Raw genomic sequence first — 57671 nt, forward strand, 5'->3', positions numbered from 1 at the left:
CGGCAACGGGTCCGAGGACGTGACCAGTTCCCGCAGCGGATGGGCGGCCAGGACGGCGTCCACCTCCGGGGTCAGCGCCGCGGCGAGACGCGCCGACGGCGGGCGTGACTCGTCGCGCAGGGCGGCGGCCGCGGCGCGCAGGACGGCGCGTTTCGGCTTCGCGCCCCCCTTCGGGACGGCGGCCGCGGCGCGTTCGTACAGCCGCGCGCCCTCCTCGAGGACCAGTTCGGTGTCCATTCCCGCCGGAATCTTGATCTGCGCGTGGTGGCGCCAGGTGGTGACCGGATCACTCCACGCCTGGACGGAGTAGGTCCACAGACCGGGGGCGCCCGGGGTGACGTCCGCGCCCCAGCGGTCGGTGCCGGGGGCGAGTTCGCGCATCGGGGTCCAGGGACCGGGACGGCCGTCGGGGTCCTCGAGCACGACATTGGCGGCCACGGCGTCGTGGCCCTCGCGGAACACGGTCGCCGAGACCTCGAAGGTCTCACCGGTGACCGCTTTGGCGGGCCTGCGCCCTTGCCGGACGAACGGGCGGACGTCGAGGACGGGAATGCGTCCCACGACGGTTTCTCCGCCGGTTTCGGACGGATCGGAGGCCTTGTCGGCCTTGGTACGGGGTGTCGGGGGTGCTGACGAGTGGTGCGTGGCGGGCATGACCGCTCCTGTCCGCATCAACGAGGGTGGGCGGATGGATGTGGGGTCGAGTACCGAGGGAGCCTTCCCACCCTAATCGAGTGAGCATTCCGGCACTTTGTTAACTACTCACGCGTATGTCTACGCACAAGACCGGCCCCGTTCCGCGGGAACGGAGCCGGTCTCGGAAGTCCGTCACCTGTACGGCGGCACCTGCAGAAGTTTGTCCGGCGAACCGGCTCCGCGACCGGAAACCTTCCCGCACGAGGCGCCCGCGACCAGTGCCCTTGCGACCTGGGCCGGTGTGGCTGTCGGGTGATCGGCGAGGTGGAGCGCGGCCGCTCCCGCGACGTGCGGCGCCGCGATCGACGTACCGGAGGAGGTGGCGCGGGCGGAGTCGCTCGCGTTCGAGGCGGAGGAGACCGACACACCCGGTGCGAACAGGTCCAGTGCGGAACCGTAGTTGGAGAAGGCGGCCCGGGCGTCCCGGCGGTCGGTGGCGCCGACGGTGATGGCCTCCCGGACGTCGGCGGGGGAGTCGAGCGCGGCGGCGCGGCCCGCGTTGCCCGCGGCGACGACGTAGGTCACGCCCGAATCGATGGAGGCGCGGACGGCGGCGTCGAGCTGCGCGTTGTAGGAGCCGCCGAGGCTGAGGTTGGCCACGGCGGGTTTGCGGGCGTGCCGGGTGACCCAGTCGATACCGGCGATGGCCTGCGCGGTCGTGCCGGCGCCCCGGTCGTCCAGGACGCGCACGGAGACCACCTTCGCCTTCTTCGCGACGCCGAAGGCGGCGCCCGCGACGGTGGCGGCGACCGCGGTGCCGTGGCCGTTCCCGTCGGAGGCGGTGCGGTCGCCGCCGACGAAGTCCCAGCCGTAGCCGGCGCGGCCGCCGAAGTCGTGGTGGGTGACGCGGACCCCGGTGTCGATGACGTACACCGTCACCCCGGCGCCCGCGGACTTCGGCGCGCGGTAGCGGTGGTCCAGCGGCAGGCCCGGCTGGTCGACGCGGTCCAGCCCCCAGGAGGGCGGATTCCTCGCGACGGCGTCCAGTGTCACCCGGGTGTCCTGTGCGACCGAGGCGACGCGTGGGTCGGCCGCCAGCAGCCGGGCCTGTCGCTCGCTCGCGCGGACGGCGAAGCCGTCCAGGACGGTGCCGTAGGTCTGGCTGATTCTCGCTCCGTACGAGCCCACGAGACGCCGTCCGGCGGCGGACGACGCCCGTGTGGCCCCCTTCAGCGTCACGAGGTAGCTTCCGTCGACGGCGCCGGGCAGTCCCGTGCCGAGCACCGTCCCCTCCACCGCGGCGGGCGTCTTCCCCTCCTGTGCGGCGTGCGCGGGCAGGGTGGCGGCCGACAGCGCCACGGTCGTGACGACCGCGATCAGGCCCCCTGCCCGGCGCAGACGCCGGGTGCGCGTCCGTGCCATGGTCCGAGTTCCCCTCCTCGACTCGAGGGGCAGCCTCTCGTGCGGGGCGATGTGCCACAAGGTGGCCTGAGTGGCCGAAATCAGCCATAATTGCTGGATTGTGCGTTTCGGGCTGTTCGGGCTGTTCGGGCAAAGCCTCCACCAGCTGCCGGGGCAACACCGGTACGGTTCTGAGTCACCGGGCGTACAGAGCCGTATGCCCATCCAGCGAACGCGCCCCGCCGAGGTGGAATGTGAAGGCGATCCGTCGATTCACCGTCCGACCCCTTCTCCCCGAACCCCTCCGGCCGCTCAGTGACCTGGCCCGCAATCTGCGCTGGTCATGGCACGCGGACACCCGAGAACTCTTCCAGTCCGTCGATCCCGAGCGCTGGGCCGCCTCGGACGGCGACCCGGTACGACTGCTCGGCGGTCTGCGGCCGGCCCGCCTCGCCGAGCTGGCCGAGGACCGCCGCTTCCTGCGCCGGCTGACCGCCGCCGTGGACGACCTGCACGACTATGTGACCGGCGACCGCTGGTACCAGACCCGGGCCGCGGCGGCCGAACTGCCCGCCGCCGTCGCCTACTTCTCACCCGAGTTCGGCATCACCGCCGCGCTCCCGCAGTACTCCGGCGGCCTCGGCATCCTCGCCGGCGACCATCTCAAGGCCGCCAGCGACCTTGGCGTGCCCCTGATCGGGGTAGGGCTCCTCTACCGGCACGGCTACTTCCGGCAGTCCCTCTCCCGCGACGGCTGGCAGCAGGAGCACTACCCCGTCCTCGACCCCAACGAGCTGCCGGTGACCCTGCTGAGGGAGGACGACGGCACCCCCGCCCAGGTGTCCCTGGCCCTGCCCGGCGGGAAGTCGCTGCACGCCCGCGTCTGGCTCGCCCAGGTCGGCCGCGTCCCGCTGCTCATGCTGGACTCGGACGTCGAGGAGAACGACCTCGGCGAACGCGAGGTGACCGACCGGCTCTACGGAGGCGGCAGCGAGCACCGGCTGCTCCAGGAGATGCTGCTCGGCATAGGAGGTGTCCGGGCGGTACGCACGTACTGCCGGCTCACCGGCCACGCCCCGCCGGAGGTGTTCCACACCAACGAGGGCCACGCGGGCTTCCTCGGCCTGGAGCGGATCGCCGAGCTCTGCGACGACGGCCTGGACTTCGACGCGGCGCTGGAGGCGGTCCGCGCGGGCACCGTGTTCACCACCCACACGCCCGTCCCGGCCGGCATCGACCGCTTCGACCGCGAGCTGGTCGCCCGCCACTTCGGCGCCGACGCCGAACTCCCGCGCATGGACGTGGACCGCGTCCTGCGCCTCGGCATGGAGACCTATCCGGGCGGCGAGCCGAACCTCTTCAACATGGCGGTGATGGGGCTGCGGCTGGCCCAGCGCGCCAACGGGGTGTCCTTGCTGCACGGGCACGTCAGCCGGGAGATGTTCTCCGGGCTGTGGCCCGGCTTCGACCCCGAGGAGGTGCCGATCACCTCGGTCACCAACGGGGTGCACGCGCCGACCTGGGTGGCCCCCGAGGTGCTGCGGCTCGGCGCCCGCCAGGTGGGCGCCGAGCGGGCCGAGGACGCGCTGACCGTGGGCGACGCCGAGCGCTGGGACGTGGTCGCCGGCATCCCCGACCAGGACATCTGGGAGCTGCGGCGGTCCTTGCGCGAGCAGCTGGTGGTGGAGGTGCGGGAGCGGCTGCGGGCCTCGTGGCGGCAGCGCGGCGCGGGGACGGCCGAGCTGGGCTGGATCGACTCGGTCCTGGACCCCGACGTCCTCACGATCGGCTTCGCGCGGCGCGTCCCCTCGTACAAGCGGCTCACGCTGATGCTGCGCGACCGCGACCGGCTGATGGAACTGCTGCTGCACCCGGAGCACCCGATCCAGATCGTGGTGGCGGGCAAGGCGCACCCGGCGGACGACGGCGGGAAGCGGCTGGTGCAGGAGCTGGTGCGGTTCGCCGACGACCCGCGGGTGCGCCACCGCATCGTCTTCCTGCCCGACTACGGCATGGCGATGGCGCAGAAGCTGTACCCGGGCTGCGACATCTGGCTGAACAACCCGCTCCGCCCGCTGGAGGCCTGCGGCACGTCCGGAATGAAGGCGGCCCTCAACGGGTGCCTCAACCTGTCCGTCCTGGACGGCTGGTGGGACGAGTGGTTCCAGCCCGACTTCGGCTGGGCGATCCCCACCGCGGACGGCGCCGGCACGGACCCCGACCACCGCGACGACGTCGAGGCGGCGGCCCTCTACGACCTGCTGGAGCAGCGCATCACGCCCCGCTTCTACGAGCGGGGGCGGGCCGGGCTGCCCGACCGCTGGATCGAGATGGTCCGCCAGACCCTCACCCTGCTCGGCCCGAAGGTCCTGGCGGGCCGGATGGTCGGCGAGTACGTCGAGCGTCTCTACACCCCCGCGGCCCAGGCGCATCGCGCGATGACGGCGGACACCGCCAGCGAGCTGTCGGCCTGGAAGGGGAAGGTGCGGGCCGCCTGGCACGGGGTGAGCATCGACCACGTGGAGAACTCGGTCGCCACGACCACGGCGGAACTGGGCACGACCCTCTCCCTCCGGGTCCGGGTGGGTCTCGGCGGCCTCGGGCCCGAGGACGTCGAGGTCCAGGCGGTCTCGGGCCGGGTCGACGAGGAGGACCGCATCACGGACGCGGCCGCCGTCCCCCTGAAGGCGGCCTCCGGCCCCGACCTCGACGGGCGCTGGGTCTACGAGGGCCCCCTGTCCCTGGACCGCACGGGCCCCTTCGGCTACACGGTCCGCATCCTTCCGGAGCATCGGCTGCTGGCGTCGGGCGCCGAGTTGGGACTGGTGGCGGTCCCCGCCGAGGACCGGGTGGAGGGGGCCGGGGTGCTGATGCGGTGACCGGACGCCGCCTGGGTCACGCCGACGCGGTGCGGCCCAGGCGGCGCAGCCGTTCGAAGTAGCGGATTCCCTCGGCGTCGGTGAGCAGGGGCAGCACCCGCTCCAGGTCCGCGAGACACCTGTGCAGGATCCGCTGCCGCTCGGCGTCGAGAGTGCCGCCGTTGTTCTGCCACACGGACACACACCCGGCGATGTGCGCGTCCAGCAGCACCAGATCGACCCCGGCCGCCTCCGTGCCCCGCAGCGCGGACGGGAAGAGCGCGCTCAGATGTTCCTGGAAGAGCACGTCCGCGCTCATGTCCCCGCTTCGTCCCTCATAAGAGTTCTCCACATGTCCGCAACCTAGGCGGGCCGGGCGGTCCGCCGTCCGGCCGATCCGACGGGGTTCACTCCTTCGGGGGAGGGAAATCGTCGGCTCAGAGGGGTTTGTCGGAGGCCGTGGTCAGCTGCCGCAGTACTGCTCCGCACTTGCGGGCGTAGGCCTGTTGCAGGCCCCGGGTCACCGCCCCGCCCGCCTTCGCGTACCACTTCGCCGCGCGGCTGAACGCCGACACCGTGAGCCAGACCGTCCCGTCGCCCGTGCGGTCGACCACGAAGGACTCCTCGCCGCACTCGGGGTGGCCGGCGAGGGTGCCGTAGGCCCAGCCGGCGCGGCGGTGTTCGTCCAGGGTCCATATCACCCGGCACGGCGCCTTGATCAGGCCGGCCAGGGTGACGGTGACGTCGACGTCGGGGGCCGCGCGGTCCGCCGTGGCGTCGACGCCGACGCCCAGGGCGCGGTGCATCTCCCAGGTCATCACCGCGTCCGCGGCCCGCCGGAACAGTTCGTGGCCCTCGCCGACCCGGGTGCGGACGTGCAGGGGGCGGAAGCCCTGCGGGCAGAAGCCGGGGCGGTCGAGGGTCGCGCCGACGTCGTCGTACGTGAAGTCCTGGGGAGACATGGGAGGCATGGGAGACAAGGGTAGGGCGGTACCCGGGACGCGTTCGTCCCGGGTACCGCCCCGTTTCTCACCCGGTCCGCTGTCAGGTGACGTTCACGGCCGTCCAGGCCGCCGCGACGGTGGAGTACTCGGTGCTGGTGGAGCCGTACAGGGCGGACGCCGCGCTCAGGGTCGCGGTGCGGGCGGCCTTGTAGTTCGTCGTCGACGTCATGTACGTCGTCAGCGCCTTGTACCAGATCTGCAGCGCCTTGGCGCGGCCGATGCCGGTGATCGTGGAGCTGTTGTACGTCGGCGAGTTGTAGGTCACGCCGTTGATCGTCTTCGAACCGCTGCCCTCCGAGAGGAGGTAGAAGAAGTGGTTCGCGACACCGGACGAGTAGTGCACGTCGAGGTTGCCGACCGACGAGGACCAGTAGTTGGCGGAGCCGCCGTCCTTGCTGGGCTGGTCCATGTAGCGCAGCGGGGTGCCGTCCCCGTTGATGTCGATCTCCTCGCCGATGAGGTAGTCACCGGGGTCGTTGGAGTTGGCCGCGTAGAACTCCACACCCGTGCCGAAGATGTCCGAGGTCGCCTCGTTGAGGCCGCCGGACTCGCCCGAGTAGTTCAGGCCCGCGGTGTTGGCGGTGACGCCGTGGCTCATCTCGTGGCCGGCCACGTCCAGCGAGGTCAGCGGGTTGACGTTGCCCTCGCCGTCGCCGTACGTCATGCAGAAGCAGTCGTCGTCCCAGAACGCGTTGACGTACTGGTTGCCGAAGTGGACGCGGGAGTACGCGGCCACGCCGTTGTTCTTGATGCCGCTGCGGCTGAAGGTGTTCTTGTAGAAGTCCCAGGTGACCTGCGCGCCGTACGCGGCGTCGACGGCGGCCGTCTGGTCCGTGGTGGAGCTGGAGGCCGCGCCGGTGCCCCACGTGTCGTCGGCGTCGGTGAACAGCGTGCCCGTCCCGGAGAGGGCCGAGCTGTGGGCCTTGTTGTACGTCTTGTGGCCGCCACGGGTGCCGTCGGTCAGCTGGTACGTCGAGCCCGACAGGGTCGTGTTCAGCGTGACGGTGCCCGAGTAGAGGCTCTTGCCGGTGCCGGTCTCGATGCCCTGGTACTCGTAGAGCTTCTTGCCGGTGGCCGCGTCGGTGATGACGTGCAGCTCGTTCGGGGTGCCGTCGTCCTGGAGGCCGCCGACGACCGTCTCGTAGGCGAGGACCGGCTTGCTGCCGTTGCCCGCCCAGATCACCTTGCGGGGCGCCTTGGTGGCCGAGGTCTGCGCCGAACCGGCGGCCTTCGCCAGCGTCACGGCCTGCTTCTCGGCCTTGGCCGTGGTCACGGCCGGGGTGAGCGAGGCGACCTTGATGGTGGTGTTCGTCGCCTTGGTGACGCCCTTGGTGGCGCCCGCGGCCGACTCGTGGACCACGAGGTCGCCGCCGAGCACCGGCAGACCGGCGTAGGTCCGCTCGTAGCGCGTGTGGACCGTGCCGTCCGCGTCCTTGACGACGTCGCGGACGACCAGCTTCTCCTTGGTGCCGAGGCCTATCTTCTGCGCGGTCGTGCTCGCCTCGGCCTGCTTGTCCTGGATCAGGGCGGTGCGGGCGGTCGCCGACAGCACGGTCGGGGCGGCCAGCGGCTTCGCGGCGGCGTCCGCGCCGGTCGGCGCGGCGACGGCACCGGAAGTCAGACCGGTGGTGACCAGGGCTCCGGCGGCGACCGCGGTGGCGATGGCCAGAGTGGTGCGCTTGTGACGCGCGTAGAGGGAGGTCACACAAGCTCCTTGGGTGTGGGGGTGCCCGGTCGGCGTGGGGATGCCGACCGGAGCTGTGGTGAAGTTGTGCGGCGGTTGGCAGGATGCTTGCATCAAGGTCGCGTACATGTCATGACCCCGATGTGATGTTGGCTCAAAAATGACGTCCGGATGAACATTGCCGGAATGTAAACGGGGCTGACCTCGGTAAAGCGCCAACAGGAGACGGGTAAGAGGCCGGCAAAGAACGGTGCCGCCCCGGAGGCTTCTGGGCCTCCGGGGCGGTGATTTCGGTGCGGTTCTCCCGGTTTACGGGAACGTCACCTTCCAGCTGTTGATGTAGCCGGTGTCCTGGGCCGCGTTGTCCTGGACCCGCAGTTGCCAGACGCCGTTGGCCACCTCGGAGGAGGCGTTCACCGTGTACGTGGTGCTGAGGTTGTCCGTGCTCCCGCCGGTGCCGTACGCCTTCAGCGTGTACGCCGTTCCGTCGGGGGCGACCAACTGGACCTGGAGGTCGCCGATGTAGGTGTGCACGATGTCCACGCCCACCTGGAGGTTGGACGGCGCGTTGCCGGTCCGGCCGGAGACGGTGACCGAGGAGGTGACCGCCGCGCCGTTGTCCGGAATCGACACGTCGGCGGTGTTCTCGAAGGAGGTCCCGCCGCCGCCCCCGCCGCCGTCCGAGCGTGAGCCGACCGCGACGCCCGCCCACGCGTCCTGCACCGCCTTGTACTCGGCGGACGTGGTGCCGTACAGCTCACCGGCCGCCGCCAGCGTGCCGGTGCGGGCCGCCGCGTAGTTGGTGGTCGAGGTGAACTTCGTGGTCAGCGCGCGGAACCAGATCTTCTCCGCCTTGTCCCGGCCGATGCCGGTGACCGGAAGGCCGTCCGCGGTGGGCGAGTTGTAGGTGACACCGTTGATCGTCTTGGTGCCGCTGCCCTCGCTCAGCAGGTAGAAGAAGTGGTTCGCCGGGCCCGACGAGTAGTGCACGTCGATCGAGCCGATGCCCGAGTACCAGCTGTCCTTCGACGCGCCGTCCTTGCTCGGCTTGTCCATGTACCGCAGCGGCGAGCCGTCGCCGTTGATGTCGATCTCCTCGCCGATGAGGTAGTCACCGACGTCCGAGGAGTTCTGTGCGTAGAACTCGACGGAGGTACCGAAGATGTCCGAGGTCGCCTCGTTGAGGCCGCCGGACTCGCCCGAGTAGTTCAGCCCGGCCGTGTTCGCGGTGACGCCGTGGCTCATCTCGTGGCCGGCCACGTCGATCGCGGTGAGCGGGTGGGTGTTGCCCGAGCCGTCGCCGTACGTCATGCAGAAGCAGCTGTCCTGCCAGAACGCGTTGACGTAGCTGCTGCCGTAGTGGACCCGGGAGTAGGCGCCCACGCCGTCGCCGCGGATACCGCTGCGGCCGTGCACGTTCTTGTAGTAGTCCCAGGTCAGGGCCGCGCCGTAGTGGGCGTCGGCGGCCGCGGTCTCCGTGTTGGACGCGGCGCCGTTGCCCCACACGTCGTCGGAGCCGGAGAAGAGCGTGCCGGTGCCCGAGGTGCCCCGGTTGAGGTTGTACGTCTTGTGGCCGCCGCGCGCCCCGTCGGTCAGGTTGTACGTCGACCCGGACTGCGTGGTGCCCAGCGTCACCGTGCCGCTGTACATGGTGTTGCCGGTGCCGGTCTCGACGCCCTGGTACTCGTAGAGCTTCGCACCCGTGGTCGCGTCCGTGACGACGTGCAGCTCGTTCGGCGTGCCGTCCTTCTGGAGGCCGCCGACGACCGTCTCGTACGCCAGCACCGGGGTGCCGCCGGCCGCCCAGACCACCTTGCGCGGCGCGCGGTCCGTGTCCGCCTTCTCCGCGCCGTCGGCCTTCGCCAGGGTCAGCGCCTGCTTCTCGGCCTTCGCCGCGGTGACGGCGGGCGTCAGCGAGGCGACCTCGACGGCGGACCGGGTGGCCTTGGTGACGCCCTCGGTGGCGCCCGACTTCGCGGTCTCGACGACCAGGTCGCCGCCGAGTACGGGCAGGCCCGCGTAGGTGCGCTCGTAGCGCGTGTGGACCGTGCCGTCGGTGTCCTTGACGACGTCCCGGACGACGAGCGCCTCCCGTGCGCCCAGACCGAGTTCCCTGGCGGTGGCCGCCTTGCCGGCGTCGGCCTCGCGGATCAGCGCGGCGCGCTGGGCGGGGGTGAGCTTGACGGACTCCGCGCCCGGACGGGCCTGGGACGGGGCCGCGGGGGCGGCGGCCGCGGCGCCGGACTGCACGGCGGCGGCGATGAGCGCGCTGACGCCGACGAGGGCGACGGCGGTGGTCCTGCGGTACGGGGTGTGGGGGGTGCGTCTGCGAGAGGAACTGCTTCTCACCACTGACTCCTTCTGCTGGACACGACAAAGGCGGTGCGCAGAACGGTGTTTCTGTGGGGTTGCTGTGAAGTGGCTGTGGGAAGAGTGGCACTGGATTGCGCTCTCTGTCAGGAGCGCGTCAGGAAGTTGGCCGGAAACGGTTCGCTGTCCGGGAATTCATGTTCGATATGCGGACCAATGGGGATGTGCCGGGCGAGCGGCATGACTGCCTCGCCCTAGGACAGGACCCTGCCGCCCCCGGTCGGATCCCCGTGCCATGTCCGCCACAGCGCCGCGTACGCCCCGTCCGCCGCCACCAGCTCGTCGTGCGTGCCGAGTTCGGTGAGCCGGCCGCCCTCCATCACGGCCACCCGGTCCGCGTCGTGCGCGGTGTGCAGCCGGTGCGCGATCGCGATGACCGTACGGCCCCGCAGTACGGCGGCCAGGGCCCGCTCCGTGTGCCGGGCCGTCGTCGGGTCGAGGAGCGCCGTCGCCTCGTCCAGGATCAGCGTGTGCGGGTCGGCCAGCACCACCCGGGCCAGCGCGAGTTGCTGCGCCTGCGAGCCGTCCGTACGGCAACCTCCCGTGCCCAGGAGGGAGTCGAGACCGCCGGGCAGTTCCCGCACCCAGCCGTCGGCGCCGACCGCGGCCAGTGCCGCCCACAACTCCTCGTCGGACGCGGCCGGTTCGGCGATGAGGAGGTTGTCGCGGACCGAGCCCAGGAAGACATGGTGCTCCTGGGTGACCAGGACGACCTGACGGCGCAGCGTCTCGGGCGCCAGGTCCGCGACCGGCACTCCGCCCACCGTCACCCTGCCCGCGGTCGGCGCGTCCACGCCCGCGAGCAGTCTGCTCAGCGTGGTCTTGCCCGCGCCCGACGGGCCGACGATCGCGAGCCGCTCCCCGGGCCGTACCGTCAGATCGACGTCGCGCAGCACCTCGCCCCCGCGCTCGTACGCGTACCGGACCCCGGTGACGTCGATCCGGTCGTCCGCCGGAACCGCCTCCCCGCCCTCCGGTACCGGCCGGGGTGCCTGGGCCAGCCCCTCCACCCGGGCGAACGAGGCGCCACTGGACTGCAGTTGCTCCACCCGCACCAGGATCTGGTCCAGCGGCTCGGTGAACTGCCGCAGGTACAGCGCGGCCGCCACCACCGCGCCCAGGCTCACCGCCCCCCGCCCGTGCAGCACCCCGCCGAGGATCAGGACCCCGGCCACGGGCAGCACGTAGGACACCTCGACGACCGGGAAGAACACGGACCGCAGGTACAGCGTGTGGAAGCGGGCGCGGCGGGCGGCCGCCAGCGCGTTCCGGCTCGCGGTGATGCGCCGCTCCTGGAGCCGGAACGCCTCGATGGTCCGGGCCCCGCCGGCCGTCGAGGCGACGATCTCGGCGACGTCGGAGTCCGAGGCGCCCTGGGCGAGATAGCCGGAACGGGCCTGCCGCAGATACCAGCGCAGCGCCCACCAGATCGGGGTCAGCCCGAGCACGCCGACCGCGCCGAGCAGCGGGTCGATCACGAACACGGCGGTGAGCGTGAACAGCGCCTGCACGGTGCACACCAGCAGCTCGGGACCGGCGTCCCGCAGGGTGGTGCCGACGGCCGCCACATCGGCCGTACCGCGCGTGGTCAGATCGCCGGTGCCGGCCCGCTCCACCACCGACGCGGGCAGCGCCAGCGTCCGGTCGACGAACTCCTCCCGCACCCGGGCCAGGGTCCGCTCCCCGAAGCGGTGCCCCGCGTACCGCGCCCAGCGGGCCAGCAGCAACTCCGCCAGCGCGCACACCAGGAGCACCAGCGCCAGCCGATCCACCGCGCCGACCCCGCGCCCGGCCCGCACCTCGTCGATGATCCGCCCGAGCAGCCAGGGCCCGGCGAGACCCGCCCCGGCGGCGAGCACATTGAGCGCGAGGACCCGGCGGAAGGCCCGCCCGTCGGCCCGCACCAGCCGGCCGACGGCCCGTCGCACCTCTGCGGGCCCGGCGACGGGCAGCCGCCCCCCGTCGGATGTCATGACATGGCCTCCTCGGCGTCCCGGGCCACCAACTCCCGGTAGCCCGGCTCCCGTTCCAGCAGCTCACGGTGGCCGCCGGTGGCGGCGGTCTTGCCGTCGGTCAGATAGATCACCGTGTCCGCGTGGTCGAGGACCAGCGGGGAGGTGGTGGTCACGACCGTCGTCCGGCCGCTGCGGGCCGACCGCAGGCGCTCCGCGACCGCCGCTTCCGTGTGCGCGTCGAGCGCCGAGGTCGGCTCCAGGGCGAGCAGCACCTCGGGTTCGGCGAGCAGCGCCCTCACCAGCCGCACCCGCTGCCGCTGGCCGCCGGAGAGGCTGCGGCCCTGGGCGGTCACCGGCGCGTCGAGGCCCTCCGCCAGCCCCTGCACGATGTCCTCGGCGGCGGCCGCCCGCACCGCCCGCTCCACCTCCGCCGGGGCCGGGTCCCGCCGGCCGCCGGTCACCTCGCGCAGGGTGCCGGCGAACAGGTCCGCCTCGTTGTCGGCGACCAGGATCCTGGCCCTGACCTGGGCGAGCGGGATCGCGTCGAGCCGGACCCCGCCCCAGGTGACCTCGGTCGGGCCGAACCGCCCGAGGCGGTCGACGATCGCGGTCAGCTCCGCGGGGCGCGCCCCGACCAGAGCGGTCAGCCGCCCCGGGGCCACCCGCACGCCCGACACGGGGTCGTGCAGCACCGCGGGCTCGGCGGGCGCCTCGGCCGTCCCGGTGTCCGGGTCGGGCTCGAGCCGCAGCAGCCGTGCGACCCGGTCGGCGGCGACGACACCCCGGCTGAGCTGGTAGCAAAGGTCGACGAGGAACGACACCGGGCCGATCAGCACCGCGACATAGCCGTACACCGACACCAGCTCGCCCACCGTCAGCTCCCCCTGCGCGGCGAGCCGGGCCGAGAGCCAGGTCACCACCGCGAGGAACACCGTCGGCAGGCCCATGCCGAGCGCCTGCATCCAGCTGGTGACCGCGCCCACCCGGTAGCCCTGCTCGCGCAGCCGCTGCGAGTCCCGCCGGAACCCGTCCGCGAAAAGGCCCTTCCCGCCGAGCCCGTTGAGCACCCGCAGCCCGCCCGACAGATCGCCGATCCGCGAGGTCAGCACACCCTGCCGCTCCCGGTACTCGCCCTCCGCGCCCTGCAGCCGGGTCATCAGCGGCCCGACGAGCACGGCGATCACCGGCATTCCCAGCAGCACCACCGCCGCCAGCAGCGGCGAGACGGACAGCAGCAGCCCGGCCACGAACACGTACACCACGATCGAGCCGACGCCAGGACCGATCACCGACAGCGAGTTCGCGATGGTGTGGACGTCGCCCACGCCGATCGTGACGACCTCCCCGGTGCCCACCCGGCGCGGCAGGGCGTCCCCGAGCCGCACCGCGTGCCCCACCACGACCTTGATCGTGCGGAAGTAGGCGTCCATCCGCACGCGGGTCATCGTGCGGTGCCGCATGATGCTCATCCACGCGTTCGCCGCCCCCACCACCGTCAGGGCCGCCGTCCAGCCGACGAGCGCGGCCGTGTCCCCCGGCTCGAGACCTTCGTCCACCGCCTTCGACAGCAGATACGGCGCCACCGCCAGCAGCACCATCCAGCTGCTGGCCAGCACCGCCCCGGCCATCCCCCGCCACGGCTGGCACCGCACCAGCCAGGCCAGGTACCGCCAGCCGTCCCGGGAGTCGGGGGTGCCGGGTTCCCCGTGGGCGTCGACCGCCGCGTCCCCCCGCCTCACGCGAGACTGTCCCGCCACGCCTGGTGCAGATCGGCGAACCGGCCCGTTCCCGCGATGAGTTCGGCCGGGGCGCCGTCCTCGACGATCCGTCCGTGCTCCATCACCAGCACCCGGTCGGCGATCTCCACGGTGGACAGCCGGTGCGCGATCACCACCGCCGTACGGCCCTCCAGGACCGTCGACATGGCGCGCTGCACGGCCCGCTCGCCCGGGATGTCCAGCGAGCTGGTGGCCTCGTCGAGGATCAGCACCGCCGGATCCGCCAGCAGCGCCCGTGCGAACGCCACGAGTTGACGCTGGCCGGCGGAGATCCGGCCGCCGCGCTTGCGGACGTCCGTGTCGTAGCCGTCGGGCAGGGAGCTGATGAACTCGTGCGCGCCGATCGCCTTCGCCGCCCGCTCGATCTCCTCCCGGGTGGCGTCCGGCCGGCCGATGGCGATGTTCTCGGCGACCGTGCCGGAGAACAGGAACGCCTCCTGCGTCACCATGACCACCCCGCGCCGCAGCTCGGGCACGGGCAGGTCGCGCAGGTCCACGCCGTCGAGCAGTACCCGCCCGTGCGAGGGGTCGTAGAAGCGGGCGAGCAGCTTGGCCAGGGTCGACTTGCCCGCGCCGGTCGAGCCGACCACGGCCACCGTCTGCCCCGCCGGGAGGGTGAGGTCGAAGCGGGGGAGGACCTCGCCGCCGGTGCGGTAGCCGAAGGAGACGTCGTCGAACACGACCTCGCGGCCCGGGAGTTCGCCCCGGAGCGCGGGGAGTTCCTTCGGCACGGACGGTTCCGGCACGGACGGGGCCTGCGCCAGCAGCCCCGCGATCTTCTCCAGGGAGGCCGCCGCCGAGTGGTAGGAGTTGAGGAACATGCCGAGCCGGTCGATCGGGTCGTACAGCCGCCGCAGGTACAGCACCGCCGCCGCCAGCACCCCCAGCTCCAGCGAACCGCCCGCCACCCGGTAGGCACCCCACAGCACCATCAGCGCGACGGCCGTGTTGGCGACCAGCCGCGAGCCGACGACATAGCGGGCCATCTCCAGCAGCGCGTCGCCGTTCGTCCGCTCGTGCCGCCGGTTGAGGACCCGGAACTCGGCGTCGTTGACCGACTCGCGGCGGAAGGCGCGCACCGGCCGGATGCCGTTCATCGTCTCCACGAACTTCACGATCACGGCCGCGATCGCGGTGGACCGCAAGGTGTACACCCGCGCGGCACGGCGCCGGTAGACCCGGACCAGCGCGTACAGCGGCACGAAGGACGCCACCGCGACGGCGCCGAGGCCCGGGTCCAGCCAGAGCAGCATGGCCGAGATGTAGACGAAGGAGAGGATGACGGTCACCAGCTCCTGCAGGCCCTCGTTGAGCAGCTCGCGCAGGGACTCCACGTCGGTGGTGGACCGGGAGATGAGCCGGCCCGAGGTGTAGCGCTCGTGGAAGTCGACGCTGAGGGCCTGCGCGTGCCGGAAGATCCGGCCGCGCAGATCGAGCAGCACGTCCTGACTGACCCGGGCGGCGGCGATCAGGAACGCGTACTGCAGGGCGCCGGAGGCGAGCGCGCACAGCAGATAGCCCGCGGCCACCAGGGTGAGCGGCCCGTTGTCGTCGGCCCGGAACGCCGGTACGGCCCGGTCGATGGCGTACGCCACCAGCAGCGGGCCCGCCTGCACGGCCGCCTGCTGGAGCAGCAGCAGGAGCGTGGTCAGGGCGACCCGTGACCGCATGGGGGCGAGCAGGGAGCGCAGCAGGGTGCCCGTGGCGCCGGGCGGGGTGGGCAGGACATCCTTGTCGAAGGGGTCCTCGGCGGCCGGCGGACGCGGGTCCTCGGGCCGGTCGTCGGTGGCGGGGGAGGAGGCGGTGGGGGAGGAGGTGCTGGGGGCGGTCATCGGTCGTCCTCCTGACGGCCGGTTCCTGACATGAGGTGGGCGTACTCGGTGTTGCTGCGCAGCAGTTCCTGGTGGGTGCCCACGGCGGTGACCCGGCCGCCGGAGAGCAGGGCGACCCGGTCGGCGAGGAGCACGGTGGAGGGGCGGTGGGCCACGATCAGCGCGGTGGTGTCGGAGAGGACCTGGCGCAGCGCGGCCTCCACGGCGGCCTCGGTGTGCACGTCCAGCGCGGACAGCGGGTCGTCGAGCACCAGGAACCGGGGCCGGCCGACCACGGCTCTGGCCAGCGCGAGCCGCTGCCGCTGCCCGCCGGAGAGACTGAGCCCCTGCTCGCCGACCTGGGTCCCGGTGCCCTGCGGCAGCGCGTGCACGAAGCCGGCCTGTGCGACCTCCAGGGCCCGTTCCAGCTCGGCGGCCCCGGCGCTGTCGTCCGCCCCCATCAGCACGTTCTCCCCGACGCTCGCCGAGAAGAGGGTGGGTTCCTCGAAGGCCACGGCGACCTTCGCGCGCAGCTCCTCGCGCGACATCGCGGTGACGTCCTCGCCGTCGAGCGTGATCCGTCCGGAGGTCACCTCGTGCAGCCGGGGGACGAGCGCGGTGAGGGTGGTCTTGCCGCTGCCGGTGGCCCCGACCAGGGCCAGGGACTCGCCGGGCCGCACGTGCAGGTCGACGTGGTCGAGGGTGGGCGGGGAGGCCGGATCGGCGTCGGGGTAGCGGAACACGACGTCTTCGAAGCGGAGGCCCTCGCCCTTCGGGACGCCGGCACGGGTACGGGCGGTCTCCTGCTCCGGCCGTTCGTCCATCACCTCGAAGTACCGCTCGGTGGCGGTGGCGGCCTCCTGGCTCATCGCCAGCAGGAACCCGATGGAGTCCACCGGCCAGCGCAGCGCGAGGGCCGTCGACAGGAAGGCGACCAGCGTGCCCGCGGACAGCTCGCCGTCCGCGACCTGTACGGTGCCCAGCACCAGCGCGGCCCCGATCGCCACCTCGGGCAGCGTCACGATGACGGCCCAGATCGTCGCCAGCAGCCGGGCCTTGCGCAGCTCCGTGCCGCGCAGCGTCGAGGACAGCTCACGGAAGGCGCGCGCCTGGCTGCGGTGCCGGCCGAAGCCCTTGATGATCCGGATCCCGAGCACGCTCTCCTCGACGACCGTCGTCAGATCGCCGACCTGGTCCTGCGCGCGCCGCGCCACCACCGCGTACCGGTGCTCGAAGATCACGCACATCACCATGACCGGCAGCGCGGGACCGAGGATCACCAGCCCCAGCGACCAGTCCTGAAGCAGCATGATGATCACGCCGACGAGGATGGTCACGGCATTGACCAGCAGGAACGTCAGAGGGAAGGCGAGGAACATGCGCAGCAGCATCAGGTCGGTGGTCCCGCGGGACAGCAACTGTCCCGAGGCCCACCGGTCGTGGAAGGACACCGGCAGCCGCTGCAGATGCCGGTACAGATCCGCCCGCATCTCCGCCTCCACGTGCGACAGCGGACGCGCCACCAGCCAGCGCCGCATGCCGAACAGCCCGGCCTCGGCCAGCCCGAGCAGCAGCAGGTACAGCGCACCCAGCCACACCCCGGCCGGGTCCCGGTCGGCGACCGGCCCGTCGACCATCCACTTCAGGACGAGCGGGATCACCAGCCCCACGAGGGAGGCGGTGACCGCGACGAACGCGGCACTGAACAGCCGCGTCCGCACCGGCCGCACATAGGGCCACAGCCGCAGCAACGTCCGCACCGCGGACCGGTCCTTGGTGGTTGCACGTGTCGTCGACATCACCGGCGAGCCTACGGATCGGCACTGACAACGCCCACCGAGTTTTGGCCGGACCGCGCTCCTTCCCTGGTCCTACGACCTGCGTGTTCGAGGAGCCGGACAGGTCTGCGCGCCGCGCCGCCCAGTAGCCCCAAGGGGTCGTAGCCGGGCATCATCCGATCGGCTGATGTCTGTTCGAGCGCGACGGCCGATGCGGCGGACCGGGCCCCACCAGGACCCTCGGAGCATGTCAGCCACACCCGTCATCGAAGTCGGCGCACTGCGCAAGTCCTACGGCGGCCGAACCGTCGTCGACGGCGTGTCCTTCGCCGTCGAGGAGGGCGAGATCTTCGGGATCCTCGGCCGAACGGCGCCGGCATCGTCGATTTCGCGGCCCGCCATGCCCGGGCCGGCCGGGTGGGCGTCACCCTCTCCTTCCTGGGCGACGAGGTCATCCTCGACATCCGCGACGACGGCACCGACCCCGTCGCCGTCCCCACCCGCTCCCGCTCGGGAGAACTCGACCCGGACGTGATCCTGCTGGACCTGAGGATGCCAGGCGGCGGGGGAGTGGACGCCATCCGCGAACTCTCCCGCCGCGGCGCCCGCGCCAAGGTCCTCGTGCTGACGACGTACGACACCGACTCGGACAGCCTGCCCGCGATCGAGGCCGGCGCGACGGGCTATCTGCTGAAGGACGCCCCGCGCGACGAACTGTTCACCGCCGTCCGCGCCGCCGCCGAGGGCCGCACCGTCCTGTCCCCGGCGGTCGCCTCCCGCCTGGTCTCCGCGGTCCGTGCCCCCAGGTCCCCCGGCAACGAGCCGCTCTCGGCCCGCGAACGCGAGGTGCTGGTGCTGGTCGCCAGGGGCACGTCCAACCGCGAGATCGCCCGGGAACTGTTCATCAGCGAGGCGACCGTGAAGACCCATCTCACCCACCTGTACGCCAAGCTGTTGCCGCGGCACCAGGGCCCTTCTGATGGAGCTCCGCGGCGTCGCGACGCCCGGCACGCCGAGAGCACGCACCGAACGCCGCTCCTTCTCCCACGGAGATCCATCAGAAGGGCCCTAGTCCGGGTACGGAAGCAGGCCGGAGGCGGTCGTTTCCCAGGCGGCCTTCAGCTCGGCGAGCAACTCGGGCCTGTCCTCGGAGAGATCGGCCTGCTCGCGCAGGTCGGCGCCGAGGTCGTAGAGGTGGTCGTCGCCGTCGGAGTCCTGGTAGTACTTCCAGTCGCCGCGCCTGAGCGCCCGGTTGTCCCGCACCCGCCAGAACAGGTCGCGCTCGGGCAGCGTCTCTCCCCTCAGCAGGTAGCCCGCGAGACTCGTGCCGTCCAGCGGATACGCCGGGTCGGGCCGGGCACCGGCCAGCTCCAGGAAGGTCGCGGTCCAGTCGGGGGAGAAGTTCGGTTCGTGGCTGACCTGGTTGCCGTCGATGCGGCGCGGCCAGTGGAGGATGGTCGGCACCCGGATGCCGCCCTCCTGGAGCACGGACTTCTCGCCGCTCAGCGGCCAGAGGTACGACCAGCGCTCGCCGCCGTTGTCGCTGGCGAAGTACACCACCGTGTTCTCCTCCTGCCCGGACCGGCGCAGCGCGGCGAGCACCTCACCGACGGCGGCGTCGAGGCTCTGCACCATCTCGGTGTACTTGGCGACCGAGCCGCCGTCGAAGTGGTTCAGCGCGGCCGAGATCTCCGCCTGGGACCCGGCGGCCCGGATCTTGGCCGCGATCTCCGCACCGGTCTCCTCGTCGCCCTCCGCCAGCCACGGCCAGTGCGGGGTGGTGAAGTTGAGGTTGAGCAGCCAGGGGGTGGAGCCGTGGTCGCGGCTCACGTACTCGACGGCCCGCTCGGTCAGGACCTCGGTGTAGTAGCGGAGGTCCTTGTACTCGGCGTCGCCCTCGTACAGGTCGTGGTCGCCGAGCTGCCCGAGTTTGGAGAAGTACTCCAGTACGCCGCCGTGGTTGCCGAAGAACTCGTCCCAGCCGGACTTGGTGGGGCTGTAGTCGGGCAGCCAGCCGCAGTGCCACTTGCCGATGAGGGCGGTGGCGTACCCGGTCTTCCTGAGGAGCGAGGCGAGGGTGGGGTGGTTCGGGTCGAGGCCCTGGGTCCGGCTCGCGATCGGTTCGGCGAGCCCGCCTGGCGTACGGCCCGGATAGCGCCCGGTGTACAGGCTGAACCGGGTCGGTGAGCAGGTCGCCGACCCCGAGTACGCGTCGGTGAACCGCACCCCCTGCCGGGCCAGCCGGTCCAGGTTCGGCGTCCTGATGTGCGGGGCGCCGTAGGAGGAGAGGTCGGCCCAGCCGAGGTCGTCGCCGAGGATGACGAGGAAGTTGGGGCGACGGGAGCCGGAGACGGCGGTGCGCGCTGTGAACGGCCGCTCGGCGGGGGCGGCGGCCTCGGCGGAACCAGTGGTGCCGCCGACGGCGGTCACGGCACCGCCACCGACGAGACCACCGAAGGCACGGCGGGATAATTCGGGCATAAGGTTTCCTCGGGACGGGCGTGCCGCGGCACGCGGGCGCGCCGAAATGGGGGAGGGGAGGGCTACGGCTCAGTGACAGATGGCGCTGGACTGCCGGCACAGATCGACATGGCGCCGCTCCACCAGCGCGACATGTGCGCGGCGGTGGTCGGCGGACGGCCTCATGGCCATGGACGGTGCCAGTGGGCAGCCCGTGACGTCAAGGCGGCAGGACGGGCCCAAGGCGTGTTTCGCTCTAGCGGTCCGCCACCCTCATTTCGAACCAGGTCGTCTTGCCCCGTGGCAGCAGGTCGACGCCCCAGCGGTCGGAGAGTTTGTCGACGAGGAAGAGGCCGCGGCCGCTGACGTCGAGTTCCTGGACGGGCATCAGGCACGGCAGTCCGCGGGAGGGGTCGCGGACCTCGACGCGGATCCAGCCGCGGCGGCGGCGCAGGCGCAGACCGAAGACGCGGGCCCCGGTGTGCCGTACGGCGTTGCCGACGAGTTCGGAGACGAGGAGGACCGCGTCCTCCGTCATCTTGGGGCTCAGCCCCCACTGGCGCAGGACCACGACCTGGGTGAGGCGGCGGGCGGTGGCGGCCGACTCGGGACGGGAAGGTAGCGGAACCTCACCCTCCGTCGGGTTGCCGAACAACTCCAGCGCCTTGAGCGCCCGTTCGTCCTCGACCGTCGGCGACCAGCGTGCCGCGGCCACACGCCCGTGCCCCCGCGGCTGTTCGACACCCTCCAGCCCCGCCATGCCCCCATCATGGCCGTCCGGAGCATCCTCCGGGGCCGTTCCGCCGGAATACGCCCCCCGCGCGACCCTGTCCACCGGAATGCTTTCGGCATATGCCGGGGGCAGGTGGTGACTCGATAAACCTCGGCTGACCTGCGATGCGGGCTCGCCCGGAAGTGATCGCCGGACTCCTCGACAAGGTGGCCTTAAGGTTGACTTAAGGCTTCCATAAACCGCCCCATCGAGGGATCCGGGTGAGACGCCCCGTCAATTGCAAGTGAATCCGGAGATGTTCAAAGAGACGTCCGTCACAGGAACTTGGCCTTGCCCGGCCCGTCCTCCACGAAGCTCCGCATGCCGATCTCCCGGTCGGCCGTCGCGAACAGCCCGGCGAACCAGTTGCGTTCGACCGCGAGGCCCGTGTCGATGTCCGTCTCCAGACCGGTGTCGATCGACTCCTTCGCCGCCCGCAGCGCGATCGCCGGCCCCTGCGCCAGCTTCGCGGCCCACGCGAGTGCCTCCGTGTACACCTCGGCGGCCGGGACCACCCGGTCCACCAGGCCCAGGGTCAGCGCCTCGTCCGCCTTCACCATCCGGCCGGTGAAGATGAGGTCCTTCGCCTTGGAGGGGCCGATCAGCCGGGCGAGGCGCTGGGTGCCGCCCGCGCCCGGGATCACGCCGAGCAGGATCTCCGGCTGGCCGAGCTTGGCGTTCTCGGCCGCGATCCGGAAGTCCGCGCACAGCGCGAGCTCGCAGCCGCCGCCCAGCGCGTACCCCGTGACGGCCGCGACGACCGGCTTGGGGATACGGGCCACCGCGGTGAAGGAGTCCTGGAGGGCGCGGGCGCGCAGGACCATCGCCGTGTGGTCCATGTCCTGCATCTCCTTGATGTCCGCGCCCGCCGCGAACACCTTCTCCCCGCCGTACACGACGACGGCCCGCACGTCCTCGCGCCGGGTCGCCTCCTCGGCGAGTTCCTTGAGCCGGTCCTGTGTGGCGACGTCCAGGGCGTTCATGGGCGGGCGGTCGAGCCGGATCGTGCCGACGCCTTCGGCGACTTCCAGATGTACGGTCATGGCAGCAGGTTAACGGGGACTAACGGCACGGGCCCGGTGCCGTAGGTCACAGCACCGGGCCCGCTCGCACGACCGCCGAACGTGAAGATCAGCTAGTTCTTCCAGTCCGCCCACGAGACGTTCCAGCCGTTGAGGCCGTTCGCCGGGTCGACCGTCGGGTCGGTGGAGTTCTTCACGGTCACGACGTCACCGATCATCGAGTGGTTGAAGAACCACGCCGCCGGTGCCCCGCTGTCGTAGCCGCCGCGCACATCGCTCAGACCGATGCAGCCGTGGCTGGCGTTGTAGTTGCCGAAGGCGTCGCCGCCCCAGTAGTTGCCGTGCACGAACGTGCCGGAGTTGGTCAGCCGCATGGCGTGCGGGACGTCCTTGATGTCGTACTCGCCGTCGTAGCCGACCGTGTCGCCGTTCATGCGGGTCACCGTGAACTTCTCACTGATGACCATCTGGCCGTTCCAGGTGGCGTAGCCGGGCTTGCCGGTGGTCACCGGGATGGTCTTGACGACCTTGCCCTCCTGCATGACCTTCATCGTGTGCTTCGCGGCGTCCACGATCGACACCTGGTTGCGGCCGATGGTGAAGGACACCGTCTTGGACTGCTTGCCGTAGACGCCCTTGCGGCCCTCGACGCCGTCCAGGTTCAGCTTGACGGTGACCTTGGTGCCGGCCTTCCAGTACTTCTCGGGCCGGAAGTCCAGCCGGTCGTTGCCGAACCAGTGGCCCTCGACGTCCACGGCCGGCTCGGTCTTGATCTCGATGGCCTTCTCCACGTCGGCCGGCTTGGTGATGCCCCGGGTGAAGCGGACCGAGAACGGCATGCCGACGCCGACGGTGGAACCGTCCTCGGGCGTGAAGTTGCCGATGAAGGTGTTCTGCGGGCTGAGCGTGGTGAAGGAGGAGTCCTCGGCGGCCGTACGGCCGGCGGAGTCCTTCGCGACCGCGTGCACCTCGTACTTGGTCGCGGCCGCCAGGTGCGTGGCGGGCGTCCAGCCGGAGCCGTCGGCCGAGAGCGCCCCGTCGACCTTCGTGCCCTTGGCGTCCTTGACGGTGACCTCGGTCAGCTTGCCCTTGCTCGCGGTGACCTTCAGGGTGCCGCTCGTGTCGACGTTCGTGGCCCCGGCCTTCGGGGCGATGGTGACGACCGCCTCCGACTGCTTGCTCTCCGCGGCCGAAGTGCTGCCCTTGTCCCCCTTGCCCTTCGCGTCGGACCCCGCGTCCGAGCCGCCGCCCCCGCCGCACGCCGTGAGAGCGAGCAGCAGCCCCCCGACGATCGCAGCCGATATCGGTCGCACGTTCAAGTCTTTCTCCCCTCGCAGGGCCTGGTCAGGCCCCCCACCCCCGCGCCACCAGCGCGATCACTGGCGCATATTAACCGCACACTTTTGAGCTTCGTGTCAGGTCAATGTCACCATTCCGTCGCAACTGGGACCGCGGGACGGAGTGGATGGTTGCACCGGGGGGAGAAGTCAGCCGATCGCGCTCCCGCTCGTCCACTCCTCCCAGTCCATGTTCCAGCCGCTGAGCCCGTTGTCCGGCGCGACCTGCTTGTCCTCGCTGTTGACGACCTCGACGACGTCCCCGATGAGCGACCGGTCGAAGAACCACCCCGCGGGAGTGTCCGAGGCGCCGCCCTTGACGTCCCTGAGCCCCACGCAGCCGTGACTGAGGTTGACCTTCCCGAAGGCCTCCGCCTCCGCCCAGTAGTTGCCGTGCAGGAAGGTGCCGGAGTCGGTCAGCCGCATGGCGTGCGGCACGTCCGGGATGTCGTACTCGCCCTTGCCGTCCTTCTTCCTGAAGCCGACGGTCGCGCCGTTCATCCGGGTCAGCTCGAGCATCTCGGAGACGACCATCTTCCCGTTGTACGTCGTCGTCGTCGGCGCCCCGGCCGTGATGGGCACGGTGGCGATCAGCTCGCCCTCGCGCCGCACCTTCATGGTGTGGCTCGCCGCGTCGACCAGGGAGACCTGACTGCGGCCCACGGTGAAGGAGAACGTCTTGTACTGCAGCCCGTAGACGCCCGGCGCCCCCTCCACGTCCCGCAGCCGCAGCGCGACCGTCACCTTGGTGCCCGGCTTCCAGTACTCCTCGGGACGGAAGTCGAGGCGGGCGTCGCCGAACCAGTGCGGGCGGATCTCCACGGCCGGCTCGGCGGTCACCCGCACGGCGCGCTCGACGGCTGCCCGGTTCACGACCGCCCGGTTGAAGCCCAGCGAGACGATCATCCCGGTGCCGACGGTGGAGCGGTTCTCGGGCGTGACGTATCCGATGAAGCGCTCCTCGGGGACGTAGGTGGTGAAGGTGGTGTGGCGTGCCGAGCGGTTGCCGTCGCCGTCCACGGCCACCACGTCGACCGCGTAACGGGCGGCGAGCGCCAGCCGTCCGCCGTCCGGCCGCCAGCTCAGCCCGTCGGCGGAGATCCGTCCGGGCACCGCCGACTCCTGCGCGTCCTGGGACCTCACCACCTTCACCGACTCCAGCCGCCCGTCCGGCACCCGGACCCGCAGCTCCTCCTCCGGGCGCACCCCCCTCGTGCCGTCCTGCGGCGTCACCCGGATGGCGTCCTCGGGCGCCGCGGGTTTGCCGAGCATCCGGTCGAGCCCGGTCCTGCCGTCGTTCGTGCAGCCGGCCGCCCCGGCCAGCAGTCCCGCCCATGTCACCACGGCGGCCACTGCGACGCTCGCGCGCCGTGCGCGCCCTTGTACGTGCCTCACGGTCTGCCCAACGATCGGGTGCGCTCCGGGGAAACGTGAGTGCGAGGCGCGCTCTGGGCAGAACAGGGGGAGGACGACAGCGCGGGGCGGCGGCGGCCGGGACGCCGTGGCCCGTCCCGAACGTCGTACCCACGAGCCGCAGGAGGCTGAACGGTGTCCAGCGCAGCCGAGCAGGAGACGGTGGCGCAGCAGCGCGCCACGCCGGACACCCGCCTGAACGGGGTGTCCCAGAAGGTGCCCGGGGTGCCCGTGCGGCCGGGTGCGCCCACGCCGCTCGGCGCCCGCTTCCGCACCGGCCCGGACGGGGTCGCGGGCACCAACTTCGCGCTGTGGGCGGGCGGCGCGGAGAAGGTCGAGCTGTGCCTGTTCGACGAGGCGGGCCGGGAGACACGGGCCACGCTGACCGAACTGACGCACGAGATCTGGCACGGCTTCGTACCGGGTGTGATGCCGGGCCAGCGCTACGGCTTCCGGGTGCACGGCCGCTGGGATCCGTGGACCGGGGGCCGCTGGAACCCGGCGAAGCTGCTCCTGGATCCCTACGCCCGCGCGGTCGACGGCGAGTTCACGCTGCCGCCCGAGGTGTACGGGCACGTCCGGGACTGGCCCCAGCAGCAGGTCGCGGACACCGTGCGCGACGAACGGGACTCGGCGCCGCACGTCCCGAAGGGCGTCGTCGTCCACGATGACGCGCCCGACGACGAATGGGCGTACGACCGCCGCCCCAAGACCCCGTGGGCGGACTCGGTCATCTACGAACTGCACGTCAGAGGCTTCACCCAACGGCATCCGGGCATCCCCGAGGACCTGCGCGGCACCTACGCCGGTCTCGCCCACCCGGCGGCGGTCGAACACCTGGTGAAGCTGGGCGTGACGGCGGTGGAGCTGCTCCCGGTCCACCAGTTCGCCCACGAGGACCATCTGCTCCGCCGCGGCCTGCGCAACTACTGGGGCTACAACTCCATCGGCTACTTCGCCCCGCACGCCGGCTACGCCTCCTCCGGAACGACCGGACAGCAGGTCGGCGAGTTCAAGCGGATGGTGCGGGCCCTGCACGCGGCCGGCATCGAGGTCATCCTCGACGTCGTCTACAACCACACGGCCGAGGCGGGCGAACTGGGCCCGACCCTCTCCCTGAAGGGCATCGACAACCGCGGCTACTACAGGCTGCAGTCGGACGCCCGCCGCTACGCCGACTACACGGGCTGCGGCAACACCCTGCACGTGGTGCAGCCGCACGTCCTGCGGCTGATCACGGACTCCCTGCGCTACTGGGTGACGGAGATGGGCGTCGACGGCTTCCGCTTCGACCTGGCCGCCGCCCTGGCCCGCTCCATGCACGACGTCGACATGCTGTCCCCGTTCCTCGCGGTCATCGCCCAGGACCCGGTGCTGCGGCGGGTGAAGCTGATCGCGGAGCCCTGGGACGTGGGCTCGGGCGGCTACCAGGTGGGCGCCTTCCCGCCGCTGTGGACGGAGTGGAACGACCGCTACCGCAACGCCGTCCGCGACTTCTGGCGGCACGCGCTGCCGGACGTGCGGGAGATGGGCTACCGCCTGTCGGGCTCCAGCGACCTGTACGCCTGGGGCGGCCGGCGCCCCTACGCCTCCGTCAACTTCGTCACCGCGCACGACGGCTTCACCCTGCGCGACCTGGTGTCCTACGAGCGCAAGCACAACGAGGCCAACGGCGAGGGCAACCGGGACGGCACGGACGACAACCGCGCCTGGAACTGCGGGACGGAAGGGGAGACGGACGACGAGCGGGTGCGGGCGCTGCGGCGCAGGCAGCTGCGCAACCTCCTGACCACGCTCCTGCTGTCGACGGGCGTGCCGATGCTGGTCGCGGGCGACGAACTGGGCCGCACGCAGGGCGGCAACAACAACGCCTACTGCCAGGACAACGAGATCAGCTGGGTGGACTGGAGCCTGTTGGAGGAGCCGGGCTGGAAGGCCCTGTTCGACCTGACCTCCCGGCTGATCGCCCTGCGCCACCGCCACCCCGTCCTGCGCCGCCGCGCCTTCTTCTCCGGCCGGGCGCACTCGGCGGACGGGCTGCGGGACCTGGCCTGGTTCACGCCCCTGGGCGCGGAGATGACGGAGGGCGACTGGTACGCCCCGGCCGCGACCCTCGGCATGTACCTCTCCGGCCGGGACATCCCCGGCCGGGACGAGCGGGGCGCCCCGATCACCGATGACAGCTTCCTCGCGATCCTGCACGCCGGCGACCGCCCCGTCGGTTTCGTCGTGCCGGGGCCGCCGTGGGCGGAGCGGTACGAGGTGGTCGTCGACACGTCGAGCGAGCAGCAGGCGGAGGCGCCCGGGGTGATCCACCGGGCGGGGGAGACGGTGACGGTACCGGCCCGGGCGGTGGTGCTGTTGCGGGTGGTGGCGTGACGGGCGGCCGCCAGGGCCCACATGTGGGTGAATGAACCGCTTTTATGACGTTTCCTATTTCAATGGCGGGGTGACTTCGACCGACCGTCGTGCCGCGCTGCGGGTGGGTGCCGGGCTGGTCGCCGGGGGAGCGTTCACGGCGGCGTGTTCCCGCTCCGGGGCCGCCGCTCCGCCCGCGCCCGCCGTCGCCCCCCGTGCCGCCGCCTCCGCGAGCCCCCTCGCCGCCCCGGCCCCGCGTGCCTTCCCGGGGCAGCCCCCGCAGATCACCCACGGCCCGCGCGACCGGCCCCGGGTCGCCCTCACCTTCCACGGCCAGGGCGAGCCGTCCCTCGCCCATGCCCTCCTCGGCGAGGCGGAGCGCGGGGGAGCACACGTCACCGTGCTGGCCGTGGGGACCTGGCTCGACGAACACCCCGCGCTCGCCCGCCGGATCCTCGACGGCGGCCACGACCTCGGCAACCACACCCACCGCCACCTCGACATCGACGCCATGTCCGAGGCGGAGGCGAGAGACGAGATCGCCGAGTGCGCCGCACGGCTGAGACGGCTCACCGGATCGGTCGGGACCTGGTTCCGGCCCTCCCGAACGGCCCGCGCCTCCCCGCTCGTGGAGCGGCTGGCCCGCGAGGCCGGTTACCCGCACGTCCTCTCCTACGACGTCGACTCCCTTGACTTCACCGCACCCGGCGCCCCCGCCGTCACGGCCAACGTGCTCGGCGGGATCCGGGGCGGATCCGTCGTGAGCCTGCACTTCGGGTACGCGGACACGATCGCCGCGCTCCCCGCCGTACTGGACGAACTCGACCGCCGCGGACTGCGCGCGGTCACCACCACGGAGCTGCTCAGCTGATGCGTCCCACACCCGCCGTTCGCGCCCTCGTCACCGGAAGCGTCCTCGCCGTCCTCGCCGCCTGCGGCGGACCGCCCCAGGGCGGCGACGTCCGCCGGGCCACCAAGGCCGCCGTCCCCGCCCCCGTGAAGAAGCCGGCCGCCCAGGGGCTGCCCGGCATGCCGCCCCTCCTCGACCCCAAGGACGTCTACGCCGCCGACCGCCCGAACCGGCTCTCCCCGGTGGTCAAGGACTTCCCGTCCCGCGTGTACGTGCCCAACACCGAGTCCGACACCGTCACCGTCATCGACCCGAAGACGTACAAGGTGACCGGGACGATCCGCGTCGGCCGCCAGCCGCAGCACGTCGTGCCCTCCTGGGACCTGAAGACGCTGTGGGTCAACAACGACAAGGGCAACACCCTCACCCCCATCGACCCCAGGACCGGCAAGGCCGGCGACACGGTCGACGTGCACGACCCGTACAACCTGTACTTCACCCCGAACGGCAGGTACGCCGTCGTGATGGCCTCCCTCGACCGTGAACTCGTCTTCCGCGACGCGCACACCATGAAGCGGAGGAAGACCGTCCCGGTCAGCTGCTACGGCGTCAACCACGCGGACTTCTCGCCCGACGGGCGCTACTTCATCGTCTCCTGCGAGTTCAGCGGCGAACTGCTGAAGGTCGACACCGAGAAGATGAAGGTCGTGGGGCAGGAGAAGCTGCCCCTGGCCGGCGCGATGCCGCAGGACGTCAAGATCTCGCCCGACGGGAAGAAGTACTACATCGCCGACATGAAGGCCGACGGCATGTGGATCCTCGACGGCGACAGGTTCACCGAGCCGTCCTTCCTGCCGACCGGCAAGGGCTGCCACGGCCTGTACATCAGCCGCGACTCGCGCGAGATGTACATCTCCAACCGCGGCGAGGGCACGATCTCCGTCTTCGACTTCACGAAGAACGAGCTGACCAAGAAATGGCGGCTGCCGGCCGGCGGCAGCCCCGACATGGGCGGGGTCTCGTCGGACGGCAAGGTCCTGTGGCTGTCCGGGCGCTACGACGCGGAGGTGTACGCCATCGACACCCGCACCGGCGAGCAGCTCGCCCGCATCCCCGTCGGCAGCGGCCCGCACGGTCTCGCCGTCTATCCGCAGCCGGGCCGCTACTCCCTCGGCCACACCGGAATCTTCCGCTGATCCACGGCTTGTTCGGGACACGCCGCCGATCGGGTGACGGTCCGCGGCGCGGTGCCGTCCGGCCGACATCGTGCTGCGCATGATCACCACTCGCGTCCGGCGGCGCGTCGCCGCCGCCGTCCTGTCCCTGGGTGCCGTCCTCGCGACCACGGCCGCCGTCCCCGCCGCGGCCCCCGGGAAGCCGGTGGCCAAGGCCGCGGCCGCCCCCGCCTGCCCCCTGTTCGACGACCCGGTCAAGGCCGCCGCCGACCGGCAGGTCGACCTCGCCCGCGTCACGCCGAAACCCGTGTGGCGCAAGGCCTGCGGCACGCTGTGGCGCAGCGACAACCGCGCCCCCGACGTCATCTTCGACCAGGGCTTCCACCCGAAGGACGTGACGGGCGGCCAGTACGACCTCGAGAAGTACGTCCTGAACAACCAGCCCTCCCCGTACGTCTCCACGACGTACGACCACGACCTCTACAAGCGCTGGAAGTCCGACTTCAACTACTACATCGACGCCCCGGGCGGCATCGACGTCAACCGGACCATCGGCGACACCCACAAGTACGCCGACCAGGTCGAGGTGGCCTTCCCCGGCGGCGTCGCCCGCCAGTACATCGTCGGCGCCTGCCCCGTCGACAAGGCCACCAGGACCGAGGTCCTCAGCGGCTGCGTCAGCAACCTGTACTACCAGCCCTGGCACTGAGCAGCATCTCGCCGCCCACCGGCACATAGCCCGCCGCCTGGAACGCCCGCATGCTGCGGGCGTTCCCCGGGGCCACCTGGGCCCACACCGGCTCCTCGGCGAGATGCCGGGCGGCGGTCACCAGCCGCCGCCCGAGCCCCGCCTGCCGCCGGCCCTCGTCCACCTCGACCGAGACCTCCAGCCGGCCGGCGATCCCGCGCCCCGTCACCAGCATCCCGCCGTCCGCCGCCCACACCCGCACCTCGTCGCGCCGGCGCCGGGCGTAGGCGACGCGGGGATGGTCCTCGTCCGCGATCTCGCGCAGTGGGAGCGGAGGGCCGCCCGGCAGCGGGGAGCCCACCAGCATCGCGTCGATCGTCTCGGCCGCCCGCCCGGTCCGCGCCATGAACGCCGCCAGGAAGACCGGGTTCATCGTCGCGCACAGCGCGTCGCAGTCGACGCCCCGCAGCGCCTCCCGCACCCACTCCGGATCCTCGTCGGTGAACACGACGGAGTGCGCGGTGAAGGAGAGGACACCGGCGTCGCGCGGGGAGGCCTGCGGCACGACGGTGGTACGGCCGTCGGGAGGAGGGAAGACACCCCGCGCGGCCGCGTCCAGAATGTCGCGCAACGTCTCCACCCCGTACTCCTCCTCGCTCCTTGAGTCTCCACCCACTGGAAGGCCCAGACTCACACACATGATCGATGACGGCACCGGACTCTTCACCATCGGTGAGCTGGCCCGCGCCACCGGACTGACCGTGCGCACCATCCGCTACTGGTCCGACGAGGGCGTCCTGACCCCCGTGACCCGTTCCACCGGCGGCTACCGGCTCTACGACGCCCGGTCCGCCGCCCGCCTGGAACTGATCCGCACCCTGCGCGAGCTGGGCCTCGGCCTGGCCGATGTGCGCCGGGTGCTGGCGGGCGAGCGGACCGTCGCCGAGGTGGCCGCGGCGCACGTGTCGGCGCTGGACGCGCAGATCCGCTCGCTGAAGGTGACCCGTGCGGTGCTGTCGTCCGTGGCGCGACGAAATTCGAGTGCGGAGGAGATGACCCTGATGAACAAGCTGGCGCGGCTGTCGGCGGCCGAGCGGAGGCGGATCCTGGAGGAGTTCGTGGAGGAACTGTTCCACGGGCTGGACGGGGTGGATCCGGCGATCCGGGACCGGATGCACTCCATCGCGGTGGACCTGCCGGACGACCCGACCCCCGAGCAGGTGGACGCCTGGGTGGAACTGGCGGAAATGATCCAGGACCCGGAGTTCCGGGCGCACATGCGGCAGATGGTCGAGTTCAACTCGGAGGGCCAGGGCCTGAGTGTCCCTCCCGGGCACTCCACGTGGCTTCCCATGCGTCTGGTGCAGCTGGGCGGGGAGGCCCGCGCGCGGGGAATCGCCCCCGAGGCGCCGGAGGCGGAGGAGATCGTGCGGGAGGTTCTGGGAGACGGCGACCTCACCGCCGTGCTCGAAGGGATGGAGTCGGCGTCCAACGACCGGCTCGCCCGGTACCGGGAGTTGCTGTCCACGGTGAAGGGCGGGGGGCCCGCCGCCGCCCACCGTGAGGAGTTCGCCTGGGTGGTCGCCGCACTGCGCGCTCGGGTCGCCCGTTAATCTGGCCTCCGTCAACCAGCAGTAATGCGTTACGAAGGGGCGGATCCGGTGGCGGACATCGAGGAAGCGCGCAAGGATTTCCAGCGGATCGACACGGACGGGGACGGCTTCATCACCGCCGCCGAGTTCAAGGCCGCCCTGGCCCAGGGGGGCGACTGGAACGTCACCGAGTCGGTCGCCGAGGCCATCATCAAGACCCGCGACCTGAACGGGGACAAGGTCCTGTCGTTCGACGAGTTCTGGGCCTACCTGAGCAAGTGAGCACATGAGCAGGTGAGCAGGGGGCGTCCGGCGAGGCGCCCCCTCGGCATGTGCGGAGCGGCCCCTGTCCGCCTCAGACGATCTCCAGTGGCCGGTGCGGTCCCTCCGGGAGTTCGACCGTGACGGAGTCCCCGGGCCGCACCACGCCCCCGCTCACCACGACGCTCATGATCCCCGCCTTGAACACCGGCCGGCCGTCCGCGCCCCGCCCGACGACCTGCTTCAGCAGCCCCTTTTGGAAGCCGTCGATCTGCTTGCAGGGATTGCGCAGCCCGGTCACCTCGACCACGGCCTGCGCCCCGAGCCGCAGCCGCGTCCCGACCGGCAGGCCCAGCAGATCGAGCCCCCGGGTGGTCACGTTCTCCCCGAGCTCCCCGGCGGCCACCTCGAACCCGGCCTCCCGCACCTCCGCGAACAGCTCCTCATGGATGAGATGCACCTGCCGCAGATTGGGCTGCGCCGGATCCCTCGCCACCCGGCTCCGGTGCTTCACCGTCTCCCCGGCATGCACATCCCCCTCCACCCCGAGCCCCGCGAGCAGTGTGATGCCCTCGCGGTTGGGTTTGGTGAAGGAGTACACGTCATTGCTGCTGACCGCGCTGACCGCCCCGCTCATCACCGGCAAGCTCCCCTCTGCCCGCGATTCCCGCTGAACCGCAGGCCAAAGCCTAAGGGCTCCCGGAGGCGCGCCGCGGCCGGAGGGAGGGCGGCTGCGGCGCGCGCCGAGGGGCCGGTCAGTGAAGGATCGGCCGCATGTCCGTCCAGTGGGTGTCCACGTAGGCGACGCAGGCTTCCTCGGTGCCCTCGAAGCCGGCTGTGCGCCAGCCGCCGGGGACCGGCTTGTCCGCGGGGAAGAGACCGTACTGACCCGCGGAGCTGATCAGCACGGCCCAGCGTGCCCGGTCGGTGTTGTCCATGGCTTGTCTCCTCGAAGGTGCTGTGGGGTGCGGGGCGTTCACCGCGCCACGAGTTCCTCTGCGCGGCGGTCGGCCAGCGCGGCCGCGAAGGCGTCGAAGGTGCGGTGCCGGAAGAGCAGGCTGGTCGGCACCTTGATGCCGAGCCGGGTCCGCAGCCGGGTCGCCACCTGCATGGCGCTGAGCGAGTGGCCGCCGAGGTCGAAGAAGTCGTCGGACTCGGCGATCGACGTGACACCCAGGACCTCCGACCAGACGGCGTTGACCGTCTCCGGCAGGCTGACCCCGGAGGCGTCGGCCGGGGCCTCCGGCTCCGGCGACGGGGACGGCTGCGCACGGGAGGTCGAGCCGGCCAGCCGCGTCAGCGCGACCCGGTCCACCTTCCCGCCGACCGTGACCGGCAGCTTCTCCAGGGCGGAGTACCCCGCCGGGCACATCCACAGCGGCAGCAGCCGCTCGGCGTGCGCCTGTACCGAGGCCAGGTCCGTGCCCGCGACGAGCTCGACCAACGCCTCCAGACGCGGGGCGCCGTCGTCACCGGTGTGGCACACCACGCAGGCCCGCCGCACACCGGGATGGTCGTGCAGCACCGCCTCGATCCCGCCCAGCTCCACCCGGTGCCCGCGGATCTTCACCTGGCTGTCGGTGCGGCCGAGGTAGATGACCGTGCCGTCCTCGGCGCGGCTCACCCGGTCCCCGGTGCGGTACATGCGCGAGCCGTCGGGACCGTACGGGTCGGGAACGAAGCTCGACGCGGTGAGCCCCGGCCGGCCGGCGTAGCCGCGGGCCAGACCCGGACCCGCCAGGCAGAGTTCGCCCGGGGTGCCGTCGGGCACGAGGTCCAGCCGGGCGTCCACGATCCGGATGTCCACGTTCTTCAGCGGTGCGCCGATGTGCGGTGTGCGGCCCCGCACGATCGGCGTGCCGAGCGCGTTGACCGTGGCCTCGGTGGGCCCGTACAGGTTCGCCGCCTCGAGGACGCCCTCCGAGACCAGGGCGCCCAGCGCGTCCCACAGCGCGGGCGGTACGGCCTCGCCGGCGATGAGGAGCTTGAGCCCGGGGCGCTCGCCCCGTGCCACCGGCTCCAGCTCCTCCAGCAGGACCTGCGCGTGCGAGGGCGTCATGTCGACGACGTCCAGCTCGTGGTCCGCCACGAACCGGGCGAAGGCCTCCGCGTCACGCCGGGTGTCGTCGTCGAGGATCGCCACGGTGTCGCCGCGGAACACCCGCACCCACTCCTGCACCGAGGCGTCGAAGGCGACCGAGGCGTTCCAGCCGACGCGCTCGCCGGGCGCCCGGAAGAACCCTCCGGCCTCCATGCCCTCCAGGAAGCTCGCGAGGGCGCGCAGGCTGACCTGGACACCCTTGGGGCGGCCGGTCGAGCCGGAGGTGAAGACGATGTAGGCGAGGTTGTCGGGGTGGGTGGCGAGCGGCTGGGCCGGCGGCAGGTCGTCCCAGTCCAGGCGGTCCAGGACGATGGCCTTGTCGCGTATGCCCTGCGGCACCTTTCCGACGAGGTCCGCGTGGGTGATCGTGGTCACGACCCCCGCGTCCTCGGCTATGTGGGCGAGGCGCTCGGCCGGCTGCTCGGGGTCGAAGGGCACGTACACCGCCCCCGCCTTGAGCACGGCCAGGATGGCCACCACCAGGTCGGCCGAGCGGGGCAGGAACACCCCGACCGAGCGCTCCGGGCCGGCGCCGTAGCGGGCCAGCAGCCCGGCCAGCCGGTCGGTGCGCTCGTCCAGCTCGGCGAAGGTCAGCCGGACGTCGGGGCCGATCACGGCGTCCCGTTCCGGCGTGGCGCGGGCGGCCTCGAGGAACCTGGCCACCACTGAACTTGTTCGTGTCAACGGACTTTCCTGTTCCATCAGTGTCGATTCCTTGAGGCTCGTCGCTGTGGCGGTGATGAGGGAGGGCGGGCCGGCGAGGGGAAGGGAGGCCGAGGAGGGACGCGGCGGTCAGGAGGCGTCGGGGGTGCGGCCCTCGAACTGGTGGAGCAGCTCGGTCTTCGTCTCGAGCGGTCCGGCCTCGGTCTGCAGCGCGATCTTCCAGTCACCGTGGTCGCGCACCCAGACCATGACGTGGACGAACGTGATGTGGCCGAGGGCGGGGGAGTCGAACCGGACGCGCTCGATGACCTGGCCCGTGCGGCAGCTCTGGACGGCCACCTTCACCGGCGCGATCGTCATCCGCCAGGTGGGGTCCTGGAAGTAGTCGGTCAGGATCTTGCCCCAGGCGTCCTTGTTCATCCCGATCGTGCCGTCGGCGCCCAGACCGGTGATGTTGTCGTCGACGAAGAAGGAGAACCAGCGGTCGAAATCCCGCTCCGAAAAGGCCTTGTCGAACTCGGCGGCGGCGGCTGTCAATTCGTCGACACAACGCGTGCAGGCGGGAAGTGCCTCACCCTTGGTATAGGCCTCCTTCGGCTGACCGTCATCGACCAGCAGCGCCGATCCCTCGTCGACATCCAGTTTTTCCCGCATGGCATTCCTTTCTGGCAGGGGGTTGTACGCACCCGGTGCCGGCGGCGCGCACTCGGCGTTGTGGGGTACGAAGCCGATGCCGAAAGCTAAGCCGGGGACGCTACAGGCGGACTAGAGCGCGAGGGGCGATGCAGGGCGAGTGTGTCTCTAGCGGACCGGCCGAGTCTGACGGCGTGTATCGAATCCGAGAAACAGAAGGAATCGGCAATTCCGACGCCGCCCATTCCCTGCTCCTGGACCCGGACGGCGACCGGCGACTCGAACTGGCCCCGCTGCGCGGGGTGCGGTTCGCCGCCCGCCCGACCCGCGACCTGGGACCCGAGACGGCCCCGCCGGACGCCCACCAGGACCCGGGCGTCGTACGACGACTGCTGGACCGGACACCGCACAACGTGATCCGGCTGGTCCCGCACGGCAGGACCGGACTGGACCTGGCCGCGGGGCGCCTGCACCACTGGCTCGACCGGGGGGTCCTCGCGGCCGATCCGGAACCGGCGCTGTACGTGTACCAGCAGACGAGGGACGGCCACGTCCTGCAGCGCGGTCTCGTCGGGGCGCTGGGCATACGCGAGGAGGAGGACCGTGTCGTACTGCCCCACGAGGACGTCTTCGCGGGCCCGGTGGCCGAGCGGCTGGAGCTGACCCGCTCGGCCACCGCCAACCTGGAACCGCTGTACTGCGTCCACCAGGGTGCCGCGGCGGCCGCCCGCGTCGTCGAGGACACCGCCCGCACCGCGCCGCCCGTGACCCTGGCCACGGCCGAGGACGGCATCACGCACAGCCTGCGACGCGTCACCGACCCGGCCGCTCTCCGGGCCGTCGCCGACGACCTCGCCGGCCGGCAGGTGCTCATCGCCGACGGCCACCACCGCTACGCCGCCTACCAGGCCCTGCGCCGGGAACACCGCGAGGCGGGGCACGGCCGCGGCCCCTGGGACTACGGCCTGGCCCTCCTGGTCGACATGACGGCGTACCCGGTACCGGTCGACGCGGTGCACCGCGTGCTGCCGGGCCTGTCCGTGCGGGAGGCCGCGCACCGGGCCCGGGGTCTGTGCTCGGTGCGGCGCCTGACGGGTGGACTGTCCGCGGCCCACCAGGCCCTCGCCGCGGCCGGCCGGACCGGAAACGCGTTCCTGCTCAGTGGGCACGGCGAGCACCACCTGGTCACCGGACCCGGTACGCCCGCGCCGCACGAGGCCGGGCACGGGAGCCGTTCCGCGAGCCGGCGGCAGACCGACACCGCCGTGCTCCACCACTTCCTGATCCCGCTGATGCTGGGCGACCGGGCCGTCGCCGCGCAGGACGTCCGTCCCCACCGCGGCACTCCGGAAAACGCCGTGACGGAAGCGGACCGATGGGGCGGAACGGCCGTGATCGTCAATCCCGTGAGCCTTGACGAAGTGTTCGCCCGCGCCCGTGCCGGAGAACGGATGCCCCATAAATCAACCGCGTTCGGACTGAAACCGAGAACCGGAATGGTGCTGCGCACCTTCACCACCGGTCCTTCCTGAAGCGGGAAATCCGAATCGAGGGCGCCTCGAGGGAAGTCCGTCAGCCTCGCGGTATCCATCCGGAAACGCGGCAGGAGTGATCTCATGCGCTGGGAGAACGTATACATAGCCGGCCTCGGGGCCTATCTTCCCGAGGAGGAGATGACCGCGGAACAGGCCGTGGCCGCAGGGCTGTACGACGCCACCGCCGCGGAGAACAACGGCGTGCGCGCGGTACGGATCTCCCGCCCCGACGAGACCGGACCGGTGATGGCGGCCGAGGCCGGAAAGCAGGCCATCGCCCGCTCGGGGCACGACACGCAGGACATCGACCTCGTGCTGCACGCCTACACGAACCACCCGGGCCGGGAGCTGTGGACCCCTGCCCACTTCGTCCAGCAGGAGACCCTGGGCCGGACCACCTCGGCGGCGATCGAGATGCGCCAGGGCTGCAACGGCGTACTGGGCGGCGTCGAACTGGCGGCCTCCTGGATCTCCGCCCGTCCCGACGCCGACGCCGCTCTCGTGACCTGCGGCGACGCCTGGCTGCTGCCGTACATCGACCGCTGGAAGAGCGACGACCAGACCGTCTTCGGCGACGGCGCGTGCGCCACGGTGCTCTCCACCCGCGGCGGGTTCGCCCGGCTTCTCTCCACGGTCAGCCGTTCCGACGCCACGCTCGAACCCCTCTACCGCGGCATGGGCCCCTGGACGCAGGCCCCCTTCGAGAACGGCAGGACCGTCAATCTCGGCAGCCGTCCCGGGGACTGGCTGCTGCGCAACGAGGACGCCTACGACGAGGTCCTGGAGGTGGTCAGCCAGAACTTCACCCAGACCCTGGACCAGGCACTCGACGACGCGGACACCAAGCTGGCGGACATCGACTGGTTCATCCACGCGACCGTCATCAAGCCCATCGCCGAGTGGGGTTTTTACAACAAGCTGAGCCTCGACCCCAAGACCACCACCTACGACTGGGGCCTCGACTACGGGCACATGGGCAGCAGCGACCAGTTCCTCGGCATCAACCACCTGATCGAGTCCCGCCGCGCCAAGCCGGGCGACCGCATCGTCACCGTCGGTGTCGGCATCGGCTTCATGTGGACCGCCGCGGTGCTGGAGATCCTGGACGTGCCGGACTGGCAAGGCTGACGGACAACCCGAGAGTGAGGATGCGGCATGCGCCAGGTATACAGATCCGTGCACGTCGAGGCCGCGCCGGCGGACGTGTGGCGCGTTCTGGCGGACTTCGAGAACTACCCGGCCTGGAACCCCTTCATCCGTGAGGGCTCCGGGCACGCCGTCGTGGGCACCACGCTGACGCTGCGGTTCTTCCCGGCCGAGGGGCGCCCGATGACCTTCCGGCCGACGGTGCTCGCGGCCGACGAGGGCCGGCTGTTGCGCTGGCGCGGGCGCATGATCCTGCCCGGAATCCTGGACGGCACCCACCAGTTCGTCCTGTCCGCCGTGGAGGGCGGCACGCTGGTCGAACAGAGCGAGTTCTTCTCGGGCGTTCTGGTGCCGGCGCTGAGCTCCACGATCGGCAGGGTCGGCGGCGACTTCGAGCGGCTCAACGCGGCCCTCAAGAGCCACACCGAGAAGTCCGCGGCCGGGCGGTCCCCCGGCCGCTGAACTGTTCCGCCCACGCAGAAGGCTCGGCCGGGAAATCCCGGCCGAGCCTTCTGCGTGGCGGGCGTCACGCCCAGGTGATCAGTCGTTTCGGCTGTTCGAGGATGCCGGCGACGTCGGCGAGGACCTTGGAGCCGAGTTCGCCGTCGACCAGGCGGTGGTCGAAGGAGAGGGCGAGGGTGGTGACCTGGCGGGCTCTGATCTTGCCCTTGTGGACCCAGGGCCGGGGTTTGATCGCGCCGACGGCGAGGATCGCGGACTCGCCCGGGTTGAGGATCGGTGTGCCGGTGTCGACGCCGAAGACGCCGATGTTGGTGATGGTGACGGTGCCGCCCTGAAGGGCGGCCGGTGCGGTCCTGCCCGCGCGGGCGGTGACCACCAGTTCGCCGAGGGCCTCCGCGAGTTGGGGCAGGGTCTTGGTGTGGGCGTCCTTGATGTTCGGGACGATCAGGCCGCGGGGGGTGGCGGCGGCGATGCCCAGGTTCACGTAGTGCTTGTGGACGATCTCCCGGCGGGTCTCGTCCCAGGAGGCGTTGATCTCGGGGTGCCGTCCGACGGCGACCAGCAGGGCCTTGGCGACGAGGAGCAGCGGGTTGACCCGCAGGCCCTGGAGGTCCTTGTCCTGCCTGAGTTCTTCGAGGAGTCTCATCGTGCGGGTCACGTCGACGGTGACGAACTCGGTGACGTGGGGCGCCGTGAACGCCGAGCCGACCATCGCCTCGGCTGTGGCCTTGCGGACCCCCTTGACCGGGATCCGGGTCTCCCGCGCGGTGTCGCCGGTGACGGCCGAGGCGGGCGCGGCCTCCACGACAGGCCCGGAGGCCTGGGCGGGGGCGAGGGCCGGGGCCTGGGCCGGGGTGGGCGGGACAGCGGCGTGCACGTCCTCCCGCGTGATGATGCCGCCGGGTCCCGACGGGGTGATCGTCGTCAGATCGACCCCGAGGTCCTTGGCCAGCTTGCGGACCGGCGGTTTGGCCAGGGGACGCCGCTCACCCAGGGGGCCCTGGGCGTTGCCGCCCGCCGCCTCGGCGCCCTTGCGGCGCCGCCGCTTCGTGGCGGACTCCGCCACCCCGTACCCCACGAGGACCGGCGTGCGGGCAGCCGGCCGGGTCTCCGCTGCCTCGCCCACCGTGATGATCACTTGGCCGACGTCCACCGTGGTGCCCTCGGGGAAGCGGAGTTCGCGCACCACACCGTCATGGGGGATGGGCAGTTCCACCGCGGCCTTCGCGGTCTCCACCTCGCACACCACCTGCCCGTCGGTGACCTGGTCACCGGGCTGGACGTACCACTTGAGGATCTCCGCCTCGGTGAGTCCCTCACCCACATCGGGCATCCTGAACTCCCGCAGCGCCGACGCCTTCTGCGTCATCGTCGTCATGACCCTCTCCTCAGTACGCAAGCGAGCGGTCGACGGCGTCGAGCACCCGGTCGAGACCCGGCAGGTACTCGTCCTCCAGGCGGGCCGGCGGATACGGGGCGTGATAGCCGCCGACCCGCAGGACGGGTGCCTCCAGGTGGTGGAAACACCGTTCCGTGATGCGCGCGGCGATCTCCGCACCCGTCCCCAGGAACACCGGCGCCTCGTGCACCACGACCAGGCGGCGGGTCCTCTCCACCGAGACCTGGACGGAGTCGACATCGATCGGCGACATCGACCGCAGGTCCAGCACCTCGAGCGACCTGCCCTCCTCCGCGGCGACCGCCGCGGCCTCCAGACACACCTTCACCATCGGCCCGTACGCCACGAGCGTCAGGTCGCTGCCCTCCCGCGCCACGACCGCCTTGTGCAGCGGACCGGGAACCGCCTCCTTGTCGACCTCGGACTTGTCCCAGTAGCGCCGCTTCGGCTCGAAGAAGATCACCGGGTCGTCGCTCCGGATGGCCTGCCGCATCATCCAGTAGGCATCGGAGGAGTTCGACGGGGAGACCACCTTGAGGCCCGCCACGTGCGCGAAGAGCGCCTCGGGGGACTCGGAGTGGTGCTCGACGGCGCCGATACCGCCGCCGTACGGAATGCGGATGACCACCGGCAGCCTGATCCTGCCCAGCGAGCGGGCGTGCATCTTCGCGAGCTGCGTGACGATCTGGTCGTACGCCGGGAAGACGAAACCGTCGAACTGGATCTCCACCACCGGCCGGTAGCCGCGCAGGGCCAGACCGATCGCCGTGCCCACGATCCCCGACTCGGCGAGCGGGGTGTCGATCACCCGGCCCTCACCGAAGTCCTTCTGCAGCCCGTCGGTGACGCGGAAGACACCCCCCAGTCTGCCGACGTCCTCCCCCATGACCAGCACCTTGGGATCCGCGTCCATCGACGTGTGCAGGGCCTCGTTGAGTGCCTTCGCGAGGGTCATGTGTGCCATGTCAGTGGTCCTCCGGGCCGGCCGCGAACGACGCCTGGTAGACGGCGAACTCGGCCCGCTCCTCGTCGACGAGCGCGTGTTCCCCGGCGTAGATGTGCTCGAACAGCGACGCGTGCGCGGGGTCCGGCATGCCGCGGACCTCCTGCCGGACATGCCGGGTCAGCGCCTCGCTCTCCTCGTCCAGGGCCGCGAAGTACGCGTCGTCGGCCAGGCCCTCGCGCTCCAGCAGACGCCGCAGACGCAGGATCGGGTCCTTCGCCTCCCACGCCGCGCGTTCCGTGGCCAGGCGGTAGCGCGTCGGGTCGTCGGAGGTGGTGTGCGCCCCCATGCGGTAGGTGAACGCCTCGATCAGCGTCGGCCCCTGCCCGCTGCGGGCGTGCTCCAGTGCGGCCCGGGTGACCGCGAGCACCGCGAGGACGTCGTTGCCGTCGACGCGGACGCCGGGGAAGCCGTAACCCTGGGCGCGCTGGTAGAGCGGTACGCGGGTCTGGCGTTCGACGGGCTCGGAGATCGCCCACTGGTTGTTCTGGCAGAAGAAGACCACCGGCGCGTCGTGCACGGCCGCGAAGGTGAAGGCCTCCGCGACGTCGCCCTGGCTGGAGGCGCCGTCACCGTAGTAGGCGATCACGGCGCTCTCCGCGCCGTCCATGGTGACGCCCATGGCGTAGCCCGTCGCGTGCAGCGGATGGGCGCCCACGACCAGGGTGTAGAGGTGGAAGTTGTGCTCCGTGGGGTCCCAGCCGCCGTGCGACACCCCGCGGAAGACCCTGACGAGGTCCAGCAGGTCCATGTCGCGGCACCAGGCCACGCCGTGCTCGCGGTAGCTCGGGAAGACGAAGTCCGAGTCCCGCAGCGCCCGTCCGGAGCCGATCTGCGCGGCCTCCTGGCCGAGCAGGGGTGTCCACAGGCCCAGCTCGCCCTGCCGTTGCAGGGCGGTGGTCTCGATGTCGAAGGCACGGACCAGCACCATGTCGCGGTACAGGCCACGCAGTTCCTCCGCGGTCGGGTCGACGGCGTACTCACCGTGCGGGACGCGTTCGCCCGCGGGAGTGAGCAGCTGTACGAAGTCCGGCTCGCCCATGACGTACGTACCTCCGCCCTCTCAGCCGTTGACCATGACAGGGGCCGCCGCGGCCTCGATCTCGGCGACCAGCTCGCGGGTGAATCCGGCGAACGAGGACCCCAGGAAGTAGAAGTGGCCGCCCGGGAACACCCGTCGCCGTACCTCGTGCACGGATTCGGCGGACCAGCCGGACATCGCCGCGGGCGGCGCCCACAGGTCGTCGGTGCCGCAGAAGACGGTCAGCGGGCAGGACAGCGGAGTGCGGTCCGCCGGCGGCCGGTAGGACTCCACGGAGCGCAGGTCGGCGCGGGTGAGGCGGGTGAAGCGGGCCACGAACTCCGGTACCTCGTCGAGCTGTTCGGGCAGCCCGCCCATCGCGCGGATCTGCTGGAGCAGGCCCAGGTCGTCCAGCTCGGACAGCCGGCGCTGCGTCCGGTAGCCCGGGGACACGCGCCCCGAGACACCGGTCCACAGCGGAGGGCGTCCGGTGTCGCACAGCTTGCGGGCGACCTCGGTCGCGACGATCGCGCCATAGCTGTGGCCGAACAGCGCGACGGGCACGTCGAGCCACGGCTCCACGTCCGCCAGGGCCAGATCGACCACGTCGTCGATGTGCTCCATGGGCGGTTCGTGGTAGCGCTTGGCCCGGCCGGGCAGGTCGAGCAGCAGCAACTCCCAGTCGTCCGGGATCGCCCGGCCCATCGGGTAGTAGGCCGTCGACGAGCCGCCGGCGTGGTGGAACCCGATCAGCCGGAGCGCGGGCCGGTCCACCGGGCGGGGGCGGACGAAGGGGGTCATGTGCCGGACTCCTGTTCGGTGAGGGACGCGTAGTGGCGTACGACGTACGTGCTGAGCCGTTCGAAGAGCTCGGTGAGGGTCAGCTCGATCTCGAACTCGTCGATGGGCACCTCGATCCGGTACCGCTCCTCGATGCTCATCGTGAGCTGCATCGCGGCGAAGGAGTCGCCGCCGACGGCGAGAAACGTCTGCGCCGGGTCCAGCCCGCTCCCGGCGTGCATGATGCGGGAGAGCTCCGATTCCAGGAAGGCGGTGACGGCGCCCGCGTCGCAGCATCCGGTCGCGGCGGAACCACCGGCGAGTTCCGCCCCGCCGGCCGCCGGCGCCGGCAGGGCACCCGCCCCGCCGTCCCCGGCCACCGGCTCGTCGATCCAGCAGCGCCGGCGACGGAAGGCGTAGGTGGGCAGATCGTCGGGGCGGCCGGTGCCGGGAACGCGCAGCGCGTCCAGGCGCAGGTCCGCACCGGCGGTGAACAGCGCGGCGAGGGCTTCCCGCAGCAGCCGGGGGGCGGCTTCGGGGTCCTCCGTGAGCAGCGGGAAGGTGTGGCCGGTCCACGAGAGGGCAGCCTCGGTGCCCGGGGTGAGCCGCGGCCCTTCGCCCTTTTCGACGGTGAGGCCGAGACGGCCGAGCAGCCTCCGCAGCCGGGTCGCCGGAGCGTCGCCCGCGTCGTCGGCGGCCAGCCCCGGGTAGGCGGTCAGCAGTTCCGAGAGGCTCTTGTCCAGCAGGGCGGTCTCGGTGCCCGTGCGCAGTCGTACGCCCGTCACCGTGGGCTGATCGGCGGGGGCGGCGTAGGCGTCGGAGGCCCGGGCCAGCCGTTCCGCCAGCTCGCCTGCGGTGCTGCCGGTGACGGCGAGCCGGTGCTCGAAGGCCGTGCGGCCGTCCCGCAGGGTGGCGCACACCGCGGCGAGCCGCTCGGGAGCGGTGCCGGCGAGATACGCGATGGTCTCCTCGGCGAGCGCGCGCAGACTGTCGGGGTTGCGCGCCGAAACGGTCAGCAGTTCGCCCGGGCTCGGCGCGACCGGCCCCTCCTGCGGCTGCGGCTCGTACGACTCCAGTACGGCGTGCGCGTTGGTGCCGCTCATGCCGAAGGCGCTGATACCGGCGATCCGCCGTTCGTAGGCGTCCGGCCACGGCCGCGACCGCCGGGCCACCTCGAGCTTCAACCGGTTCCAGGGGATCAGGTGGTTGAGGTCGCCCGCGTCCTGCGGGGTGCTCGCCGGGATGCGGCCGTGCCGGAGCATCAGCACGACCTTGATGAGCCCGGCGATGCCCGCCGCGCTCTCCAGGTGGCCGATGCGCGACTTGACGGTGCCGACCGCGAGCGGCTCGGTCCTGCCGCGCGCGCCGGTGCCGAGCACCGCGTCCAGGGCGCCGATCTCGATGGGGTCGCCGAGCGCGGTGCCGGTGCCGTGCGCCTCCACGTAGCCGATCTCCTCGGGCGCCACGCCCGCGTCGGCCAGCGCGGCCCGGATGACCTGCTGCTGGGCGGGGCCGTTGGGCACCGTCAGGCCCGACGAGGCGCCGTCGTGGTTGACGGCGCTGCCACGCAGCACGGCCAGCACAGGACGGTTCTCGCGCTCGGCCTCGTCGAGGCGCATCAGCACCACGACACCCACTCCCTCACCGCGTCCGTAGCCGTCGGCGCTGTCCAGGAAGGCCTTGGAGCGGCCGTCGGGCGCGAGCGCCCTGCTCTGGGACAGCGACACCATCAGGTCCGGCGAGAAGAAGACGTTCGCCCCGCCCACCAGGGCGTAGCGGCACTCGCCGCGCCGCACGCTCTGCGCGCCCTGGTGCAGCGCCACGAGCGAGGAGGAGCAGGCGGTGTCCACACTCATCGACGGTCCCGACAGACCCATGACGTAGCTGATGCGGCCCGCCGCCATGCAGTGGCCGCCGCCCGTGCCGTAGTACGGGTCGATGCCGGTGCGGTCGGCGCGATGGGCCAGCCGGTCGCCGTAGTCGGAGGTCATGATGCCGACGAAGACGCCCGCGCCCAGCCGGTCCTGGCGGCGCACCGGGACACCGGCCCGCTCCATGGCCTCCCAGGAGGTCTCCAGGAGCAGCCGCTGCTGCGGGTCGAGGACTTCGGCCTCCCGTTGCGACAGGCCGAAGAAGGCGGGGTCGAACGGCGACACGTCCTCCAGGAAGCCGCCGTGGCCGGCGTAGGAGCGGCCGGGGGTCACCGGCCCGGGGGAGTGGACGGAGCGCAGCCCCGTACGGTCCTCGGGGATCTCACGAATCGCGTCGCCCTCCCCGAGGAGGAAGTCCCAGTAGGCCTCCGGCGTCCTCACATCGCCGGGAAAGCGCAGTGCCATGCCGACGACGGCCAGCGGCGCGTCGCGGTCCGACTCCAGCTCCCGGATGCGGGCCTTGAGCCGCTGGGAGAGTGCCAGTTGTTCCCGTATGGTCCGGCGTATCTCGCTTGCGTCCATGCTCATCTCGTTCCCCTCACAGATCCGCGGTCAGGTCGTCGCGCACTGCCTGCAGCAGCTCCTCGTCCGTGAGGTCATCGAGGGACAGGCCGTCGACGGCGGTGTCGGGGCCCACGGGAGCCGGGGCCGCGAAGCAGGGCTGCTGCGTGATGTAGCCGGCCAGTTCGCGGACGGTCGGGTAGTCGATGGCGACGGTGGCGGGCAGCTCGCTGTCCAGGCCGTGGGACAGCAGGTCCCCGAGCTCCAGCACCATGATCGAGTCCATCTCGGCCTCCTCGAAGCCGCGGTTGTGGTCGGCCACGGCGTCGGGCTCGCCGACCAGTTCGCCGATCGTGACGCGCAGGGTCTCGCGCAGCAGGTTGTCGCGGTCCTCGGGCTGCAGGCCGAGCAGCAGGTCGCGCAGCCAGCCGCGCGCCCGCTCCCCCGAGGGCTGCTGGTCTCCGGTGCCGCGGGTGCCGGCGCCGGTGTCGGGGCGGGCGGGTCCGGCGAGCTCGCGGACGAGCTGGGAGCGCGGGTGGCCGCGCAGCGCCTCCAGGTAGCGGTTGGCGTCCAGCCGCACGGCGAGCAGCCGCGGCCCCGGCAGGCCGGCCGCCAGGGCCAGCAGCGGCTCGGCCGTCTCGTCGGTGAGCGGCTCGATGCCCAGGTTCCCGATCGCCCGGCGCACCGCCGCGGAATCGGCCATCCCGCCCTTCGCGTCGGCGACCCACGGGCCCCACTCGACGGCGGTGGCGGGCACGCCCCGGTCACGCAGCCGCAGCGCGAGACCGTTCAGGAAGCCGTTCGCCGCGCCGTAGTTGGCCTGTCCGGCGTTCCCCAGCAGACCGGCCGCCGAGGAGAACAGGACGAACGTGTCGAGCTCCAGGCCCTCGGTCGCGTCGGCCAGGTTCTGGGCGCCCCGCGCCTTGGCGGCGAAGACCTTCTCGAAGTCCTCGGGCGTCAGCTGGTCGAAGGCCCGGTCGGCGGTGACGCCGGCGAGGTGCAGGACGGCCCGCAGCGGCATGTCCTCCCCCGCCGCGGCCACGGCCGCCGCGCAGGCGTCCGGGTCCGTGACGTCACCGGCGACCACGTGCACGGTGGTGCCCTCGGCGCGCAGTTCGTCGATGACGGCGGCCGCCGTCTCGTCCGGTGCCGACCGGCTCATCAGGGTCAACGACCGCGCACCCTGGCGGGACAGCATCCGTGCGGCGCTCAGACCGAGCGCCCCGAGACCGCCGGTGAGGAGCACCCCGCCGTTCCACTGCGGCTCCTTCGCCGCGGCCGGGACTGAGGTGAGGCGGGCGACCCGGGTGCCCTCGCCGTCCGCGGCGAGACGCGTCTCGGTGATGCCCTCGTCGAGCAGTTGTGTCAGGGTGCCCACCACCCCGGCGGGCTGCCAGCCCTCGTGGAGCGTGACCCGCAGCAGCCGGCGTTCGGCGTCCTCGGCCTCCAGCGCCGCGAGCAGCCCCCAGAGCGCCTCGCGGACGGGCGCGGCATCGGTACCGCCTTCGCCGATCACGGCGTACGGCGTCCTGCGCGGCACCGACCGCAGCGTCTCGCCGAGCTCCAGCGAGGCACTGAGCGCCTCCCGCGGGCCGGTGCCCGCCGGGGTCCGTGCGTCGAGCACCAGATCGGCGTCCGGCACCACCTCCGCGAGAACCACGTGCCCTTGGGCTTCCAGGGCCTCGGTGAGCAGACGCCCGGCGGCCCGGTCCGCGCCGAGCACGGTGACACGGCGGCCGGCGCCGCCCCGGCCGTCGAGCCGCGGCTCGGCCATCCAGGTCAGCTCGTAGGCGTGCGCCTGGCCGTCGCGCAGGCTCTGCCGCAGCGCCGCGCGCCGGGCGTTGCGTACCCGGAAGTCCTCCGCGACGAGCAGGCTCTGCCCCTCGGAGGTGAACAGGTGCAGCCGCGCGGTCTCGATGCGCTTGCGGTCGTTCGGCAGCTCCTCGGACTGCAACGCCCGTACATGGCCCCACAGTTCGGTCGGGTGCGCCGGCCGGGGGAGGAAGGTCAGGCGGGCGGCGGAGAACGGGATGGCCAGCGTGGCGGCGCTGTTGACGTCGTCGTCCACCATGAACGTGGCGGTGCTCTGGAAGACCGAGTCGATCAGGCCCGGGTAGAGCTCGTACTCCGTCAGCGCGTCCGGGAGCTCCGGGGCGGTGTAGCGCACCAGAGCCTCGTCGCCGCGGATCCACACGTCCGAGATCCAGCGGAACGACGGACCGAGGTTGTAGCCCAGTGCCCGGAAGAAGGCGTAGAACGCCTTGCCGCTGATGTACCGGTCCGCCGACGCCATGAAGGACTTGGTGTCCGGGGCCGTGGCGGGGGCGCTGTCCGCGCCGTCCACCAGCTTGCCCGCCAGGTGCTTCTCCCAGACGCCGCGGTCCGGGTCGAGCAGACTGTGCAGGCTCACCGTGCGGCCGCCGCGCTCCGCGGCGCCGTCACCGTCGCCGTCCACGAGGATCTGGACGTCGTACTCCTCGCCGTCCTTGATGACCAGCGGCCGGGGGCAGATGAAGTCGTCGACGGCCAGCGGACGGCCGCCGCCCGCCAGTGCCGAAAGGATCGCGGCGAGATGCGAGGAGGCCGGCGTGAGCACGGTGTCCTCGATGCGGTGGTCGGTCAGGTACGGCGGGAACTCGGCGCTGCGCCGCAGGGCGAAGACCCGTCCGGGCAGCGCGGGTGAGGTGAACTCCCGGCCCCAGTGCGGGGCGTCGGGGGCGGCCGCCGCCGGAGCGGGAGCGGTGAGCGGAGTGACCTTCGTCCAGTACCGGGTCGCGCCGTAGGGGTACAGCGGTGCCGTGCCGCGGACCGGGCCCAGGGCTGCCTGGAGCGCCTTCCACTCCAGGTCCTGTCCCCGCTCGTACAGGGCCGCGGCGGCCGCGAGCAGACTCGCGCGGTCGCCGCCCCGGCGGCGCAGCGACGGGTGGGCGCCGCCGTCCGGTACCAGCCCCGTCATCTGGAGCAGGTTGACGAGGGTGCGGTCGGGGCCCAGTTCCAGGCAGACGTCGACCTCCAGGTCGCGCAGCGCGGCCGCGCCCTCGTGGAAACGGACGCGCCGGCGCAGATGCCGGGACCAGTACGCGGCGTCGTAGGTGCCGGCTTCGGCGACACGGCCGGTCAGGTTGGAGATGACGGGGATCGTCGGCGGGTGGAACTCCAGCGCCCCGGTGATCTCCTCCAGTTCCGGTACGACCGGCTCGACGAACCGAGAGTGCATGGCCGAGGAGACCGCGAGCCGCGTTCCCCGTACGCCGTGCTCCTTCGCCAGCGCGGCCACCGCCTCCACGTCCTCGGGCGAGCCCGAGATCACCGTGGACTTGGGGCCGTTGACGGCCGCGATGTCCACCGACCGGCCGACCAGCCACTCCTCGACCCGGTCGGGCGTGGTGGCCAGCGAGAGCATGGCGCCCTCACCGGTGGCGGCGATGAGCCGGGCCCGGTGTGCGACGAGCGTGAGCCCCGACTCCAGGTCGAGCACGCCGGCCACCACCGCGGCCGCCAGCTCTCCGACACTGTGCCCGGTGACGGCCGCCGGGGTGACCCCCCACGACTTCCACAGCTCCGCGAGCGCCAGCTCGATGGCCACGATGGCGGGCTGGGCGTACTCGATGCGGTCGATCAGCCGCTCGTCGGTGCCGTAGAAGACCAGGTCGCGCAGGCCGATGCCGAGCAGGGGCCGCAGGACGCGGTCGCTGTCGTCGAGGGCGGCGCGGAACACCGGCTCCGTCTCGTACAACTCCCGGCCCATGCCGAAGTACTGGCTGCCCGACCCGGTGAACAGGAAGGCGACGCGCGGCTGTCCGGGACCGGTGACCGCGCCGCCGTCCGCGTCCAGGGCGCTTCGCAGCTGGGCGGCCGTCGAGCCGAGCAGCGCCCGGCGCACGGGGAAGTGGGCGCGGCCCGCGCCCGCCGTCCACGCGAGACCGGCCGTTTCCCCGGCGTCCTCGGCGACCTCCAGGCGGTCCCGCCAGACGGAGGCGACGCGTTCGAAGGCCGCCGCGTCCGGTGCCGAGACCGGGAGCAGGAAGGGGCCCTCCGGCTCGGTCGCCGCCACCGGCGCGGGAGCGGGCGCCTCACCGAGCACGACATGGGCGTTCGTGCCGCTGAACCCGAAGCCGGAGACACCGGCCAGCCGGCTGCCGGAGCGCACCCGCCACGGGATGAGCGAGTCCGCCACCCGCAGGTTCATCTCGTCCCACGGCACATGCGGGTTGAGCTCGTCGCAGTGCAGCGAGGCGGGAATCCTGCCGTGCCGCAGTGCCAGGACGGTCTTGAAGACCGAGGCCATGCCGGCCGCGGACTCGCAGTGGCCGATGTTGCTCTTCACGGAGCCGATGTGCAGCGGGTCGCCGGGCTTGCGGCCCTGGCCGAGCACCGCCCACGCGGCGCCCAGCTCGATCGGGTCGCCGAGCGAGGTGCCCGTGCCGTGCGCCTCCAGGTACGAGATGTCGGCGGCGTCGACGCCGGCGTCGGCCAGCGCCGCGGTGATCACGGCCTGCTGGGCGGGGCCGCTGGGCACGGTGAGTCCCGACGAGGCGCCGTCCTGGTTCACGGCCGTGCCGTGGATGACGGCGTGCACCCGGTCGCCGTCGCGCTGGGCGTCGGAGAGCCTCTTGAGGACGAGGACGCCGACGCCCTCCGCGCGGACGAACCCGTTGGCGTCCGCCGAGAACGTCTTGCAGCGGCCGTCGGGGGACAGCATGTGGGCGCGGCTGATCGCGACCGACGTGGCCGGTGCGCTGATCACGTTGACGCCGCCGGTCAGCACCTGGTCGCTCTCGCCGTGCCGCAGGGAGCGCACGGCGAGATGCAGGGCGGTGAGCGAGGAGGAGCAGGCCGTGTCGACGGCGATCGCCGGGCCGTTGAGACCGAGGCTGTAGGCGATCCGTCCGGTGGCGGCGTTCAGCGCGGTACCGCTCGCGAAGTAGGCGTCCAGCTGCCCGAGTCCGCCGACCTCCATGTGGCGGGCGTAGTCGGAGTTGCTGATGCCCACGAACACCCCGGTACGGGTGCCCCGGAGGGAGGTCGGCGCGATGCCGCCGTCCTCCAGCGCGTGCCACGCGGCCTCCAGCAGCAGGCGCTGCTGCGGGTCGAGGCTTTCGGCCTCGCGCGCCGGGATGCCGAAGAACCCGGCGTCGAAGCGGGCGATGTCCCCGAGGAAACCGCCCTGGTCGGTGCTGATCTTCCCGGTCTTGAGCGGGTCGGTGTCGTGCAGGAACTCACCGTCCCAGCGGTCGGCGGGCACCGGGCCCACCGCGTCCGTGCCGTTGCTCAGCAGCTCCCACAGCTCGTCGGGGGTGTCCGCGCCGGGGAAGCGGCCGGCCATGCCGACGATCGCGATCGGCTCCCGCGAGAGCTCCGCACGGTCCTCGGCCGGCGGGGCGGTGGTCGTCGCGGCGGCGGGAGCGGCGTCCCGCCCGGCGGGGGCGGCGGGACGGCTCGGCTGCTCGGCCAGACGGCCGACGACGTACGACGCGAGCGCGGTCACCGTCGGGTTGTTGAAGACGTCGGCCACGTCCAGCCGCAGACCGCAGGCGGCGCCCAGATCGCGCGCCAGGTCGACGGCCATGATGGAGTCCAGACCGAGGTCGAAGAAGCCCGTGCCCTGGGGGACGGCCTTCGGGTCCGAGTGGCCCAGGACGGCGGCGACGATCTCGCTGACGCCGTCGCGCGCCGCCTGCGGGCGTCCGCCCTCGGCAAGCGCCGACAGCGCCTCGCTGAGCCACCCGTCGTCCGACCGCGGCACCTCGGCCGGCTGCGGCGCGGACTCCCGCACGGCCTCGGGAACCAGCGCGTCGAAGAGCGGACGCGGCCGGACCGCGGCCATCACCTCGACGAAGCGCGGCCAGTCCATCGCGCAGGCCAGGAAGTGCGCCGCGGTGCCCGGGGCCTGTGCGGACAGGGTCGAGCAGCCCTCGGCGGGGGTCAGGTCCAGGATGCCCATCCGGGCGAGGGTGCGGCGCTTGTCCTCGTCGGCCATGCCGTCCAGGTCCCACGTGCCGAAGGCGATGCTGGTCGCCGTGAGGCCCTGCGCGGCCCGGTGCGCGGCCAGCGCGTCGAGGCCCGCGTTGGCGGCCGCGTAGGCGCCCCGGCCCTCGCTGCCCCAGAGCGCGGAGACGGAGGAGGTCTGGACGAAGAAGTCCAGCGGCCAGTCCTTGCTGAGCAGATGCAGCCACCAGGCGCCGCCGAACTTGCCGCGCAGCACCGAGGTGAAGTCGGGCCCGCCCGCGGAGCGCAGCGGCGCGTGCGGCAGGGTACCCGCGCTGTGCACCACCCCTCGTACGGCCGGCATGTCGTCCAAAGCCCGCAGGGCCTCCCCGAGTTCGGCGGCGGAGCCGACGTCGGCGGCCCGGTGGACCACCTCGGTGCCGGTGCCGCGCAGCGACTCCAGGGCGGCACGGGCGTCCGCGCCGAGTTCCGTCTCCGGGGTCCGGCCGATCAGCAGGAGATGGCGGGCACCGCGGCGCACCAGGTCGGCGGCCAGCTCCCGTCCGATGCCGCCGAGTCCGCCGGTCAGCAGATACGTGGCGTCGGCGGCGACCGGTGCCTCGGGCAGGAACCCGGCCGGAGCCTCGGCCAGCCTGCCGACGAGCACCGCGCCCTCGCGCACCGCGGCCACGTCCTCCGCGGTGGCCGTGCCCGGCAGGCGCAGAACCGCCTGCGCGTCACCCGGCGCGGGCCGGGCGGGCAGGTCCACGACACCGCCCCAGGCGGCCCCCAGTTCGAGGCCGAGCACGGAGGCGAGCCCGTTCAGCAGGCCGTGGTCGCCGGCCCGTATCTCGTCGGTGCCGGTGACCTGGCGGGCGCCCCGGGTCAGCACGAAGGCCCGGCCGGTCACGGCGGCGTCGTGCAGACCGCGCACGGCGGCGGTGACGGACACGCACAGGGCGGCGCCCGCGTCGGCCGGGTCCTCGGACGCGTCGGTGGAGGCGGGCAGCGCGTGCGCCGCGGGGGCCAGCAGGAGACCGACCGGGGCGGTGCCCTCTCGGGCCGCCCAGAAGGCGGCCCAGGCGTCGTCGTCCTCGGGCAGCGGCGCCCGCTCCCAGCCGCCCGGCAGCGGTCCGGCCGACGGCGGTGCCAGCACGGTCCCGCGCAGGCCCGCGCCCTCCGCCTCGGTCAGCAGCAGGGCCAGCAGCTCGGTGTCGTCGCCGGCCAGCACCAGGTCGGGGCCGCCGGTGGCGTCGGCCGGGCCGCCCGACTCGGCGCTCTGCCAGGTGAGTTCGTACAGCGGAGCCGACACGGCCCGCTCGGCGGCGGCCTCCGCCACCGTCGCTTCGGGGCTCTCCGGAGCGTGCCGCGAGCGCTGCCAGGGGTAGTGCGGCAGGGCCACGACACGGCGGGCGGGACCGTCGGGGGACGAGCCGGAGGAGGAGAGCGCCTCGCTCTCCGAAAGGGTCACGGCGGGCGACGGCGCGTCCTGCGCGAGGGCGGTCAGCGCCGCCACCGCCGCGGACCGGTCGGCCGCCTCGACCAGGGCCCGCACGCCGTGCCGGGCCCGCCCGTGGGTCGCGGTGTACACGAACGCCGGGTAGTCCTCGTCGGCCGTCCCGGCGAGATGCGCGGCGTACCGGGAGGCGAGAGCCCGCAGCGCCTCGGGGGTCTTCGCCGAGAGTTCGAAGCCCCCGGGTGCGACGGGTGGCGCCGCGGGCGCGGAGTCCTCCCCGGCCGGGCCCACGATGACGTGCGCGTTGGTGCCCGCCATGCCGAACGAGCTCACGCCGACGTACGCGCCGCCCTCCGTGCCCGTCCACGGCCGCAGCGTGCCGGACACCTCGATCCCGGTGCCGTCGAGGTCGATGCGCGGGTTGAGGGTACGGAAGTGGACCAGCGGCGGCACCGCCCGGTGCCGCAGCGCCAGGATCCCCTTGATGAGTCCCATGACGCCCGCAGAGGCCTCCAGGTGGCCGAAGTTCGTCTTCAGCGAGCCGACATGCAGGGGCGCCCCGCCGTTCTTGCGGCCGAGGGCCTCGACGATGGCCTCCATCTCGATCGGGTCGCCGAGCGCCGTACCCGTTCCGTGTGCCTCGACGAGCCCGATGTCGGAGGGCTCGAGCCCGGCGTCGGCGAGCGCCGCCTCGATGAGGGAGATCTGCGACAGGACGTTCGGCGCGGTGAACCCCGAGGAGCGGCCGTCCTGGTTGGTGGCGGTGCCGTGCACCACGGCGAGGACGCGGTCGCCCGCCGCGCGTGCCTGGTCGAGACGCTTGAGCACGACGACTCCGCAGCCCTCGCCGCGGACGAACCCGTTGGCCCGCGCGTCGAACGTCTTGCACCGTCCGTCCGGCGACAACGACCTGGTCTGCTCGATGACCTGGGTCGACCGCGGTGACAGCACGAGGTTGACGCCGCCCGCCAGGGCCACGTCCACCTCGCCGCGGCGCAGCGCCTGGCACGCCTGGTGGACGGCGACGAGCGAGGAGGCGCAGGCGGTGTCGATCGCGACGGCGGGGCCGGTGAGCCCCATGGCGTAGGCGATGCGGCCGGCCGCGAAGCTGTGCCCGTTGCCGGTGGCCGAGTACGCGTCGGGGTCGCCCGTCAGCCAGTCCTGGTAGTCCTGGCGGCCGGTGATGCCGACATAGGTGCCGACGGTGGCCTCGCCGAGCCGGTCCGGCGGCAGTGCCGCGTTCTCCAGTGCCTCCCAGGCCACCTCGAGCAGCAGCCGGTGCTGCGGGTCGATGGCACGGGCCTCGCGCGGACTGATGCCGAAGAACGGGGCGTCGAAGTCCAGTACGTCGTCGAGGAAGCTGCCCCGGTTCGGGGTGGTCGCCCACTCGGCGGCGAACGGCCCCATGCGCTCGGCCGGCCGGGAGCGCACCAGGTCCGCGCCGCTGCTCAGGGCCTCCCAGTAGCCGTCGAGGTCGTCGATGCCGCCGGGCAGGCGCAGCCCCACGCCGACCACGGCGAGCGGCTGTGCGCCGCCGCTCGCGTCCAGCTGCGCCTTGAGGCTCTTGATGGTGTTCAGCGCGCGGGTCAGGGGGGTGACGGCGCTGTCTGCGGTGGGTTTCGAAGTCATGTGAGACAGTCCTCGGGTTCAGGCCGCGGAGGCCACGGTCTGCTGAAGTCGATCGCTGAGCGCGCCGGACAGCGCCCGGGCATTGCCGTACGTCCACAGGAGGGTCGGCGAGAGTTTGAGGCCGAAGGAGGCCTCCAGCCGGTTGCGGAGCTCCAGACTCATCAGCGAGTCCAGGCCCAGCGACTTGAAGGGCATCTCCTGGTCGATGGTCTTCGGGTCCAGCCGCAGCACACGGCCGACGTTCTCCCGCACACGGGTCTCCACCAGCTCCAGGCGGGCGCCTTCGTCCGCCGTGCCGTAGAGGGTGAGGAAAGCGCCGTCGGTGCCGGAGCCCGCGGCCCCGGACTGCTGGGAGCGGCGCAGCACTTCCCAGGTCTTCTGCCCGGCGGTGTCCGGGTAGGCGTCGAACCACTGCCGCAGGTTGAGCGGCATGTAGCCGACGACCTGCCGGTCCTCCTCCAGGAACCGCACGAGCGCCGCCCAGGCCTCTTCGGCCGGGAAGCTGCCCATGCCGCGGTCTCCGAGCCGGGCCCCGCGCACGTCGTCCTGCGCGGCGAGACCGATCTCGGCGAACGGGCCCCACTGCACGGCGAGTCCGGGCCGCCCGGCCGCCCTGCGTGCCACGGCCAGCGCGTCGAGATAGGCGTTGCCGGCCGCGTACCCCGCCTGCCCGGCGTTACCGATCAGCGAGGCCACCGAGGAGAACATCACGAAGAAGTCCAGCGCCTCGTCCGCGGTGGCCGCGTCCAGGTGCCGCGCTCCGTCGATCTTGGGAGCCAGCACGCGCTCGATCTGCTCGGGTGTCGCGTTGAGGACCGTGGCGTCGTCCAGCAGGCCCGCCGCGTGCACCACACCGTGCAGCGGGGGCAGTTCCTCGCGTACCAGACCGAGCGTGGTGCGCAGCGCCGTCTCGTCGGAGACGTCCACCGCGTACGTCTGGACCCGTACCCCCCGCTCACGCCACTCCGCGATGAGCCGCGCCGCCTCCGCGCCCGGCTCCGAGCGGCCCAGCAGCGCCAGGGCACCCGCTCCGCGCTCGGCCAGGAAGCCGGCCAGCGAGAGGCCGAGCCCGCCGAGGCCGCCGGTGAGGAGATAGGTACCGTCGGCGCGGAACCGGCCGTGGGTCAGCGGTTCGGGAGCCACCGTGCGCACCGTCGCGGGATCGGCGAGCACGAACTTGCCGATGTGCGCGCCGCGGGACATCTCGCGCAGCGCCTCCGCCGCGTCGGCGAAGTCGAGGCCGATGCGGGGCAGCGCCCGGATGCCGTCCGGGGTCACCCGCCGCCAGGCCTCCGCGAAGAGGCGGGCGAACTTCTCGGGACGCCGGTCGAGGAGGCCCGCGAGGTCGACGGCCGCGAAACTGATGCTCTTGCGGAACGAGGAGAGGCTGACGTTCCGGGACGCGTAGATGTCCTTCTTGCCGACCTCGACGAACCGGCCGTCCTCCGCCAGCGCCTCCATGCCGAGTGAGATGGCCGCTCCGGTGAGGGAGTTGAGGACGACGTCCACGCCCCGCCCGCCGGTGGCCGCGCGCACGCCCTCGGCCCAGGACAGGTCGCGCGAGTCGAAGACGTCCTCGATGCCGAGCTCGCGCAGATACCGCCGCTTGCCCTCACTGCCGGCGGTGGCGATGATCCGTGCCCCCAGCGACCTGGCGACCTGCACGGCGGCGAGCCCGAGGCCGCCGGCGGCCGAGTGGATCAGCACGGTCTCGCCCGCCTCGAGCCGGGCCAGGTCGTGCAGCCCGTACCAGGCGGTGCTCAGGGACAGCGGCAGTCCGGCCGCGTCCGTGTCGTCGAGGTGGTCCGGGACCGGCTGCGCGTGGTCGGCGCGCACGGTCACATGCGAGGCGAGGGAGCCCATCACACACGCCGCGACACGGTCGCCGACCTCGATGCCGTCGACCCCGGATCCGATCGCCACGACCCGGCCCGCGCACTCGCCGCCGAGCAGGGACGCGCCGCCGGAGAGGTCCGGGTAGGTGCCCATGGCCTTCATGACGTCGATGAAGTTGAGTCCCGCGGCGGTGACCCGTATCTCGATCTCGCCGGCGGCCGGGGCGCGCCGGGTGAGCGGACGGTACTCCAGGCTGTCCCAGAAGCCGGGCCGGGCCGCCACGAGCCGGAACGGCCGGCTGGACGGCTGCCACGGCGTCGCGGGCGCCTGTGTGTCCCGGCCGCGCGCCGCGGCCAGACGCCCGGCCAGCCTGCGTCCCGGGCGCAGGACGACCTGGTCCTCGGTGTCGGCCGCGAGCAGTTCCGCGGCGGCGTCGGCGGCCCAGCCGTCCTCGGAGGGCAGGACGTCCAGGACGAGGGGCGACAGCTCGGGGTGTTCCCGGCGCAGGACGCGGGCGAAGCCCCAGAAGAGCGCGGCGCCCGGATCGGGCCGCTCGCCGTCCACGACGGCCTGCGCGGCGGCGGTGACCACGGTGAGCCGCGGCGTGGCCGGCAGCGCGACGGCCGTTCGCACCAGGGCGGGCAGCGCCGCCAGGACGCCCCGCTGGGCCGGCAGACCGGCGGCCGCGTCCGGTGCGGCCAGCACGATGCCGGCGAGGCCGGCCGTGCGGTCCGCCCCGGCGGTCCACTCCAGCGGATCGGGACCCGCGGCGAGCGTGACCGTGGCCCCGGCCTCGGTGAGCTCCCGGGCGAGGGCACCGGCGAGCGCCGGCTCCCCGCACACGAGCCACGGTCCGGCGTCGCCGGCCGCCTCGGGGCGCGGCTCCTCGACGAAGTCGAGCACGAACTCCCGCTCGGTGTCGTCGCGCTTCGCGCTCTCCGTGGCCAGCGGCCGCATCCGCAGCCCCGACATGGTCAGTAGCGGACGCCGGCCGGTGGTGAAGAGATGCAGGTCGAACCGGTCCTCCGACTGCCTGACGGCATAGGACCACAGCTCGGTGACCGGCTCCTCGAGACCGTCGTGGAAGGAGACGCGGCGCACCTCGGTGGGCACGACCGTGACGCCCTCCTCACCGAGGGCCAGGCAGGCCTGCAGCGCACCGTCCCACAGCGCCGGGTGCAGTCCGCCGGGGCGGGCACCGGCCCGGCACCGCTCGGAGAGCCTGACCTCGGCGAGCACGGCCCCGTCCGCCAGGTGCAGTGTGCGCAGTCCACGGAACGCGGGCCCGTAGTTCAGGCCGCGGGCGGCGCACGCGGCGTAGAAGTCCTCGGCCGATGTCGCCGTGAGGTCCGTCAACTCCTGCGGGAAGTCCACCGGATCGGCGGCAGGCGCCTGCTGGAGCACCCGGGCGACGGCGTGTTCCGTCCACCCCGCCGAACCCTCGGGCAGGGACAGCAGGGTGAAACTGCCGCCCTCGGTGATGTCGTCGCGCCACAGCACGCTCAGTCGGGCCGGCCCGTCGCCGAGTGTCAGGTCGCTGCGGAACTCCACGTCCCGCAGCTGGGCGGGGAGTTCCCCGTGCCGGGAGCGGGCCGCCTCCAGCGCGTACGCCAGCATCGCGGCGCCCGGCAGCACGACGGCGTCGTCGACCTGGTGGTCGGCCAGCCACGGGGCGGTGTCCACGCCGGTCTCCAGCTCGGCCTGCCAGGTGTCCTGCTCGGCGACGGCCGGGGCCAGGACCAGTTCGCTGCCCCGGCCCGAGCGCCGCTTCCCGGCCGGCAGCCAGTACGAGGAGCGCTGCCACGGATAGCCGGGGACCGGGGCGAGCGCGTCGCGGCGCAGGGTGCCGAACGGCGCGAGTCCGGACACGAAGCCCCGGGCGAGGGCCGCGGCGAAGTCGTCCGGCCGGCCCGTGTCGCGGCGCAGCGAGGTCAGCACGGAGGGTTTCTCGTCGCGCAGGGCCCCCAACTGCTCGATGGCGGGGGCGAGGATCGGGTGCGGGCTGATCTCGACGACATGGGTGACCCCGTCGTCGAGGAGCGCGGTCAGGGCGTCGGCGAAGAGGACCGGGCGGCGCAGGTTCTCGACCCAGTACGCCGTGTCCATCTCGGGACCGGACAGGCCCGTCAGGCGCACGGTCGACATCAGCGCCGTGGCGCCCTGCCGGGGCCGGACGTCCGCCAGTGCCTCGGTCAGCTCCTCGCGCAGCTCGTCCATCTGCGGACTGTGCGAGGCGTAGTCCACGTTGACCATGCGGCAGAAGGTTCCCTCGGCCTCGAGGATCTCCTTCAGGGTCTCCACCGCGTCCGTGTCACCGGACAGCACGCAGGACGTCGGGCCGTTGTTGACGGCCAGCGAGACCACTTCCTCGAACCCGGCCAGCGCCTCGCGGGCCGCCTCGACGCCCAGGTCCACGGCGAGCATGCGGCCACGTCCGGACAGCC

37 protein-coding genes and 3 pseudogenes (1 of these 40 running past the window's edge) are annotated in these 57671 nt (G+C 72.3%); 12 read left to right on the top strand and 28 right to left on the bottom strand.

Going from position 1 to position 57671, the window contains the following annotated elements:
* Both ABT057_RS40150 and ABT057_RS40155 read right to left on the bottom strand, forming a co-directional pair.
* Positions 1 to 654: maltotransferase domain-containing protein (locus ABT057_RS40150; protein ID WP_352348881.1), on the bottom strand; the 654-nt coding region annotated here is incomplete at its 3' end.
* 174 nt (positions 655 to 828) lie between these two features.
* A complete protein-coding gene (locus tag ABT057_RS40155) occupies positions 829 to 2058 on the bottom strand; it encodes a S8 family peptidase (RefSeq protein ID WP_352348882.1) in 1230 nt (409 codons plus the stop codon).
* 233 nt (positions 2059 to 2291) lie between these two features.
* Between ABT057_RS40155 and ABT057_RS40160 the strand changes: the two genes are divergently transcribed.
* Positions 2292 to 4916: a glycosyltransferase family 1 protein gene (locus ABT057_RS40160; RefSeq protein WP_352348883.1), complete on the top strand. Its 2625-nt coding sequence runs from the start codon at positions 2292 to 2294 to the stop codon at positions 4914 to 4916.
* 16 nt (positions 4917 to 4932) lie between these two features.
* Here the strand turns inward: ABT057_RS40160 and ABT057_RS40165 are convergent, their stop codons facing one another.
* The 8 genes from ABT057_RS40165 to ABT057_RS40200 all read right to left on the bottom strand — a co-directional run bounded on the left by ABT057_RS40165 (position 4933) and on the right by ABT057_RS40200 (position 17296).
* Positions 4933 to 5214 (bottom strand): hypothetical protein, encoded by a 282-nt coding sequence (locus tag ABT057_RS40165; protein ID WP_352348884.1) that lies wholly within the window; start codon positions 5212 to 5214, stop codon positions 4933 to 4935.
* 118 nt (positions 5215 to 5332) lie between these two features.
* A complete protein-coding gene (locus tag ABT057_RS40170; protein ID WP_352348885.1) occupies positions 5333 to 5857 on the bottom strand; it encodes a DUF1990 domain-containing protein in 525 nt (174 codons plus the stop codon).
* 82 nt (positions 5858 to 5939) lie between these two features.
* Positions 5940 to 7604, bottom strand: a complete 1665-nt coding sequence (locus ABT057_RS40175; protein ID WP_352348886.1) for a M4 family metallopeptidase — start codon at positions 7602 to 7604, stop codon at positions 5940 to 5942.
* Positions 7605 to 7892: 288 nt separating this feature from the next.
* Positions 7893 to 9932, bottom strand: a complete 2040-nt coding sequence (locus ABT057_RS40180) for a M4 family metallopeptidase (RefSeq protein ID WP_352348887.1) — start codon at positions 9930 to 9932, stop codon at positions 7893 to 7895.
* A 215-nt stretch (positions 9933 to 10147) separates the two neighbouring features.
* Positions 10148 to 11926: an ABC transporter ATP-binding protein gene (locus ABT057_RS40185; RefSeq protein ID WP_352348888.1), complete on the bottom strand. Its 1779-nt coding sequence runs from the start codon at positions 11924 to 11926 to the stop codon at positions 10148 to 10150.
* Positions 11923 to 13647: an ABC transporter ATP-binding protein gene (locus ABT057_RS40190; RefSeq protein WP_352348889.1), complete on the bottom strand. Its 1725-nt coding sequence runs from the start codon at positions 13645 to 13647 to the stop codon at positions 11923 to 11925. The genes ABT057_RS40185 and ABT057_RS40190 overlap by 4 nt, the downstream gene beginning before the upstream one ends.
* Positions 13644 to 15518 carry an ABC transporter ATP-binding protein gene (locus tag ABT057_RS40195; RefSeq protein WP_352348890.1) on the bottom strand — a complete coding sequence of 625 codons (1875 nt, stop codon included), beginning with the start codon at positions 15516 to 15518 and terminating at the stop codon, positions 13644 to 13646. Before ABT057_RS40195 ends, ABT057_RS40190 begins: the two co-directional genes overlap by 4 nt.
* Positions 15515 to 17296 carry an ABC transporter ATP-binding protein gene (locus ABT057_RS40200; protein WP_352348891.1) on the bottom strand — a complete coding sequence of 594 codons (1782 nt, stop codon included), beginning with the start codon at positions 17294 to 17296 and terminating at the stop codon, positions 15515 to 15517. Before ABT057_RS40200 ends, ABT057_RS40195 begins: the two co-directional genes overlap by 4 nt.
* 226 nt (positions 17297 to 17522) lie before the next feature.
* Here ABT057_RS40200 and ABT057_RS40205 point away from each other — a divergent pair.
* Positions 17523 to 17704 (top strand): annotated as a pseudogene (locus ABT057_RS40205) (ABC transporter ATP-binding protein); the annotation flags it as partial.
* 24 nt (positions 17705 to 17728) lie between these two features.
* Positions 17729 to 18229 (top strand): annotated as a pseudogene (locus ABT057_RS40210) (LuxR C-terminal-related transcriptional regulator); the annotation flags it as partial.
* Between the two features lie 114 nt (positions 18230 to 18343).
* On the opposite strand, the gene ABT057_RS40215 reads toward ABT057_RS40210, so the two are convergent.
* From ABT057_RS40215 to ABT057_RS40240, 6 genes are all read right to left on the bottom strand, one after another.
* Positions 18344 to 19756 (bottom strand): sulfatase family protein, encoded by a 1413-nt coding sequence (locus ABT057_RS40215; RefSeq protein WP_352348892.1) that lies wholly within the window; start codon positions 19754 to 19756, stop codon positions 18344 to 18346.
* A gap of 69 nt (positions 19757 to 19825) precedes the next feature.
* Positions 19826 to 19927, bottom strand: coding sequence for a putative leader peptide (locus ABT057_RS40220; RefSeq protein WP_352348893.1), 102 nt, complete (start codon positions 19925 to 19927; stop codon positions 19826 to 19828).
* A 64-nt stretch (positions 19928 to 19991) separates the two neighbouring features.
* Entirely contained in the window at positions 19992 to 20495 is a 504-nt protein-coding gene (locus ABT057_RS40225) for an ATP-binding protein (protein ID WP_352348894.1), read from the bottom strand.
* 287 nt (positions 20496 to 20782) lie between these two features.
* Complete coding sequence (locus ABT057_RS40230; protein WP_352348895.1) at positions 20783 to 21550, bottom strand: enoyl-CoA hydratase/isomerase family protein; 768 nt, start codon at positions 21548 to 21550, stop codon at positions 20783 to 20785.
* A 92-nt stretch (positions 21551 to 21642) separates the two neighbouring features.
* Positions 21643 to 22848 (bottom strand): L,D-transpeptidase, encoded by a 1206-nt coding sequence (locus tag ABT057_RS40235; protein WP_352348896.1) that lies wholly within the window; start codon positions 22846 to 22848, stop codon positions 21643 to 21645.
* A gap of 168 nt (positions 22849 to 23016) precedes the next feature.
* On the bottom strand, positions 23017 to 24261 hold the full coding sequence (locus ABT057_RS40240) for a L,D-transpeptidase (protein WP_352348897.1): 1245 nt from the start codon (positions 24259 to 24261) through the stop codon (positions 23017 to 23019).
* A gap of 153 nt (positions 24262 to 24414) precedes the next feature.
* Here ABT057_RS40240 and glgX point away from each other — a divergent pair, with 153 nt between their 5' ends.
* From glgX to ABT057_RS40260, 4 genes are all read left to right on the top strand, one after another.
* Positions 24415 to 26658, top strand: coding sequence for a glycogen debranching protein GlgX (gene glgX, locus ABT057_RS40245; RefSeq protein WP_352348898.1), 2244 nt, complete (start codon positions 24415 to 24417; stop codon positions 26656 to 26658).
* A gap of 70 nt (positions 26659 to 26728) precedes the next feature.
* Positions 26729 to 27508, top strand: a complete 780-nt coding sequence (locus tag ABT057_RS40250) for a polysaccharide deacetylase family protein (protein WP_352348899.1) — start codon at positions 26729 to 26731, stop codon at positions 27506 to 27508.
* Positions 27508 to 28683 carry a YncE family protein gene (locus ABT057_RS40255; RefSeq protein WP_352348900.1) on the top strand — a complete coding sequence of 392 codons (1176 nt, stop codon included), beginning with the start codon at positions 27508 to 27510 and terminating at the stop codon, positions 28681 to 28683. The genes ABT057_RS40250 and ABT057_RS40255 overlap by 1 nt, the downstream gene beginning before the upstream one ends.
* A gap of 79 nt (positions 28684 to 28762) precedes the next feature.
* On the top strand, positions 28763 to 29371 hold the full coding sequence (locus tag ABT057_RS40260) for an ADP-ribosyltransferase (RefSeq protein WP_352348901.1): 609 nt from the start codon (positions 28763 to 28765) through the stop codon (positions 29369 to 29371).
* Here the strand turns inward: ABT057_RS40260 and ABT057_RS40265 are convergent.
* Positions 29340 to 29990: a GNAT family N-acetyltransferase gene (locus ABT057_RS40265; RefSeq protein ID WP_352348902.1), complete on the bottom strand. Its 651-nt coding sequence runs from the start codon at positions 29988 to 29990 to the stop codon at positions 29340 to 29342. The genes ABT057_RS40260 and ABT057_RS40265 overlap by 32 nt on opposite strands.
* A 58-nt stretch (positions 29991 to 30048) precedes the next feature.
* Here ABT057_RS40265 and ABT057_RS40270 point away from each other — a divergent pair, with 58 nt between their 5' ends.
* Positions 30049 to 30963, top strand: coding sequence for a helix-turn-helix domain-containing protein (locus tag ABT057_RS40270; RefSeq protein ID WP_352348903.1), 915 nt, complete (start codon positions 30049 to 30051; stop codon positions 30961 to 30963).
* A 48-nt stretch (positions 30964 to 31011) separates the two neighbouring features.
* A complete protein-coding gene (locus ABT057_RS40275; RefSeq protein WP_352348938.1) occupies positions 31012 to 31224 on the top strand; it encodes an EF-hand domain-containing protein in 213 nt (70 codons plus the stop codon).
* Positions 31225 to 31297: 73 nt separating this feature from the next.
* On the opposite strand, the gene ABT057_RS40280 is transcribed toward ABT057_RS40275, so the two are convergent.
* The 4 genes from ABT057_RS40280 to ABT057_RS40295 form a co-directional block, all read right to left on the bottom strand.
* Positions 31298 to 31840, bottom strand: coding sequence for an MOSC domain-containing protein (locus ABT057_RS40280; protein ID WP_352348904.1), 543 nt, complete (start codon positions 31838 to 31840; stop codon positions 31298 to 31300).
* A gap of 118 nt (positions 31841 to 31958) precedes the next feature.
* Positions 31959 to 32141 (bottom strand): MbtH family protein, encoded by a 183-nt coding sequence (locus ABT057_RS40285; protein WP_352348905.1) that lies wholly within the window; start codon positions 32139 to 32141, stop codon positions 31959 to 31961.
* Positions 32142 to 32179: 38 nt separating this feature from the next.
* Entirely contained in the window at positions 32180 to 33967 is a 1788-nt protein-coding gene (locus ABT057_RS40290; RefSeq protein ID WP_352348906.1) for a non-ribosomal peptide synthetase, read from the bottom strand.
* A 129-nt stretch (positions 33968 to 34096) separates the two neighbouring features.
* Entirely contained in the window at positions 34097 to 34621 is a 525-nt protein-coding gene (locus ABT057_RS40295; protein WP_352348907.1) for a nuclear transport factor 2 family protein, read from the bottom strand.
* Between the two features lie 173 nt (positions 34622 to 34794).
* Here ABT057_RS40295 and ABT057_RS40300 point away from each other — a divergent pair, with 173 nt between their 5' ends.
* The 3 genes from ABT057_RS40300 to ABT057_RS40310 all read left to right on the top strand — a co-directional run bounded on the left by ABT057_RS40300 (position 34795) and on the right by ABT057_RS40310 (position 37743).
* Entirely contained in the window at positions 34795 to 36132 is a 1338-nt protein-coding gene (locus tag ABT057_RS40300; RefSeq protein ID WP_352348908.1) for a DUF1015 family protein, read from the top strand.
* A gap of 84 nt (positions 36133 to 36216) precedes the next feature.
* Positions 36217 to 37263, top strand: a complete 1047-nt coding sequence (locus ABT057_RS40305; RefSeq protein ID WP_352348909.1) for a ketoacyl-ACP synthase III family protein — start codon at positions 36217 to 36219, stop codon at positions 37261 to 37263.
* Positions 37264 to 37290: 27 nt separating this feature from the next.
* Entirely contained in the window at positions 37291 to 37743 is a 453-nt protein-coding gene (locus tag ABT057_RS40310; protein WP_352348910.1) for an SRPBCC family protein, read from the top strand.
* 64 nt (positions 37744 to 37807) lie between these two features.
* Here the strand turns inward: ABT057_RS40310 and ABT057_RS40315 are convergent, their stop codons facing one another.
* The 7 genes and pseudogenes from ABT057_RS40315 to ABT057_RS40345 form a co-directional block, all read right to left on the bottom strand.
* Complete coding sequence (locus ABT057_RS40315; protein ID WP_352348911.1) at positions 37808 to 39121, bottom strand: dihydrolipoamide acetyltransferase family protein; 1314 nt, start codon at positions 39119 to 39121, stop codon at positions 37808 to 37810.
* A 10-nt stretch (positions 39122 to 39131) separates the two neighbouring features.
* A complete protein-coding gene (locus ABT057_RS40320; protein ID WP_502974043.1) occupies positions 39132 to 40097 on the bottom strand; it encodes an alpha-ketoacid dehydrogenase subunit beta in 966 nt (321 codons plus the stop codon).
* A gap of 10 nt (positions 40098 to 40107) precedes the next feature.
* A pseudogene (gene pdhA, locus ABT057_RS40325) lies at positions 40108 to 41181 on the bottom strand (pyruvate dehydrogenase (acetyl-transferring) E1 component subunit alpha); the annotation flags it as partial.
* Positions 41182 to 41208: 27 nt separating this feature from the next.
* Positions 41209 to 41967 (bottom strand): thioesterase II family protein, encoded by a 759-nt coding sequence (locus ABT057_RS40330; RefSeq protein WP_352348913.1) that lies wholly within the window; start codon positions 41965 to 41967, stop codon positions 41209 to 41211.
* Positions 41964 to 44405 (bottom strand): type I polyketide synthase, encoded by a 2442-nt coding sequence (locus ABT057_RS40335; protein ID WP_352348914.1) that lies wholly within the window; start codon positions 44403 to 44405, stop codon positions 41964 to 41966. Before ABT057_RS40335 ends, ABT057_RS40330 begins: the two co-directional genes overlap by 4 nt.
* Positions 44406 to 44415: 10 nt before the next feature.
* On the bottom strand, positions 44416 to 53391 hold the full coding sequence (locus ABT057_RS40340) for an SDR family NAD(P)-dependent oxidoreductase (protein WP_352348915.1): 8976 nt from the start codon (positions 53389 to 53391) through the stop codon (positions 44416 to 44418).
* An 18-nt stretch (positions 53392 to 53409) separates the two neighbouring features.
* Positions 53410 to 57671, bottom strand: partial view of an SDR family NAD(P)-dependent oxidoreductase gene (locus ABT057_RS40345; protein ID WP_352348916.1) — the 3' portion only. Its footprint extends 1993 nt past the window's final position; 4262 of the gene's 6255 nt are visible here — the last part of the coding sequence; its start codon lies off the right edge, out of view; the stop codon is at positions 53410 to 53412.

It is taken from the genome of Streptomyces sp. NPDC002588, assembly GCF_040295925.1.
GTDB lineage: Bacteria > Actinomycetota > Actinomycetes > Streptomycetales > Streptomycetaceae > Streptomyces.

Bases quoted from the DNA above. Each gene is read 5' to 3' on its own strand.
- ABT057_RS40215 (WP_352348892.1), bottom strand. From the start codon at position 19,756: ATGCCCGAATTATCCCGCCGTGCCTTCGGTGGTCTCGTCGGTGGCGGT.
- ABT057_RS40330 (WP_352348913.1), bottom strand. From the start codon at position 41,967: ATGACCCCCTTCGTCCGCCCCCGCCCGGTGGACCGGCCCGCGCTCCGG.
- ABT057_RS40165 (WP_352348884.1), bottom strand. From the start codon at position 5,214: ATGAGCGCGGACGTGCTCTTCCAGGAACATCTGAGCGCGCTCTTCCCG.
- ABT057_RS40285 (WP_352348905.1), bottom strand. From the start codon at position 32,141: ATGGACAACACCGACCGGGCACGCTGGGCCGTGCTGATCAGCTCCGCG.
- ABT057_RS40170 (WP_352348885.1), bottom strand. From the start codon at position 5,857: ATGTCTCCCCAGGACTTCACGTACGACGACGTCGGCGCGACCCTCGAC.
- ABT057_RS40320 (WP_502974043.1), bottom strand. From the start codon at position 40,097: ATGACCCTCGCGAAGGCACTCAACGAGGCCCTGCACACGTCGATGGAC.
- ABT057_RS40255 (WP_352348900.1), top strand. From the start codon at position 27,508: ATGCGTCCCACACCCGCCGTTCGCGCCCTCGTCACCGGAAGCGTCCTC.
- ABT057_RS40225 (WP_352348894.1), bottom strand. From the start codon at position 20,495: ATGGCGGGGCTGGAGGGTGTCGAACAGCCGCGGGGGCACGGGCGTGTG.
- ABT057_RS40315 (WP_352348911.1), bottom strand. From the start codon at position 39,121: ATGACGACGATGACGCAGAAGGCGTCGGCGCTGCGGGAGTTCAGGATG.
- ABT057_RS40185 (WP_352348888.1), bottom strand. From the start codon at position 11,926: ATGACATCCGACGGGGGGCGGCTGCCCGTCGCCGGGCCCGCAGAGGTG.
- ABT057_RS40220 (WP_352348893.1), bottom strand. From the start codon at position 19,927: ATGGCCATGAGGCCGTCCGCCGACCACCGCCGCGCACATGTCGCGCTG.
- ABT057_RS40340 (WP_352348915.1), bottom strand. From the start codon at position 53,391: ATGACTTCGAAACCCACCGCAGACAGCGCCGTCACCCCCCTGACCCGC.
- ABT057_RS40270 (WP_352348903.1), top strand. From the start codon at position 30,049: ATGATCGATGACGGCACCGGACTCTTCACCATCGGTGAGCTGGCCCGC.
- ABT057_RS40155 (WP_352348882.1), bottom strand. From the start codon at position 2,058: ATGGCACGGACGCGCACCCGGCGTCTGCGCCGGGCAGGGGGCCTGATC.
- ABT057_RS40260 (WP_352348901.1), top strand. From the start codon at position 28,763: ATGATCACCACTCGCGTCCGGCGGCGCGTCGCCGCCGCCGTCCTGTCC.
- ABT057_RS40335 (WP_352348914.1), bottom strand. From the start codon at position 44,405: ATGAGCATGGACGCAAGCGAGATACGCCGGACCATACGGGAACAACTG.
- ABT057_RS40295 (WP_352348907.1), bottom strand. From the start codon at position 34,621: ATGCGGGAAAAACTGGATGTCGACGAGGGATCGGCGCTGCTGGTCGAT.
- ABT057_RS40305 (WP_352348909.1), top strand. From the start codon at position 36,217: ATGCGCTGGGAGAACGTATACATAGCCGGCCTCGGGGCCTATCTTCCC.
- ABT057_RS40200 (WP_352348891.1), bottom strand. From the start codon at position 17,296: ATGTCGACGACACGTGCAACCACCAAGGACCGGTCCGCGGTGCGGACG.
- ABT057_RS40195 (WP_352348890.1), bottom strand. From the start codon at position 15,518: ATGACCGCCCCCAGCACCTCCTCCCCCACCGCCTCCTCCCCCGCCACC.
- ABT057_RS40280 (WP_352348904.1), bottom strand. From the start codon at position 31,840: ATGAGCGGGGCGGTCAGCGCGGTCAGCAGCAATGACGTGTACTCCTTC.
- ABT057_RS40230 (WP_352348895.1), bottom strand. From the start codon at position 21,550: ATGACCGTACATCTGGAAGTCGCCGAAGGCGTCGGCACGATCCGGCTC.
- ABT057_RS40310 (WP_352348910.1), top strand. From the start codon at position 37,291: ATGCGCCAGGTATACAGATCCGTGCACGTCGAGGCCGCGCCGGCGGAC.